The sequence below is a fragment of the Pantoea sp. Tr-811 genome, from assembly GCF_011752535.1.
In the GTDB taxonomy this organism is placed as follows: Bacteria; Pseudomonadota; Gammaproteobacteria; order Pseudomonadales; family Pseudomonadaceae; genus Aquipseudomonas.
The window spans coordinates 284,222-340,243 of record NZ_VWXJ01000004.1 but is presented as its reverse complement, the minus strand read 5'-3'; the positions used below and the strand labels follow the sequence as shown (position 1 = coordinate 340,243).

The following is a 56,022-nucleotide window of genomic DNA, read 5'->3' as shown; positions in this document are numbered from 1 at the left end:
GCGCCGGGGGGCAAGACCCTGAAGCTTGAGTTGCTGGATGTGGAGTATCAGCCAGAGGCTGCTGGGGATTTCGACCTTTGAGATCTTGGGGGCGCTTTGCGCCCCATCGCGAGCTTTGCTCGCTCCTACAGGTGATCGCATACCCTTGTAGGAGCAGGCTTGCCTGTGATGGGCTGCAAAGCAGCCCCGGCTTTATCTAAGGTTCCAACGTGGCGTGCAATTTCGCCAACCCCTCGTTCAGTGCCTGCTCCAGTTCGCGCTTGTAGCGCAGGTAAAGGCTGGTTGACCCTTGCTCGTCTTCAAGCAGCTCGGACAAATCCAGGTCCGTGATGTAACAGCGGTAGTGCCCGGCGCTGCGGCGCTGGCCGAGGATCTGCCGGGCGACCACCTCATACAGCTGCTCGCCATGGTCCAGCTCGGAGAACTCCAGCTGGTCGCAATACAGCGTGACATGCACCTCATCCCCCGCACCGGCCTGCAGGATGGCCTGAACCTCGTAGTACGGCTGGTCACTGGCATCGCTCGGTGCCGAGCGTGGCTCCACGCTGCGCGCCTTGCCTGGCCCGCTTGGCAGCAATTGGCCGTAGTGGATATCCAGTGAAGCCTGTTGCAGGCAGTCCAGCGGCAGGCGTGCATCGTGGCGCATCAGCACCGAGCGCAGGAAACGCTGCAGCGGCAGCAGCAGGTGGTTTTCATCGTGCAGCGGCAGGCGTTGCTGCCACAGCGCGTTGTACTCGTCGAGCACGTAGAGGTCGGCCCAGCCGTCGAACAGGCGGTAGAACACCTGGATGCAACCGGGCTGCTCCTGTGCCAGCACCAGCGGCAGGTCGTGGTCCTGCAGGGCGTTGGCGTCGAGGTACAGCGGGCTGTAGGTGCTGCGTTCCTCGCCCAGGCAACCCAGCACGGCCTCATGCCCGGCCAGGGTCGCCAGGCTGACCTGGCCGGGCAGCAGCTCCAGCACGTGGGTGTACTGGGCCACCTGCAGCACGTAGCGGTGGTTGCGGCCCTGGTCGAGCAGCAATTGCACGGTGTCGAAAATCTCCTCCACCCGCTGGCTGATGGCCTGGGCGCGGTTGTGGCAGAAGCAGCGCACCCGCACCCGCGGGCGGTGGCTGCGCTGGCCCAGGCTGTTGAGGAAGTCGCGCAGGCAACGCAGCAGCGCGTGCTCGCCGTCATAGCGCTGCACCAGCACTTCGTTCCAGCTGTTGAGGGTGACCTGATCGAGCGTCAGCACCAGGTTCTCGCGTACCCCGGCATAGCTCAGCGAGTCGGTGCGCTCGGTGGTCATCAGGATGTTCAGGTCACGGTGGTGGCGCAGTGGGTCGACGCCGACGTTGACCAGCAGCAGGATCTCGTCGGCCACGCTCGGTTGCAGCAGGCGTACTTCGCCAACGCCCTCCAGGGGCAGCGGGATGCCCTGTTGCAAGCTGCCGACCAGGTTGAACAGCTCGAACTCGGTCAGGTCGCTGTCGCCTGGGTGCAGTGCCAGGCGCGTGCTGCTGTCGATGACGCCGTTGCGGTGGGCCCAGGTCAGCAGTTCCAGCAGCTCGCGGCAGCGCTTGATCGGGCTGAAGTGCTCCCACTCATGGGTGCCCAGGTTGCCGTTGTACAAGCCCCAGTGATGGCTGCCGGGTTCCTTGCGGTTGGGCGAGTGCACCAGGGTGACGGTGTCTTCGGCGATGTCCGGGGCAATGCCTGGGTTGATCGCTTCGATCTTGCCGGCGCGGCGCTCGAAGGCAGCGTACAGGCGCCGGCCCAGCACGTTGAGGTCGCGCTGGTCGGCGCGGGTGCTGGCGTTCTGCTGTTGCGCGAACTGGTTGAGAAAGCGGTAGCTGTAGTTGAGCTCGGCCACCAGTTCCCGGCGCTCCACGGCCACCTGGCGCACTTTCCACTGGCTGCGGCTGTCGAGCAGCGCCAGTTGGCGCTCGTCCCAGCCCCACTCATCGGCCAGGCGCTGCAGCAGTTGGCGTTGCCAGCCGTGGTTGCGGTTGCGCTCCAGGCCGCTGAGCTTCTTGTTCACCTTCAGGTACAGGCTGCGCCGCACCAGCTCCAGGCGCGCGGTTTCGCCCCGGGCCTGCAGGTAGCGCTCGATGCGCCGGTACACCATCACGTAGGGGTCGAGCTCGTCGAGGTCGAGCTGGTTGGCGAACACCGCCTGCTTGTAGTCCAGGCTCAGGCAGCGCACGTTGGGGTGTTCGCTGGCATAGACCTCGGTCAGCAGCAGCTTGAGCAGCGACTTGTAGGGCGAGTCGATGCCCTTGAACAGTTGCCACAGGCCGGCCCCCACGTATTCGCCAGGCGGAATGTGCGCCAGGTGGCCGAGGTCGAGGGCGTCCTGGTTGCGGATGAAGCGCTTGGACAGCAGGGTTTCGGCATAGCCCTGGTAGTTGTGCTCTTCATACGCCGGCACCAGCCACCACAGCGGTGTGCGCCCGGCCAGCCAGATGGCGGTGCGGTAGAACTCGTCGAGCAGCAGGTAGTGCTGGGTGGTGCCACAGTCGTCGGAGCTCAGCTGGCCGTCGCGCAGGCCCTGGGCGAAATGCTGCGGGTCTATCAGGAAGAAGTGCGCCTCGGCGCCCTGGCTGGCGGCCCAGGCTTCGAGCAGCTGGCACTTGCGCCGCAGTTCGTCGCGCTGGGTGTCGTCCAGGCCTGGGGCGTGGCACACCCACAGGTCCATGTCGCTTTGCTCGGCCTGGGCCAGCGAGCCCAGGCTGCCCATCAAAAACAGGCCGTGGATCGGCCGCGGCGGGTTGCCGTGGCGGGCCTTGTAGGCGAACGAGCGGGCCAGGCGCTGGGCCTCGGCAACCCGTTCGGCGTCGGGCTCGAAGCCGGCCACGCCGGCTGGGGTGGCGCCGGACACGTAGCCGGGCAGCAGCGGGTGGTTGACGTGGAACAGCAGCGGCAACAAGGTCAGCACCAGTTGCTGGCGGGTCGACAGGCCTTCCATGGCCCGCTCCAGGCGGCCCTGGTTGATATGCAGAAAACGCGCACGCAGCGTCGCCAGCACCTTGCGGTCGATGCCTTGATCGAGGTCGGGGCGGATTTCGTGGGGGTGGTTCATGGGGCACTCAGGGCGGGCCGGGGGAGCTGTGGCGAGTTTAGCCTGAGTGGGGCAGTGGGATAAGCGCTGAATGGGTTTTTGACGTCATTTTTCTAACGCGTGGTCAGGCCTCTTCGCGGGGCAAGCCCGCTCCTACACAAAGGACGGCGCCTGTAGGAGCGGGCTTGCCCCGCGAAGAGGCCAGCACAGGATCAAGCAGGCTGTGGCGTTTTAAGAATGCTAAGCAACAGTTGAACGCTTTCAGCCGCGTCGTTCCCGAGGCTGGTGAGGTAGCCACCATCGGGCTGGTCGGTGAGCTCTTTTTCATGAAGGCGCTTGGCCGCGGCGATCAAGGCGGGCGAAGCATTGCTGCCAACTTTGATGCCTTCCTGGTGGTTGTCCAGGTTGAACAGGGCAAGCACTTCCAGTTCGGCGATCAGTTCGGGGGTGAAGGACATGGCGACTCCTGACTTCCAGACAAGGATGGCGGCACCGCCAGCGGTGCCTGACCCTGGAGTGTAGTCGGCTTATTCGTCGTCGCCTTGATCTGCCTCAGGCGGCAGCTCCGGCAGGGCGCGCAGGGCGGCTTCGTACCACTGGCCGTCGAAGGCGCGGTCGTCCTTGAGCATGTTGTCGATCTCGATGGCCAGCACGTGGGCCATCAGGTTGAGGATGTCTTCGCGCTCGTAGCCGACCAGGGTCAGCTTGTTGAACGTGGCCTTGGCCGCTGGCGGCTCGCCGCTTTCAATCTGGTTTTCGATGGCTTCGGTCAGTGTCGCCTCGGCGAAGGCTTCGTCGTCGTTTTCGATGTCGTCGTGCTCGCTCATGGCGTGGCTCCTGTGGTGGGACGCACAGTGTGCCACGCCCGCGCCGGCAATGCCTGGCCATCGACGGGGTGCATGACGCTGGTCAGGAAAACGCCCAGGGGCTATAACAGCCCAGCCATCCCCACACGGCCTGGAGGCTGTTACCCCATGCTCAAGCTTCACGGATTCTCGGTCAGCAACTACTACAACATGGTCAAGCTGGCCCTGCTGGAGAAGGGCCTGCCCTTCGAGGAGGTCGCGTTCTATGGAGGCCAGGCGCCCCAGGCGCTGGCGGTCAGCCCGCGGGGCAAGGTGCCGGTGCTGCAAACCGAGCACGGCTTCCTCAGCGAAACCAGCGTGATCCTCGACTACCTGGAAACCCTGGGCGGCAAGGCGCTGCTGCCGAGCGACCCATTTGCCCAGGCCAAGGTGCGCGAACTGCTCAAGGAGATCGAGTTGTACATCGAGCTGCCAGCACGTACCTGCTATGCAGAGGCCTTCTTTGGTGCGGCGGTCGAGCCGTTGATCAAGGAGCGTGCGCGTGCCGAGCTGTTGGCAGGCTTTGCCACGCTCAAGCGCAATGGGCGGTTTGCCCCCTATGTGGCGGGTGAGCAGTTGACTGTGGCCGACTTGATGTTCTGTTTCTCGGTCGACCTGGCCTGTGCGGTGGGCAAGAAGGTGCTGGGCATCGACTTCCTGGCGGACTTCCCCCAGGCCAAGGCATTGTTGCAGCTGCTGGGCGAGCACCCGCACATGGCGCGCGTGGTGGCAGACAAGGACGCGGCGATGCCGGCGTTTCTGGAGATGGTGCGCAGCGGCAAGCGCTGAAGTCGGCGTTGGGGCCTTCGCGGGGCAAGCCCGCTCCTACAGGGTGTAGGGCGGGCTTGCGCAATGGTCCTTAGCGCGAAGCCAGCAGGGCCTTGCCGCGAACCACGGCGGCGCGCACCTGGGCCGGTGCGGTCCCGCCAATGTGGTTACGGGCATTCACCGAACCTTCCAGGGTCAGCACGGCGAACACGTCCTGCTCGATCTGGTCGCTGAACTGGCGCAGTTCGTCCAGGCTCATCTCGGCCAGGTCCTTGCCGGTGTCCACGCCATACTTCACCGCATGGCCGACGATTTCGTGGCAATCACGGAACGGCAGGCCGCGGCGTACCAGGTAGTCGGCGAGGTCGGTGGCGGTGGAGAAACCGCGCAGGGCCGCTTCACGCATGATCGCGTGCTTGGGCTTGATGGCCGGAATCATGTCGGCGAAGGCCCGCAGCGAGTCGCGCAGGGTATCGGCGGCGTCGAACAGCGGCTCCTTGTCTTCCTGGTTGTCCTTGTTGTAGGCCAGCGGCTGGCCTTTCATCAGGGTCAGCAGGCCGGTCAGCGCGCCGAACACACGGCCGCTCTTGCCACGCACCAGTTCCGGCACGTCCGGGTTCTTCTTTTGCGGCATGATCGAGCTGCCGGTGCAGAAGCGGTCGGGCAGGTCGATGAACTGGAACTGGGCGCTGGTCCACAGCACCAGCTCTTCGGAGAAGCGCGACAGGTGCATCATGGCCACGCTGGCGGCGGCGCAGAATTCGATGGCGAAGTCGCGGTCCGAAACGCCATCCAGCGAGTTGCCGGCCACGGCTTCGAAGCCCAGCAGCTTGCAGGTCAGTTCACGGTCGATCGGGTAGGTGGTGCCGGCCAGCGCGGCGCTGCCCAGGGGCATGCGGTTGGCGCGCTTGCGGCAGTCGACCAGGCGCTCGTAGTCGCGGCTGAGCATTTCGAACCAGGCCAGCAGGTGGTGGCCGAAGGTGACCGGCTGGGCCGTCTGCAGGTGGGTGAAGCCAGGCATGATGGTTTCAGCTTCGCGCTCGGCCTGCTCCAGCAGGCCCTGCTGCAGGCGGGTGATTTCGGCCAGGATCAGGTCGATTTCGTCGCGCAGCCACAGGCGGATATCGGTGGCCACCTGGTCGTTGCGGCTACGGCCGGTGTGCAGCTTCTTGCCGGTGATGCCGATGCGGTCGGTGAGGCGGGCTTCGATGTTCATGTGCACGTCTTCGAGGTCGACGCGCCAGTCGAAGCTGCCGGCCTCGATTTCGCCCTGGATGGTTTTCAGGCCATCGATGATGGTGTCGCGCTCGGCGTCGCTGAGCACGCCGACCTGCGCCAGCATGGTGGCGTGGGCGATCGAACCCATGATGTCGTGGCGGTACAGGCGCTTGTCGAAGTCGACCGAGGCGGTGAAGCGGGCGACGAAGGCGTCGACGGGCTCACTGAAGCGGCCGCCCCAGGACTGATTGGTCTTGTCGGTGCTCATGGATTCACTCATTGCAGGCGTGAACGAAAAAGTGGCGCCGATAATAGCAGGATTGGGCCTGCTACCGCAGGGCGTCGGTCGACAGAAACCGGCGGAAAACATCAATGCAGGCGGGCGATGACGATATTCAACGATTGAACGGCAGTGTTCCACGGACCGTCTACAGTTGGACAGAGGACTGGCAGCGATTCTGCCGGCTCAGTGAATCTTTGGCCTTCGTATCGGTCTAGAGCGTGACCGCAGTGTCGCTCGACCTGCTCTTGTCTACGCTATACCCGTGAGACTCACTCAGGAATCCAGAGCAATTATGAATGTCCTGATCGTTGATGATGAACCCCAAGCCCGTGAACGCCTGACGCGGCTATTCGCTGAACTGGAGGGGTACACCGTGCTGGAGCCCAGCGCCACCAACGGCGAGGAGGCCCTGGCTCTGATCGAAAGCCTCAAGCCCGATGTCGTCCTGCTGGACATCGGCATGCCGGGCCTGGATGGCCTGCAGGTTGCCGCTCGCCTGTGCGAGCGCGAGGCGCCGCCGTCGGTGGTGTTTTGCACCGGCGACGATGAATACGGCGCCGAGGCCTTCAAGGACAGTACGCTCAGCCATGTGACCAAGCCGATCCAACCCCAGGCCCTGCGCGACGCCCTGCGCAAGGCGGAAAAACCCAACCGTGCGCAACTGGCGGCGCTGACCCGGCCGGGCAGCGAAGGCGGCAACCCGCGCAGCCATATCAGTGCGCGCACGCGCAAGGGCATCGAATTGATCCCGTTGCCCCAGGTGATCTATTTCATTGCCGACCATAAATACGTGACCTTGCGCCACGAAGCCGGGGAGGTGTTGCTCGACGAACCGCTCAAGGCCCTGGAAGACGAATTTGGCGAACGCTTCGTGCGTATCCACCGTAATGCCCTGGTGGCCCGTGAACGCATCGAGCGCCTGCAGCGCACGCCGCTGGGGCATTTCCAGCTGTTCCTCAAGGGCCTGGACGGCGATGCCCTGACCGTCAGCCGCCGGCATGTGGCGGGTGTGCGCAAGATGATGCAAACCCTCTGACCGCCGTTTCGCCGGCCTGTGAACCTGCGCTGCCCTGGCAGGCACCGCGCCGGGTCTGTTGATCCGTATCTGCAAGCGATGCCGTTGATGCTGTTATCATCGGCGGCATTTCTCTGCATCGGGGCGTTTCATGTCCACTCGCGAAATCCGCATTGCCACCCGTAAAAGTGCCTTGGCCCTGTGGCAGGCCGACTACGTCAAAGCCCGCCTTGAACAGGCGCATCCGGGGCTGTTGGTGACCCTGGTGCCCATGGTCAGCCGTGGCGACAAGCTGCTCGATGCACCGCTGGCGAAAATCGGCGGCAAGGGGCTGTTCGTCAAGGAACTGGAAACCGCGCTGCTGGACAACGAAGCCGACATCGCCGTGCATTCGATGAAAGATGTGCCCATGGATTTCCCCGAGGGCCTGGGCCTGTTCTGCATCTGCGAGCGTGAAGACCCGCGTGATGCCTTTGTCTCCAACACCTACGCCAGCCTCGCCGCACTGCCGGCCGGCAGCGTGGTCGGCACGTCCAGCCTGCGCCGCCAGGCCCAGTTGCTGGCGCGCCGGCCCGACCTGAAAATCCAGTTCCTGCGGGGTAACGTCAACACCCGCCTGGCCAAGCTCGATGCCGGCGAGTACGACGCGATCATCCTTGCCGCAGCGGGCCTGATTCGCCTCGGCTTCGAAGACCGCATCACCGACTCGATCAGCGTCGAAGACAGCCTGCCAGCGGGCGGCCAGGGCGCCGTGGGCATCGAATGCCGCAGCGCTGACAGCGAAATCCACGCCCTGCTGGCGCCCCTGCACCATGCCGATACCGCCGACCGGGTGGTGGCCGAGCGGGCCTTGAACAAACGCCTGAATGGCGGCTGCCAGGTTCCGATTGCCTGCTACGCCGTGCTTGAAGGCGAGCAGCTGTGGCTGCGCGGCCTGGTTGGCCAGCCCAGCGGCGGCACCTTGCTGGTGGCCGATGCCCGCGCACCGCGCGCAGCGGCGCAGGCCCTTGGCGAGCAAGTGGCCGAAGCCCTGCTGGGCCAGGGCGCCGAAGCCATCCTCAAGGAAGTGTACGGCGAGGCCGGGCACCCGTGAGCGCCTGGCGCCTGCTGCTGACCCGGCCCGTCGAGGACTGCGCAGCACTGGCGCAGAGCCTGGCAGCTGCCGGTGTGGCGAGCAGTTGCCTGCCGCTGCTGGCCATCGAGCCGGTGGCGCTGCAGGGCCGGCAGCAGTTGGCCGGCCTGGCGCAGTGCCAGGCGATCATCGTGGTCAGTAAGCCAGCAGCCCGCTTGCTCCTTGAAAACCTGGCCACGGCAGGGCTGCAAGCGCCCGCCACAGGCTGGTTCACCGTGGGTGAAGCGACGGCGGCGGTGCTGCAGGCCGCAGGCTTGCAAGTGAGCTTTCCCACGGGCGGTGACGACAGCGAGGCGTTGCTCGCGCTGCCGCGCCTGCGCGAGGCTATCGCGGCGCCCGCCGCCCATGTGGTGATTGCCCGTGGCGTGGGAGGTCGCGAACTGCTGGCAGAGCGTCTTGCAGAGCAAGGTGCTAGGGTCGAATATCTGGAACTGTATCGTCGCTGCCTGCCGGCATACCCGGCGGGCACCCTGGTGCGCCGCATCGAAGCGGAACGCCTCAACGGGCTGGTTGTCAGCAGTGGGCAGGGTCTTGAACACCTGCAATTGATGGCCGCCGCCGATTGGCCGCAAGTCGCGCGCCTGCCCTTGTTCGTGCCCAGCCCGCGGGTTGCCGAACTGGCCAGGGCCGCCGGGGCCCAACAGGTTGTGGATTGCCGTGGCGCCAGTGCCACGGCCTTGCTGGCAGCCGTGCAGCGCAGCGCTGCACCTGCCTCTTAAGGCGCTAAGCTCTGAGCGAGGCGCCCCCATGCAAAGGATGGATACGTGAGCGAAACTGTCTTGTCCAACAATGATCAGCCGTCGGCGCAGCAGCCGGTCGAACCCGCCCCCGAAAAGCCCGCGAAGCGCGCTGGCAGTGGCCTGGCCCTGCTGGCGCTGCTGGTTGGCGCCGCCGGGGTGGCGGTTGGCGGTTGGGGTGTCTGGCAGGTACGCCACCTGCAAGGCAGCGAGCTGAGCCAGGGCCAGCAGCTGGAAGCGCTGAACCAGCGCGCCGCCGCCTTGCAGCAGCGCGAACAGCAAACCAGCGCACAACTGGCCAGCCTGCCGGCGGCCAGTGAACTGGAAGACCGCCGCCGCTTGGTGGCGCAACTGCAAGGCGACCAGCAACGCCTCAGCCAGCGCCTGGAAACCGTGCTTGGCGAAAGCCGCAAGGAATGGCGCCTGGCCGAGGCCGAGCACCTGCTGCGCTTGGCCACCCTGCGCCTGTCGGCGTTGCAGGACATCACCAGCGCCAAGGCCCTGGTCGAAGGCGCCGACGAGATCCTTCGCGAGCAGAGCGACCCGGGCGCCTTCGCCGCCCGGGAGCAACTGGCACGCAGCCTGGCGACTCTAAGCAGCACCCAGCAGCCAGATCGCACCGGCCTGTTCCTCAAGCTGGCTGCCCAGCGCGAGCAGGTGCAGCAGCTCAGCGCCCAGTCGCCGGAGTTCGCCAGCAACGCCGATGCCCTCGGTGCCCTGACCGCCGATGGCGACGGCGCCAGTCGCCTGTCGCAGTGGTGGGCGGAAATTTCCAAGTATTTCCAGATCGACTTCAACGCCGATGACAATGTGCGCCCGCTGCTGGCCGGCCAGCAGCTGAACCAGCTGCGCCTGGCCCTGAGCCTGACCCTTGAGCAGGCCCAGTGGGCTGCGCTCAATGGCGAAAGCAAGGTCTACAGCAAAGCCCTGGATGATGCGCGCAGCGTGCTGCTGGCCAACTTCAATGCCGACAACCCACAGAGCAAGGCCATGCTCGACAGCCTCAATGCCTTGGCCGAAGAGCCTGTGTCGGTGGTCACCCCGGACCTGGGTGAAAGCCTGGCGGCCGTGCAGGCCTACATCCAGCGCCGCCACCTGCCGGCCGAGGCACAAGGGGGCAAGCCATGAAGCGTGTCTACCTGCTGGCGGTGCTGGCGATCGTGATTGCCGCCGCATTGGGCATCGCGGTGGCCAAGCACAGTGGCTACGTACTGATCGCCTACGGCGGCTTCCGTTACCAGTCTGGCTTGTGGGCCGCCCTGGCCGCGTTGGTGGGCATCGTCGTGGTGCTGTGGCTGTTGCGCTACGGGGTTGGCCTGGTGCTCACGTCCTCTGGCGTGGTCAACCCTTGGTCGCGGCGCAACCGCAGCCGGCGCGTGCGCATCGCCATCGAGCAGGGCCAGCTGGACCTCGCCGAGGGCCGCTGGGCCAGCGCCCAGCGTCACCTGCATCGCGCCGCCGAGGCTGAACGCCAGCCGCTGCTGTATTACCTCGGTGCTGCCCGCGCAGCCAATGAGCAGGGCCGCAAGGACGACAGCGACCAACTGCTGGAGCGTGCACTGGAGCGCCAGCCCCAGGCTGAACTTGCCATCGCCCTGACCCACGCGCAGTTGCAGATGGACCGTGGCGAGTCCGAGGGCGCCCTGGAAACCCTGCTGGTCATGCATGAGCGTCACCCGCAGAACAACCAGGTGCTGCGCTTGCTCCAGCGCCTGTACCTGGAGCAGGGCGACTGGTCGGCGTTGATCCGCCTGCTGCCGGACCTGCGCAAGAACAAGGTGCTGCCGGCCACCGAGCTTGCGGCGCTGGAACAGCGTGCCTGGGGCCAGAACCTGAACCTGGCGACGACCCGCGGCGAAGATGCCCAGAGCGCCCGCCAGGCCCTGGAGCGTGCCTGGCAGCAGTTGACCGCCGCCCAGCGCCAGGAACCGCAACTGGTCTTGGCCTATGCCGAGCAGCTACGCCAGGTGGGCGCACAGGGCGAAGCCGAACAGGTGCTGCGCACCGCCCTCAAGCGCGAGTACGAGAGCCACCTGGCACGCCTGTATGGCCTGGTGCGTGGCGATGACCCGGCGCGTCAGCTGCAAACCGCCGAGGGCTGGCTCAAGGCCCACCCGCAAGACCCAAGCCTGCTGCTGACCCTGGGGCGCCTGAGCCTGCAGAATCGCCTGTGGGGCAAGGCGCGTGATTACCTGGAAAGCAGCCTGCGCATGGAGCGCAACCCGGAAGCCTGTGCCGAACTGGCGCGTCTGCTTGCCGGGTTGGGCGAAACCGAGCGCAGTAACCAGCTGTTCCAGGAAGGCCTTGGCCTGTTGGATGAACGCTTGCTGGCCTTGCCACTGCCCGAAGGCGTACGCGCCTGACCCTGCCGTGGGCCCGCGCTGAGCCGCGGGCCCACGGTTGCAGTCGACCTGCAAAGAAATTTCCTACAAGTCGCGTAGAAACTTCCGTACCCCTCAAGCGACGTGTCGCCACCGTAGTGCCTTGAAACAAAGCCAGCCTTTCCTCTACCGTTTCAGGCCACTTTCGATTACCGGACCCCAACACCCATGCTGCCGGCCCGTCTGCGCACATTTTTTGTTCCTGCCTGCCTGGGCGCCTGTGCCGTGCTGTGGGCATCCTTCCATCTGGAGCACCTGGTGGGCCTCGTGCCTTGCCCGCTGTGCTTCAGCCAACGGGCGCTGCTGGCGGTGTATGCCGTGGTCTGCCTGGCGGCGCTGCTGCATGCCCCAGGCCTGCGTGGCCTGTTGCGTTACGCACGGGCGGCATTGGCTTGCGCAGGGTTGGGGGCGCTGTTGGCGGGGCGGCATGTGTGGCTGCAGGGCGTGGCCGGCGGCCACGTGTGTTCACTGCCGTTTTCCCATGTGTTCGAGCAACCCTGGCGCAAGGCCGTCCACGAACTGTTGTTCGGCGGCCCGGACTGCAGCTCGCTGGCCTGGAGCTTTCTCGACCTGACCTTGCCTGAGTGGAGCCTGCTGGCATTCCTGCTGCTGGCGGCGATGCCCCTGAGCGCTCTGCTGGCGTATCGTTTCCGCAGCCTGGCCCAGGGTTGACCCAAGGCAAGGCAGGGGCAATCGCTCGACCAGTGGTGCCGTACCCAGGCATTAAACACTTGTATGAACTTTGTCGCCTGCGTACCTTGAAGGGCAGCACGTGCGGGAATAATCTCCCAGCACGCATACCGAAAACACAACTGCTCGATGCCGTCCTGCTGATGTCACCTTTGTGCTACGCGGTCGTGGTGCGAGGTGCAGCGGCATCTACCCAGAAGGGAAGAGATCGCCATGCTCGATAGTTGTCAGAACGCCCAGGAACGCTGGGGTGGGGTTCACAAGCTGATCGACCGTTGGCTCGAGGAACGCGAGGAGCTGGTTCAGGCTTTCCGTACCTTGCGCGACGCCAGGCCGGCCTTTGCCGACAAGCACCAGAGCCGCGACTTCTGCGCCGTGCTGGTCGACTATGTGTCCGCCTGGCATTTCGAGGTCAGTGAGCAACTGGTTACCGAGGCCAAGGCCTTTGGCGACGAGAAAGCGCTGAAGCTGGCCGAGGAAATCAACCCGCGCATCAACGACATCACCCAGATCGCGCTGGCGTTCAACGACCACTGCGAAAAGGGCGAATGCAAGGACACCGAGCGTTTCGCCGAAAAACTCGGCAAGCTTGGCAGCCTGCTGCATGAGCGCTTCGAGCTTGAAGACTGCCTGATCGAGGTGCTGCACAACGCGCACAAGGAAGAGGGCGCGGTGCAGGCGTGAAGGCCGGCGTCAGTCGCCGACCGCCAGCAGCTCGATTTCGAACACCAGGGGCGTGTAGGGCGCGATCAGGTCACCGGCGCCCTCGGCCCCATAGGCCTGCGCCGATGGAATCACCAGGCGCCAGGTTGCGCCGGCCTTCATGTGCGGCAAGGCCACCTGCCAACCTTCGATCACCGAATCCAGGCTGAACCACTGCGGCTGCTGGTTCTGGTCGAACACCGACCCGTCCGGCAGCTTGCCGGTATAGCGCACCTGAACCCTGCCACCGGGCTTGGGTTGCGCGCCATCGCCACTTTTCAGCTCGCTGTACAGCACCCCTTCCGGCAGTTCATGAACCCCCGCACGTGCCCGTTCGTTGGCCATGAAGCGGGTTTCCACTGCTTGCAGCTTGGCCACTTCGGCCTGTTCGGCGGCATGGTTTGCCTGTTCGTCGTGCTGTTGCAGGATGGCTTGCATGCGCGCCTTGTCGAGTTGCGACGGCTGGCCCAGGTAAGCCTGGCGCAGGCCTTCGACCAGTGCATCGAGCTGCAGCCCGGGCACTTCCTGGCGCAGCCGCTCACCGAGGCTGGCACCCAGGCTGTAGGCCAGGTCGTGGTCGCTGGCAGGGGCGGTGTCGGTGGCGGCCAGGGCGAAGGGCGTTATCAGGAACAGGCTGAGCACAAGATAGCGAGACATGGCGGGTCTTTGTCTTGAGTGATGGGTGGCTGTCGGACCAGGCGCTGCTTATGCGGCGCATCGCGAGCGCCTAGGATAATACCAACCGCTCGAATAAATAATGTAGGCGGGCGTAGCTCGCGATGTGCCACCCAGGCAGCACAGTCAAAAACCTGCAACGATTTGTTAAGCAACTACACTTGCACCCAGCTGCAAGATAACAACTTTGCCCAGGCATGCAACGCGGCGCCAACGTAACTGTCACATGCCCTAGCGGCGGTAGCAGCAGAAGCATAGTATTAGCCGCAATCTCGTCAGCCAGGAGGTAAACCATGTCGGCCAAAAAGAAGCCAGTAAGTACGCCGTTACACCTGCTCCAGCAACTTTCGGGCAGCCTGCTCGAACACTTGGAAGACGCCTGCTCGCAAGCGCTGGCTGATGCGGAAAAATTGCTGGCCAAGTTGGAAAAGCAACGGGTCAAGGCCCAGGAAAAACTGCACAACGGTCGTTTGAAGTTGCAGGACGTGGCCAAGGCCGGTAAAGCCAAGGCTCAAGGCAAGGCACAAAAAGCCATTGGCGAACTTGAGGGCTTGCTCGATTCGCTCAAAGAGCGCCAGACGCAAACCCGCACCTATATCCAGCAACTCAAGCGTGATGCCCAGGAAAGCCTGAAACTGGCCCAGGGTGTCGGCAAGGTGCGCGAGGCTGCAGGCAAGGCGCTGGACCAGCGCGCAGTCGCTGCCAAGGCTGCCAAACCGGCAACTGCCAAAGCGTCTGCCCGCAGCACTGCCGCCAAGGCCCCGGCTCGCGCCGCTGCTAACAAGCCAGCCGCCGCCAAGGCTCCGGCTCGTGCTGCTGCTGCCAAACCAGCTGCCGCCAAGGCCCCGGCTCGCGCTGCTGCTGCGAAGCCAGCCGCCGCCAAAGCCCCGGCTCGCGCTGCTGCTGCCAAGCCAGCCGCCGCCAAGGCCCCGGCTCGCGCTGCTGCCAAGCCAGCCGCTACCAAGGCCCCGGCTCGCGCCGCCGCCGCCAAACCAGCCGCTGCCAAGGCTCCGGCCAAAGCCAGCGCTGCCAAGCCCGCTGCCGCCAAGCCAGCGGCTAAACCTGCTGCCGCCAAGGCCCCTGCGAAGCCAGCGGCTGCCAAGCCTGCAGCCAAGGCGCCAGCCAAACCAGCAGCAGCCAAACCAGCAGCCAAACCGGCCGAGTCCAAGCCGGCCACGCCAGCTGCAACCACCTCTGCCAGCACCCCTGCGGCAGCCTCGGCACCCGCCAGCAGCCCAGCTCAGGCGCCGTCTTCGGCATCCTGACGCGCTGCGGCCGCGACGCGCAATTGCTCCAGCGCGTCGTGGCCACGGGCCTGGTCCGGCGCCAGCCGGGTCAGCCAATCTTCCTCCTGCCCGTGCGCCCCGCTGGGCCATGGCTGTGCACAGGCCTCCAGCCGTTGCAGCAAGGTTTTTTCCGCCTGCAACTCCAAGCCCTTCAATTGCTCGCGTAGCACGGCCAACTGGGCATCCTGCTGTGCGGCGTCCCGCCATTGCTGGCGCAGCGTACGCAGCGGCATGACCACTTCCTTCTGCCAGCTTTCGGCCAGTGCCTGCAGCGCCTGGGCGCGGTCGCGGCTGTAGGCGACTGCACGCCGCTGCAGCCAGGTGGCGCAAAGCAGCAGGCAAACATCGCCACCCAGGGCTTGCAACTGCAGGCAGGCCGTTTCAACGCCGGGGCGGGCATACAAGGCCAGGGCGTGATTCCACAGGTCGGTGTGCATGATTCCACTCACGCTGAGGGCCGAGGAAGCTGGTAGACTCCGCGACCACTATGATCAGACTATCCAACCTCACTTTACAGCGTGGTCCGCAGCGCTTGCTAGAAGGCGCCGAGATGACCCTGCACGCCGGTCACAAGGCCGGCCTGATCGGCGCCAACGGCGCCGGAAAATCCAGCCTGTTCGCCTTGCTGCGCGGTGAGCTGTCGCCCGATGCCGGCGACTGCCAGCTGCCCGGTGACTGGCGCATCGCCCACATGCGCCAGGAGGTCGACACCCTCGACCGCCTGGCAGTGGACTATGTGCTCGACGGCGACGCCCGCCTGCGCAAGGTCCAGGCCGAACTCGCCGTGGCCGAGCAGGCCCACGACGGCACTGCCCTGGCCCGCCTGCACAGTGAGCTGGAAGTCGCCGACGGCTATACCGCCGATGCCCGCGCGCGCAAGCTGCTGGCCGGCCTGGGCTTCACCAACGAGCAGATGGACCGCCGTGTCGGCGACTTCTCCGGTGGCTGGCGCATGCGCCTGAACCTGGCCCAGGCGCTGATGTGCCCGTCCGACCTGCTGCTGCTCGACGAACCCACCAACCACCTGGACCTCGATGCGATCCTGTGGCTGGAGGACTGGCTCAAGGGTTACCCGGGCACGCTGTTGCTGATCTCCCACGACCGCGACTTCCTCGACGCCGTGGTCGACCACGTGCTGCATGTGGAGCAGCGCAAGCTCAACCTGTACAAGGGCGGCTACACCGCCTTCGAGCGCACCCGTGCCGAACGCCTGGCCCAGCAGCAGCAGGCCTACGAGAAGCAGCAGGCGCAGCGCGCGCACATGGAAAAGTACATCGCCCGCTTCAAGGCCCAGGCCACCAAGGCCCGCCAGGCGCAGAGCCGGATCAAGGCCCTGGAACGCATGGAAGAGTTGTCGGCGGCGCACGTGGATTCGCCGTTCGACTTCGTTTTCCGCGAGTCGCAGAAGATCTCCAGCCCGTTGCTCAGCCTGTCTGAAGGGCGCCTGGGCTATGGCGACAAGGCCATCCTCGACAAGGTCAAGCTGCAGCTGGTGCCCGGTGCGCGCATTGGCCTGCTGGGCCCTAACGGTGCCGGCAAGTCGACCCTGATCAAGAACCTGGCCGGTGAGCTGGAGCCGCTGTCGGGCCGCCTGGTACGCGGCGAGAACCTGGCCGTGGGCTACTTCGCCCAGCACCAGCTCGATTCGCTGGACGAAAAGGCCAGCCCGCTGCTGCACCTGCAGCGCATTGCCCCGGCCGAGCGCGAGCAGACCCTGCGCGATTTCCTGGGCGGTTTCGACTTCCACGGCGACCGTGTCGACGAGCCGGTGGTGAATTTCTCCGGCGGTGAAAAGGCTCGCCTGGCCCTGGCCTTGATTGCCTGGGAACGGCCGAACCTGCTGCTGCTCGACGAACCGACCAACCACCTGGACCTGGAAATGCGCCTGGCGCTGACCATGGCCCTGCAGGAGTTCGCCGGGGCTGTGGTGGTGGTTTCCCACGACCGTCACCTGCTCAAGAGCACCACTGACGATTTCCTGCTGGTGGCTGACGGCAAGGTCGAAACCTTCGATGGCGACCTCGACGACTACAGCCGCTGGCTGGTCGAGTACCGCCAGCGCAGCGCGCCTGCCAGCAGCGCCCCGGCCAACCCGGACAAGACCGACAAGAAGGCCCAGCGCCAGGCGGCCGCGGCCTTGCGCCAGCAATTGGCGCCGCACAAGAAGGCGGCGGACAAGCTCGAAGCCGAGCTGAACCAGGTGCATGCGCAACTGGCCGAGGTGGAGGCGGCGCTGGGTGACAGTGGCGTCTACGAGGCGGCGCGCAAGGATGAGCTGCGTGACCTGCTGGCGCGCCAGACCAAGCTCAAGCAGCGCGAAGCGGAGCTGGAGGAGGGCTGGATGGAAGCCCTGGAAACGCTGGAAAGCATGCAGGCTGAGCTTGAGGCGTTGTCCTGAGCCTTTGATGGTTCACACCCGCCGACGCTGAACCTGGTAGGAGCGAGCGCAGCTCGCGATAGGCTGCGAAGCAGCCCCGGCATCATGTGCCGCGAGGCTGAAAACCCGGGGCCGCTGCGCGCCCCATCGCGAGCTGCGCTCGCTCCTACCAGGCCGGCGCAATCCCTGTAGGAGCGGGCTTGCCCCGCGAAGAGGCCGGTACTGGCAAAAATTCGCTGGTTATTTTTTCGCCAACCCCTTAGCTTAACGTTTTGCAACAATTGTTGAGCGAGGTGTGTGATGTCGATGGAAGTGTGGTTGGGGTTCTTTGCCGCGTGCTGGGTAATCAGCCTGTCGCCGGGTGCCGGGGCGATTGCCTCGATGTCCAGCGGGCTGCAGTACGGTTTCTGGCGTGGCTATTGGAATGCCCTGGGCCTGCAACTAGGCCTGATCGTGCAGATCGCCATTATTGCTGCCGGCGTCGGCGCCATTCTGGCGGCGTCCGCCACCGCCTTCCAGGTCATCAAGTGGTTCGGCGTCGCTTATCTCGTCTACCTGGCCTACAAGCAATGGCGTGCGCTGCCGATGGAAATGGCCGACGAGTCTGGCGTGCGCCCGATCGGCAAGCCGCTGAGCCTGGTGTTCCGTGGCTTCCTGGTCAACGTCAGCAACCCCAAGGCGCTGGTGTTCATGCTCGCGGTACTGCCACAGTTCCTCAACCCGCACGCACCCCTGCTGCCGCAGTACATTGCCATTACCGTGACCATGATCAGCGTCGACATGGTGGTGATGGCAGGCTATACCGGCCTTGCGTCGCGGGTGCTGCGCCTGCTGCGCACGCCCAAGCAGCAGAAACGCCTGAACCGCACATTCGCCGGGTTGTTCATCGGCGCCGCCACCTTCCTTGCCACCCTGCGCCGGGCGCCGATCTGACAGCCTGCCGCCAGGCCGTTCGCTGGGCAGGTGCAAGCACACTTGCCCGGCGAAGGCCCAAACCCCGTTCCCCCAGTTCACCTGTCGTCACCTCAAGAGGCCCTGCCATCGAAGTTTGGCCATGCCCAGCCGCCCAAGGCCTAAAATAGGGTGTTGGGGGGCAATAGCGGAGGTGCAACATGCGTATGGCCAAAACCCTGCAGCGGCGCCTGGACCAGGCCAACTGCGACTACGACATCATTCCCCACCCACACTCGGCCACCAGCCTTGAGTCGGCGCGCACGGCCGGTGTACCTGCCGAGCGGGTTGCCAAGTCGGTCATGCTCGACGACCGTCACGGCAATTACCTGATGGCCGTGCTACCGGCCAACCGCCACATGGACATGAGCAAGGTGCGCATGTCCGGCGCCTGGCAGCTCACCCGCGAAAGCGCCTTGCCGATGCTGTTCGGCGATTGCGAGCGTGGGGCCATTCCGGCAATGGGTGATGCCTACCAGATCAGGATGCTGCTCGATTCGAGTCTTACCCGCCAGGGCGATGTCTACCTGGAGGCAGGTGACCACGATCACCTGATTCACATGAGCATGGAGCAATATCTCAAGCTGGTGCCGCACGCCGAAGTGCGCGAGCTGTGCTGATGTGCTCCAACCAACGCCGGGCGGGCATCGTCGATGGCCTGCCCGGCACACAGGAGGAAACATGGAAGCGCCGATCCATCCCTTTGCCGAACTGTTCAAGCAACTGGGCTTGCCCGACGATGCCGTGAGCATCGACCAGTTCATTGCCAGCCACTCGCCGCTCAAGAATGAGATCAAGCTGGTGGATGCGCCGTTCTGGAGCGAGCCCCAGCGCGCCTTTCTCAAGGAAAGCATCATTGAAGATGCCGATTGGGCGGTGCCTTTCGATCAACTCAACGAGGCCTTGCGCCGCCCCCGAAAATAAAGTGCCCAGCGGCACCTGACGAGTGATTGGCCGTTGCTATGCTCAGGAAAACAATAAGGGGATAGCGTGATGAAAGATCCCTACGCACCAGGTTTCTGGTGCTCCGTGACAGTCCTGGGCATCCTGACGGCCGGTTACTTCTACGGCATCCGCCACACCCAGCAGATGAACCAGGCGGTGCAGTTCCTCTACGCCGCTGCCGCGGTGACCGCGGCGGTCGCGTTGCTGGGGCTGACCTGGATCGCCTGGCAGCAGTTGCACTTGAACAAGCGCGAGGTGATCCAGGGGCGAACGTTGCTCACCATCTGGAACACCAAGGTTGCGCTGCGCCGCGTCGAAACGGTGTTCGACCGCTACTTCTGGGGCAGCTACTGGCACTCCGGGCGTACCTTCGAAGAGGTGATGGGCGAACTCAAGGGCACCCCGCTGGAGCAAAGCCTGGATGCGCTCAAGCACCAGTGCCGGGCACTGGACCGGGAGATCCACGACCACCATCACCACTGGCTGGCCAACGCCCGCGACCTCTCCAGCGTGGCCACGGCAATGGCCCGCGAGCGTTATCAGTTGGACCTGTGCGAGCCGTCGAGCAGCGGCCAGGGCAATACCGCCGTGCTCAACCGTGACCTGGAAGTGCTGGTGTACACCTGGTCGGCGCGCCTGCGCAGCTTCGACCATCAGCTGGACGAGCTGGAGCGCGCCTACCACTGAGGCGCGGTCATTCGCCGCGGATGTACTGCTCCATCTGCTGGATCAGGCTGGCCTGTTCGGCGATGGTTTCCTTGACCAGGTCGCCGATCGACAGCAGGCCGAGCAGCTGGCCGTTGTCGACCACCGGCAGGTGGCGCAGGTGGCGGTCGGTCATCAGGTTCATGCAGAAATCGAGCTTCTGCTTCGGCTCCACCGTCACCACCGGCGCGCTCATGATCTCGCGCACCGGCGTTGCCGCCGAAGAGCGGCCCTTGAGTACCAGCTTGCGCGCATAGTCGCGCTCACTGACGATGCCCACCACCTGGTTGCCCTGGACCACCGGCAACGCACCCACGTTTTTTTCCGCCAGCACTTTCAGGGCGTCGAGCACCGAGTCATCCGGGCCGATGGTGTACACGGTCTGGTGCTGGGACTTGGTCTTGAGGATTTGTTCGACGGTCTTCATACGAGCCTCTGCGGGTGGAAAAGACGAACGCTTAACGTAAATAAAGCATCCGGCACGCAGGCCTGCACGGCAATGCAGGAAACGGCATCGACTCGATTGAAAAACGTCATGTGAGCGTGATGATTGCGTGAGCCGCGCTTCGGTCAAGGTCAGGGAGGGGCTGGAGAAATTTGGATTTCTGAATTATCAGAAAATACCTACGAACTACGCCCGGTGAATGCGTCGGACTGAAAATTTACCCATTCCAATCAAAGGCTTAATTTCACTGCACTACAGGCTTGCGTACTCCTGTGCCTTCAACACATGCGCGGGCCTCTTTGCGGTTGAAACGTGCCTAGGGTGGAATGGAAAGAATGGTGGAGAGGTCGAACGTTCAGGGCCAGCGAGCTCTGGCAGAAGCATTTGCGGCCTTGGCAGAAATTGCGCTCACCCGCCGTGTAGCTGATGGACATGCATCCTATGAAAATCACATACCCGCATTCAGCTATCTGCTCACGCCAAAGCAATATGATCGCATCAGAAGGATTTGCCGGGAGAAAGGCTGGGACGTGCCCAATCAGAAAGGTGTTCTGATTGATCTTGAGGCTGTAGCTCACCCTTTGCAGTCACGGATGGCGAAGGACCACTGTACCGTTGAAGAGGTAATGGACATCCTGCTTGCCGCCTATTCACCCCATAGTCAGGTTGGGTTGAACAGGCCGAAACATGGCCAGGCGATCGTCTTCAATACGAGATACAAAGTCCGTGTCGGCAAGGCGCATTTCTTTGCGGTCGCCGTGCTCAAGGTGCGGGTAGACGGAGGCCGAAAGTACTTGGCCCCGGTCACCGCATACCACGCAACCGAGGCCAAGATCAGGAATATAAGCTGACTACGCGGAAGGACGGCCTTGAGGCGAATCTCCCACACTGAAGTGGAACAATCCATTCTGCCTGCAATTTCCCTTCATATGACCTCAGTCGCCTGAAGCCTTCGCAGCACCGCCGACAAATTTTCTGCTGTCGCCGTAGTCAGGCTCAATGGTAGTTCGAATGCTTCGGCTGCTGCAAGCGCTCAAAGCTTGGGCATCTGCCCAATCCGCGCCACCATCTCGCTCACCACCTGCAAGTCGAGCATGAACTGCTCCACGGTCTTGAACTCGTTGTCGTTGTGCCCGGTGTATTTCACGTCCGGCATGGCCAGGCCGAACTGCACGCCGTTGGGCAGGTCGTGCACCGAGGTGGCGCCGGCCGATGTGCCGAATTCGTGCTTCATGCCCAGGTTCTCGCTCGCCACGTCGAGCAGGGCCTTGACCCACTCGCCCTCGGGGTTGCGGTACATCGGTTCGTCCAGACTGTAGTCGAACGCTACCGACGTGTGGCTCTGGCGGGCCCAGTTGCCGAGTTTTTCGGCCAGCTGGTCCTTGAGCGTGGCGAGCGGCTTGCCCTTGGGAATGCGCAGGTTGACCGCCAGTTTCAGGCCTTTGTCATCCACGCCCACGAACGTCAGCGAGGTGGTCAACGGGCCCATGAAGCTGTCTTGGAAACCGATGCCCAGTTGCTTGCCCAGGTAATCCAGCCCCCAGTTTGCGCTGGCATAGCGGGCGGCGTCGGTGAACTGGTTGCGCTTGAGCGGCACCTGCGGGCCCAGGCCGTCGAGGAAACCGAGCATGCGCGCCACCGGGTTGACGCCCGACTGCGGCTCGGAAGAGTGGGCCGATATGCCGGTTACGGTCAGCAGTACCTGCTTGCCCTGCACCTTGGCATCGATGCGGAAGTCGTTGCCGTTGCGCTTGACGTAGTCGGCGCCGGCCGCTTCCAGGCGCTTGGCCAATGCCGCTGGGTCGTCGGCCAGCAAGGTCGCCACCGAGGTGGTGGGGATCTGGTTGGTGGCAAGCCCGCCCGTGAGGTTGACGATTTCAGCGCCTTTGCCGCTGGCCGGGCGCTTGCTGAAGCTGGCCATCACCGTGCCGTAGCCTTTTTCGGCGATCACCACCGGGTAGCCGCCGTCCAGGGCGAGGTTGTAGTCGGGGGTAGGGTTGCGTTCGAAGTAATACGGGATGGCGTCGCCGCTGGTTTCCTCGGTGGTGTCGATCAGCAACTTGAACTGCCGGGCCAGCGGCAGGTTTTCGTCCTTGGCCACTTTCAGTGCATACAGCGCCACGATGATGCCGTTCTTGTCGTCTTCGGTTCCGCGGCCGTACATGCGGTCTCCCACCAGGGTGACCTTGAACGGGTCGAGTTGGGTGCCATCGGCCAGTTTCCAGTTGGCGGGGTTCACCGGCACCACGTCGGCGTGGGCATGGATGCCGACCACTTCCTTGCCTTCACCGAGGGAGATCTCGTACACGCGGTTGTCGATGTTGCGAAACGCCAGGCCAAAGCTGTCGGCCAGGGCCTTGATCTTGCCGGCGATCTTGAGGAATTCGGGGTTTTCGTGCTGCGGCACGCCGTCGACGGCGAAGGTCGGAATGGCTACCAGCTCGCGCAGGTTGTCGGTGGCGGCCTTGGCGTACTTGATGCGGGTGTACAGGCCCAGCAGGCGGTAGACCTCGTTCTGCTGCTCGGGGCTCAGCGCCCTGCCGGCGAGGTAGGCGTCCAGGGTGGCGCCGAGGTTGTCGGCCTTGGCTTGCTCGCTGGCTTTGAGCTTGCCGAGAAACTGCTTGAAATCGGCCGGGTCGCTGCCGTCGAAGGCTTTGACGATGGCCGCCGACTGCTGTGGGGTGAGGTTGGCCTGGGCGGGCTGGGTGAACAGGCCGATGCTGGCCAGCAGAAGCGTGGCGGCGGTGAGTTTGTGCAATGGCATGGCGTGGCGCGTTCCTTCGCAGGCAAATGAAGGGTTCACGCTAACACCATTGGCCCTGGCACGGGAGGGTGCCGAACGCGACATGTCGCACAAATGACCAAAACGACAAAGCCCGCACAAGGCGGGCTTTGGAGGTATGGCGCACTCGGCGGGATTCGAACCCACGACCCCTGCCTTCGGAGGGCAGTACTCTATCCAGCTGAGCTACGAGTGCAACGCGGTGGCATCATACCGATCTCAGTTGGTGGCGTCCATCGCCTTGATATGTGGCTGTTTTTCCATGCCAGCCGATACCGCCGCCTGCGCAGGGCAAGCCCGCTCCTCCAGGCTCGCCGGGGGGCGTTGTAGGAGCGGGCTTGCCCCGCGAACACCGGCGCAGCCGGTGCCATCCTCCGCGTCGCCTGTTTCGCGGGTCAAGCCCGCTCCTACAGGGCAATCAACTCTGGCCTCAAGCCCTCGACCCGCCGCGCCGGTGGCGGCAGGTAACCGCCATCGCCGGTAATCTGATGCAGCACCTTCTCGCGCAGCCCATGCAAGGCCACCCCGGTACGCAGGCGCGGGTGCGGCAGGTCGATTTCCACCACCGACTTGATCCGCCCCGGGCGCGGCTCCAGCACCACCACCCGGTCTGCCAGGTACGTCGCTTCCTCGGCATCGTGGGTCACCAGCAACGTGGTAATGCCCGCCCGCTCGCGAATGGCCAGCAGCTCGTCCTGCAGTTGCTGGCGGGTTAGCGCATCCAGCGCGCCGAAGGGTTCGTCGAGCAACAGAATGCGGGGGCTGGCCACCAGCCCACGGGCAATCGCCACACGCTGGGCCATGCCGCCAGACAGTTGGTGCGGGTAGGCCGACTCGAACCCCACCAGCCCCACCAGTTGCACGAACTCATGCACGCGGCGGGCGCGTTCGCCCTGGGTCAGGTGTTCATTGACCAGGCCCAGGGCAATGTTCTGCTCCACCGTCAGCCAGGGAAACAGCCGGTGCTCCTGGAACACGATGCCGCGTTCACCGCCAATGCCACTGACCGCCTGGCCGTCGACACGGATGCTGCCGCTGTAGTCGGTGTCCAGCCCCACCAGCAGGCGCAGCAGGGTGGACTTGCCACACCCCGAGGCGCCGACGATGGCGATGAACTCGCCTTCGTTGATCGACAGGTTGAAGTTGCGGATGGCCTCCAGCGGCTGGCCATCGACGCTGAACACCTTGCCGACCCCTTCGAAGGTCACCAGGGCAGGGGTGGTGTCGGCCTGGTTGGCCGCGAGCAGGTGCGAGGTATTGAAGGCATTCATGCGGTTCTCCAGCGCGTGGCGCGCGATTCGAGGCGTTGGCCCACGGTGCCGAGCAGGGCCCCGACCAGGCCGATCAGGAGCATGGCGGCCATCACCTGGTCCATGCGAAACAGCTGCTGGGCGCCGATCATCAGGCTGGCGATGCCGCCGTCCGAGGGCATGAAGTATTCGGCGCCGATGGTGCCCAGCCAGGCATAGATCAGCGACAGGCGCAGGCCGGCGAATATCGCTGGCGCTGCGCCCGGCAGCACCAGCAGGCGCAGGCGTTGCCAGAGGTTCAGGCGCAGGGTGCGGGCCGCTTCGGCCAGTTGCGGCGACAGGCCGGCAATGCTGCGCTGGGTGGCGATCAGCAGCGGGAAGAACGCCGCCAAAGCGACGAACACGTGCTTGGCGCCTTCGCCCAGGCCGAACCAGGCGGTAAGCAACGGCACCCAGGCGAACAGGGCAACCTGGCGCAGGGCCGACAGGCTTGGCCCGAACAGGCGCTCGGCCTTGTGCGAAAGGCCCAACAGCAGCCCGGCCAGCAAGCCGGCGCCGCCGCCCAGGGCCAGGCCGGCCAGGGTGCGTTGCAGGCTCAGCAGCATGGCTTGGGGCAGCGAGCCATCAGCCAGGCCGCTGAACAGGGTGCGCAATACGTCCAGCGGCGAGCTGAGGATATTCGGGTCGACCCAGCCAAAGCTGTTGCTCGCCTGCCACAGCGCCACCAGCGCCGCTGGCAGCAACAGGCTTTGCCAGCTGCGTGGCAGGGGCCCGCGCTGCTGTTCGCCGGTGGCCGGTTGCGGCCAGTACAGCAGGCGTTTTTCCACGGCTGAGAAACCACGTTCGAGTAGCGCGCCCACCAGGCCGATCACCAGGATGCACAGCAGCACCAGGTCGAGCATGAACAGTTGCCGGCCCCATACCATCAGGTAGCCGATGCCCTCGCTGGAAGCCAGCAGTTCCACGGCCAGCAGTGACGTCCAGCCGGTGGCCAGGGCCAGGCGCACGCCGGTGAGGAAAGCGGGCAGGGCGGCCGGCAGCAGCAGGCGCAGGAACAGCAGGTGGCGGGGCAGGCGCAGCGCGGCGGCGGCTTCGCGCAGTTTCGGCTGGGCGTCCCGCACCCCCACCAGGGTGTGCAGGGTTACCGGCACGACCACCGCTTTCACCAGCACCACCAGCTTGAGCAGTTCACCAATGCCGAAGAACAGCATGAACAGCGGAATCCAGGCCAGGGTTGGGATCTGCGCCAGGGCCACGAAGGTGGGCAGTACCAGCGTTTGCGCGTTGCGCGAGCTGCCCAGCCAGGTGCCCAGCAGCAAGCCGCTGGCCACCCCTGCCAGCAGCCCCCAGAACAGCCGCTGCAAGCTTATCCACAGGTGCCCCCACAGCTCACCAGAGCCAAACTCCAGTGCGCTTTGCCACACCAGCGAAGGCGCCGGCAGGATCTGCTCGCTCATCCAGTGCAGCCGGCTCGCCACAACCCACAGCAGCGCCACCCCCACCGGTACCAGCCAAGGCCAGTGGGAGCGGCCTTGCGTCGCGATTGGGGCGCGCAGCGGCCCCCGAATCCAACTCCAACCTCTGCTCAGAACTCCATTCACCGGCCACCCCTCAAACCATTCCAATGTTATTCACTTATGGAATTAAAAAATCCACCAAGTGGCATTCAAGAGATAAGAGCATGCAGCCCCTGCATACGGAAGCCCCTTCGCATTGCGTTTTCCTCATATTTTCCATGCGTTCCCCGCAAGCCCCCCGGCAAGCCGCATGCCGACTGATTTATGCCTTCCAGTTACTAAAAAATTAGGTTTTGATCTTTGTAGCTTCTAACCATTACTGCCTAGCTTCTGGCCAAAGCGCCGGCCATCGCCGGTGGCAGCCTGCCAAGGAGCCTTGTCATGAAAACCCCGCTGCGCCACCTGATCACCGCCCTTGGGCTGGCCTTCACCCTCGGTGCCCACGCCGCCGAGCCGGCCAAGCCGCAGAGCATTCGCATTGCCGTGCCCGACCTCAGTGCCGGCAGCAAGCCCAGCGCCGCTGGCGTGGTCGACGTGCTGCGCGACCAACAGTTGCTGGAGAAGGAATTCGCCAAGGACGGCATCCGCATCGACTGGCATTTCTTCAAGGGCGCAGGCCCGGTGGTCAACGAAGCGCTGGCCAACGGCCAGGCCGACTTCGCCTACCTGGGTGACCTGGCCGCCATCGTCGGCAAGGCTAATGGCCTGGATACCCGCGTGCTGTCAGCAGGCGTGCGTGGGGTGAAAAGCTACCTGGGCGTGGTGCCCGGCTCTGGCATCAAGACCCTGCACGACCTCAAGGGCAAGCGCGTGGCGGTGTTCCGCGGCACCGCCAACCAGCTGTCGTTCGCCAGCGCCCTGGCCAGCCAGGGCCTGTCCGAGCGCGACCTGAAAGTGATCAACCTGGACTTCAACGCCGCCAACGCGGCCTTGGCGGCCAAGCAGATCGACGCCACCTGGGGCCTTTCCAACCTGCTGTCGCTGCGTGAGCGTGGGCTGGTCGAGCTGCCAGTGAATTCCCGCGAGTTGCAGGGCGCCGGCAGCACCCAGGCGGTACTGCTGGGCACCGGCGACTTCATTCGCAAGTACCCCGAGCTGGTGCAGCGCCTGGTCAATGCCCAGGAGCAGGCCACCGCCTGGCTGCGCGACGAACACAACCGCGATGCCTACGTGGACCTGGTGGCAAGCAACGCCAGCTGGCCCCGCAGCATTCTCAGTGACGACCTGGCCAACGAAGACCTGGCCCACTACTTCGACCCACGCCTGGACGCCGACTTCGTCGCCCAGTTGCAACAAGGCGTCGACCTGGCCGCCCGCGAACGCCTGATTCGTCGCAGCTTCCAGGTTGCCGACTGGATCGAGCCGCGCTTTCTCGATGCCGCGCTGAAACAGGAACAGGCCGTGCAGGCCGCCCGCTGAACCCCCGACCCTCACCGTAAGGACCACGACCATGAGCAATGCCGCACTGGCCACCGCGCCACGTACTCTCGAACTCGACATCCACCCGGTTGCCGGCCGTATCGGCGCCGAAATCCGTGGGGTGAAGCTGTCTGCCGACCTTGATGCCGCCACCGTCGAGGCCATCCAGGCCGCCCTGGTGCAGCACAAGGTGATTTTCTTCCGCAACCAGGTGCACCTGGACGACCAGAGCCAGGAGGGCTTTGCCAAGCTGCTGGGCGAGCCGGTCGCGCACCCCACCGTGCCGGTGGTGGACGGCACCAGTTACCTGTTGCAGCTGGACGGCGCCGAAGGCCAGCGGGCCAACTCCTGGCACACCGACGTGACCTTCGTCGATGCCTACCCCAAGGCGTCGATCCTGCGCAGCGTGGTGGCCCCGGCATCCGGTGGCGATACCGTGTGGGCCAACACGGCGGCGGCCTACCAGGAACTGCCCGAGCCGCTGCGTGAGCTGGCCGACAAGCTGTGGGCGGTGCACAGCAACGAGTACGACTACGCGAGCCTCAAGCCTGACGTGGACCCGGCGAAGCTTGAGCGTTACCGCAAGGTGTTTACCTCGACCGTGTACGAAACCGAGCACCCGGTGGTGCGGGTGCACCCGGTCAGTGGTGAGCGTGCGCTGCAACTGGGGCATTTCGTCAAGCGCATCAAGGGGTATTCGCTGGCCGATTCGCAGCACCTGTTCGCGGTGCTGCAAGGGCATGTGACACGCCTGGAGAACACTGTGCGCTGGCGCTGGCAGGCGGGTGACGTGGCGATTTGGGATAACCGGGCGACCCAGCATTACGCGGTGGATGACTACGGCACCCAGCCGCGGATCGTGCGGCGCGTGACCTTGGCAGGTGAAGTACCGGTGGGTGTCGATGGGCAGTTGAGCCGCACCACTCGCAAGGGGTGATATGGGGGCACCTTCGGTGCATCGCGAGCTGTGCTCGCTCCTACCGGGTTGCGCAGGACTGGTAGGAGCTCGCGATGCGCCGAAGGCGCTCAAACGTCGGTATCACAGGCAATCAACTGCCTGACCAAGCCCTGCGCCAGCGGCGACAAGCCATACCCCACCCGGCTCACCACTCCATAGCGGGTATAGAACGCTTCTTCCTGTTCCGGCAGCAGGTCCACCAGCTTCAATGCCACCAGCCCCCGCTCCATCTGGTAAGGCCGCAAGTTCGCATTGCAGGCAATGCCGATGGTGTCCGAATGCATCACCACGTTCAGCAGCGCATACCCATGCTCGCACTCCACCGTCGGCAGAAAGTCCTGCCGGCCGCTGAGGTCGCTGAGAATCTTGCGGATGTTCGGCGGGCGCATGGTGGTCGCCAGTGGGTAGTCGAACACATCCCGTGCGCGCACCTCGGCCAGCTCGGTCAACGGGTGCCCCGCGCGGCAGCAGAAATGCCAGCGCTGCGGCGCCAGCTTGTGCACCCGGTAGTCCGGGTCGGATTCGAACTGGCGGGTGTCGGCGACGAAGAACTCGATTTCCTCGGCGATCAGCTTGCGGTTCAGCGCCTGCCAGTTGTCCACCTGGAAACAGGTGCGCGCCGCCGGAAATTCCGCCACGAAGCGCGCCACCGCCCGCGGCACCAGGCCGCCGGCCGGTGCCGGACCGGAACCGAAGCGCACCACGCCAGTGGTGGCGCCGTTGAACTGGTGAATCTCGTTCACCAGGTTATGCGCGCCATGCACCAGCCGGCGCGAATGCTCCAGCACCAGCAAGCCCTGGCGGGTGGGCGAAAGCTCCTTGCTGGCGCGGTCCACCAGGCGGCAGCCGACGTTGTGCTCCAGGGTCTGGATGCTGCGGCTAAAGGCCGATTGCGACAGGTTCACCGCGGCCGCCGCCGCGACGAAACTGCGGTGCTCGACAAGGGCGATGAAGTGGCGGAGCTGGCGGAGATCGATATGCATTTTCTACATGGAAACTTTCGGTGGAATGCAATTGATGAACAGGGTTAGCCCCCTTATAAAGGGTGTTACTTATTCCACAAAATATGAAATGCAAATATTTATATCTCTTAAAAGAATATAAGCCCAACTGACCGCGATTCGGTTCCGCCAACGGAAATGCTCGCCCAGGGCCCATGCCTCAAGGAGCATCTGCATGTTCGGACTTTCCCGTTGGCCTGCGCGCGCGTCGCGTTTCCCCCTGCAACCCCTGGCCGCTGGCGTGTTGCTGGCGGCCGCCAACAGCAGCTTTGCCGAAGAACCCGTCGCTGCCAGCTTGGCCGTGGAGCAGGAAGCCAAGCTTGGCACCGTCACGGTCAACGCCCGCCGCCGCGAAGAAACCGCGCAGAGCGTGCCCACCCCCATCAGCGTGCTTGGCAGCCAAACCCTGGAAACCCAACGCATCTACCGTGTGCAGGACCTGCAACAGCTGGTGCCCAGCACCAACGTGGCCTATGTGCATGCGCGCCAGTCGAGCATTTCGATTCGCGGCCTGGGCAACAATCCGGCCAGCGATGGCCTGGAAGGCAGCGTTGGCATCTACCTGGACAACGTTTACCTCGGCCGCCCCGGCATGGCGGTGTTCGACCTGCTCGATGTCGAGCAGCTGGAAGTGCTGCGCGGCCCGCAGGGCACGCTGTTCGGCAAGAACACCACCGCTGGCGTGCTGAACATCACCACACGCAAACCCACCTTCCAGCGCGAAGGCAGCATTCAGCAGTCGATTGGCGAAGATGGCTACCTGCAGACCCAGGGCAGTTTCTCCGGGCCGATCAGCGAAACCCTGGCCGGGCGCATCAGTGCCTACCGCAGCGAAGACGACGGCTATGTGAAGAACATCCACAACGGCGACGACCTTAACGGCGGCAAGCGCCAGGGGTTTCGCACCCAGCTGCTGTTCCAGCCGAGCGATACCTTCAACCTGCGCTGGATCGGTGAATACAACGAGGAAGACTCCAACAACGGCATCCTCAGCCTGTACAGCACAGGGCCCACCATCAATGGCGTCAACCGCTATGAAAGCCTGGCAGCCCAGGCCGGCGCCACGCTGGTGTCGGGCAAGGACCGCAAGGTCAACTTCGACGCCGACCAGCAGGTGACGGTGTTCCAGGGCGGCACCTCGGTGGAGGCCAACTGGACCCTGCCCAACGACTTCACCCTGACGTCGATCACCGCCTACCGCTGGTGGGACTTCACCCCGCGCAACGACGATGGCCTCAACGTGCCGGTGTTCTACAGCGCCGGGGTGTCGGTGCGTGACAAGCAGTATTCCCAGGAACTGCGCCTGGCCTCGCCCACCGGCGGTGCGTTCGACTACGTGCTGGGCGCGTACTACTTCAAGCAGGACCTGGACAACAAGTCGTTCACCTATTACGGCCCCCAGGCCGACATCTGGAACATCACCCCGGCCGGCGCCCTGGCCAATGTGGATACCATCGGCAACGGCCATATCGATACCAACAGCTACGCGCTGTTCGCCCAGGGCACCTGGCACGCCACCGACCGCCTGGACTTCACCGCTGGCATTCGTGGCACCTATGAAGAGAAAAGCGCCTGGGTCACCCGTGATGCACCCACAGGTGGCGCAGCGGTAACCGGTGCCGCCGCCACGGCGCGCCAGGCCAGGGTAGGGGCCTACGACTCGGGCGACCTCAACCAGTACAGCTTCAGCCCCTCTGGCCTGTTGGGCGTGAGCTACCGCTTCAACGACCAGTTGCTGGGCTACGCAACCCTCACCCACGGCGAGAAGTCTGGCGGCGTGAACCTCACCGTGGGTGCTGCGCCTCGGCTGGGCACCGACTCGCTGCTGGTCGGCACCGAGCGGGTCAACAACGCTGAAGTGGGCCTCAAGAGCACGCTGTTCGACAACCGCCTGCAGTTGAACACCAACCTGTTCTGGGCCGAAGTGCATGGCTACCAGGCCAACGTCTACGACCAGGTCAACCGTGTGCAGTACCTGGCCAACGCCGGCAGCGTGCGCTCGCGCGGCCTTGAGTTCGAAGCCACGGCGCTGCCGATTCGTGGCCTGACCCTGAACTTCAACGGTTCGTGGAACGACGTGCGCTACCTCAAGTACGACGACGCGCCATGCCCGGCGGAAGTCAGCCTGGCCAATGCCGCCGCCACCTGCGACCTGTCCGGGCACTCGGTGGTCGGCGCCTCCAAGTACATCGCCAACCTCAATGGTGAATACAAGTGGCAGGCCACCCAGCACGTCGAGCCCTACGTGACCGCCAGCTACGCCTTCCGCTCGAAGGCGGTGGGCACCATCGACGACTCCGACTACGGCCAAATCCCCAGCTACGCGCTGATCAACCTCTCTGCCGGTGTGCGCCTGGACCAGGGTGACGGCGTGGTCGACCTGTCGCTGTGGGTGAAGAACGCCGGCGACAAAACCTATTTCACCAGCCTGTGGAATTCCGCCAACGGCGGTTATGCCGGCGTGCTCGGCACCCCGCGCACCGTGGGCGCCACCGCCCGTTACGACTTCTGAGTAAAAAGGAGCTTTGCCATGAATGCCAAGACCGAAACCCCCGCACTGCCCGAAGGCGCCTGCCTGACGGCCAAGGTGCCAGCGCGCGATGAAGCACTGCTCGGCGACGTGGTGGTCAACCCGTATCGCCTGGCGCCGCTGACCGCGATCATCCGCGACGGCGGGCGCAGCCTCAGCGCCGCCCATGTGCGCGTGCGCGGCAAGGGCGAGCGCGGGGTAGACATCGTTTATGAAGTGTCCGACCGCTCGCTGTGGACCTACGGCGGCATCCCGGTGTTCGGCCTGTACCCGGACCACGTCAACCAGGTGGAAGTGACCTACAAGCTTGATGGCGAGCGGGTGCGCGAGCAGTACCAGATCTACGCGCCAGCCGTGCGCCTGCCGGTGGTGGCCCGGCAAACCGCTGCACTGCCACAGGTGGAGCCGGTCAAGGTGGCGCCAGGCTTCGAGCAGCGCCTGTACCTGTTCAACCACCTGCAGGGCGACATTCCCGGTGGCCGCGCCTTCAAGTGGAATGCCCTGGGCGGCGCCGCCGAGTGGGACCAGGTGGGCACCAATTGGATTGCCGACAGCAACGGCGACGTGCGCTGGTACCTGGACATCGAGCAGATCCACGATTCCAACCGCCGCGACGGCCTGGGCGGCACCATGGGCTTCCAGCAGACCCGCGACGGCAAGCTGATCTGGGGCCAGGGCCAGACCTATTCCAAGTACGACTTGCTGGGCCGGCGCATCTGGCAGCGCAGCCTGCCGGACAAGTTCGCCGACTTCTCCCATGAAATCCGCGAAACGGCCAACGGCACCTACCTGCTGCGGGTCGGTACCAGCGACTACCGCCGCCCGGACGGCAAGCGCGTGCGCTCGATTCGCGACCACATCATCGAGGTCAGTGAAGCTGGGGACGTGCTGGACTTCTGGGACCTGAACCAGATCCTCGACCCTTACCGCGGCGACCTGCTGGAAACCCTGGGCAAGGCGGCAATCCAGCTGCCCGAGGGCGTGACCAAGCAGGATGACCGGCTGGCCAACGAACTGGCCGAGGGCGACCTGCCGTTCGGCGACACGCCGGGCGTGGGTACCGGGCGCAACTGGGCCCACGTCAACGCCATCGACTACGATACCGATGACGACAGCATTATCGTTTCAGCGCGCCATCAGGGCGTGGTGAAGATTGGCCGTGACAAGCAGGTGAAATGGATTCTCGCCTCGCCCCAGGGCTGGCCGCAGCACCTGCAGGAAAAAGTGCTCAAGCCGGTGGCCAGCGAAGGCTTCGACTGGTCGTGGACCCAGCACACCGCCTGGCTGACCGGCAAAGGCACGCTGACCGTGTTCGATAACGGCTGGGGGCGCGACTTTGCCCCGACCAAGCTTAGCGGCAACTACAGCCGGGCGGTGGAGTACAAGGTCGACGAGGCCAAGGGCACCGTCGAGCAGGTGTGGGCGTACGGCAAGGAGCGCGGCGACGAGTGGTACAGCCCGGTGACCTCGGTGGTGGCTTATCGGCCGGAAACCGATACCCAGTTCATTTATTCCGCTTCGGTGAATTTCCTCACACCGGAAAAGCTCACTACCACCGTGCTCAATGAGGTGCGGCGGGGGACCCAGGAGGTGTTGGTGGAGCTCAAGGTGCATAGCCGGCAGCCGGGTTCTGTTGGCTACAGGGCCCTGGTAATCGACCTGGCCAAGGCGTTTTGATTTTGGTCGCCTGACATAAATTTTGTGTTCGCGCGTCAATCGAGCGCCGCCCGCGCGGCGCATCGCAGGCAAGCCTGCTCCTACATCTGTTTCGGGCCAGTGTTCATGTTACCTGCGCGCGCGGCCCCTTGGCGCACGCCTGTAGGAGCAGGCTTGCCTGCGATGCGCCGCGTGGGCGGCGCTCGATCTTCCAGGCAACAACGATGCCTCGGCGACCCTTCGCCCTTCACATTTCCTTACCCTTGATCGTCTACCCTAAAGCGGCATTTCCAGACAGGGTGTTCAACCATTCGTTCTTTTTTTCGAACAGCCTATTGTCCAACACCCCAGCAGCCGCTTAGCATTCGTTTGAGATTTCAAACGCTCGATGCCCTGCCTTGGGCGCTTTTCAAACAATCAACAATTTCGGGAAGCCGACATGCAGCTCAAAGACGCTCAGTTGTTCCGCCAGCAAGCCTTCATCAATGGTGAGTGGCTGGATGCGGATAACGGTCAGACCATCAACGTGACCAACCCGGCCACGGGTGAAGTCATCGGTACCGTGCCGAAGATGGGCACCGCGGAAACCCGCCGCGCCATCGAAGCTGCCGACAAGGCCCTGCCGGCCTGGCGCGCACTGACCGCCAAAGAGCGCTCGAACAAACTGCGTCGCTGGTTCGAACTGATGATCGAGAACCAGGACGACCTGGCTCGCCTGATGACCACCGAACAAGGCAAGCCACTGGCCGAAGCCAAGGGCGAAATCGCCTACGCCGCCTCGTTCATCGAGTGGTTCGCCGAAGAAGCCAAGCGCGTCTACGGCGACACCATCCCGGGCCACCAGCCAGACAAGCGCCTGATCGTCATCAAGCAGCCAATCGGCGTTACCGCGGCCATCACCCCGTGGAACTTCCCGGCCGCCATGATCACCCGTAAAGCCGGCCCGGCCCTGGCCGCTGGCTGCACCATGGTGCTCAAGCCTGCCTCGCAAACCCCGTACTCCGCCCTGGCCCTGGTCGAGCTGGCCACCCGTGCCGGCATCCCGGCTGGCGTGCTGAGCGTGGTTACCGGCAGCGCTGGCGAAGTCGGCGGCGAGCTGACTGGCAACTCCCTGGTACGCAAGCTGTCCTTCACCGGCTCGACCGAAATCGGTCGCCAGCTGATGGAAGAATGCGCCAAGGACATCAAGAAGGTTTCCCTGGAGCTGGGTGGCAACGCCCCGTTCATCGTGTTCGACGACGCCGACCTGGACAAGGCCGTCGAGGGCGCGATCATCTCCAAGTACCGCAACAACGGCCAGACCTGCGTCTGCGCCAACCGTATCTACGTGCAGGACGGCGTGTACGACGCGTTCGCCCAGAAGCTGGCCGCCGCTGTTGCCAAGCTGAAGATCGGTAACGGCCTGGAAGAAGGCACCACCACTGGCCCGCTGATCGACGGCAAGGCCGTTGCCAAGGTTCAGGAACACATCGAAGACGCCGTGGGCAAAGGCGCCAAGGTGCTGTCCGGTGGCAAGCTGATCGAAGGCAACTTCTTCGAGCCGACCATCCTGGTCGACGTGCCGAAAACCGCCGCCGTTGCCAAGGAAGAAACCTTCGGCCCACTGGCGCCGCTGTTCCGCTTCAAAGACGAAGCCGAAGTCATCGCCATGTCCAACGACACCGAATTCGGCCTGGCCTCGTACTTCTACGCCCGCGACATGAGCCGTGTGTTCCGTGTTGCCGAGGCCCTGGAATACGGCATGGTGGGTATCAACACCGGCCTGATCTCCAACGAAGTCGCGCCATTCGGTGGCATCAAGGCCTCGGGCCTGGGCCGCGAAGGTTCCAAATACGGTATCGAGGACTACCTCGAAATCAAATACCTGTGCATCAGCGTCTGATCGCACGGTAACCCGTTTCACAGGCTTTACCTCTGCCAGCGGGGCGCGAGAGCGACGTCTCGCTGGCCTTTTTGACATGCAGTACCTGGTGGCCAGGGCGTTTTCGGCAGTCGATCAACGAATACTGTTCGAAGGCGCAGCCAGCCACCCCCGAATAAAAGCGCCGCCACTCGGCGCAATGAGGGCATTATGAGCAAGACCAACGAATCCTTGATGCAACGTCGTGTCGCCGCCGTCCCACGTGGCGTTGGCCAAATTCACCCGATCTTCGTCGAATCGGCGAAGAACGCAACCGTGATCGACGTTGAAGGCCGCGAACTGATCGACTTCGCCGGCGGCATCGCAGTACTGAACACCGGCCACCTGCACCCGAAAGTGGTTGCAGCCGTGCAAGAGCAGCTGACCAAAGTCAGCCACACCTGCTTCCAGGTGCTGGCCTACGAACCCTACGTAGAGCTGTGCGAGAAGATCAACAAGCTGGTGCCAGGCGACTTCGACAAGAAGACCCTGCTGGTTACCTCCGGCTCCGAAGCCGTTGAAAACGCCGTGAAGATCGCCCGTGCCGCCACTGGCCGCGCTGGTGTGATTGCCTTCACCGGCGGCTACCACGGCCGTACCATGATGACCCTGGGCCTGACCGGCAAGGTCGTGCCGTACTCCGCTGGCATGGGCCTGATGCCAGGCGGCGTGTTCCGCGCCCTGTTCCCGAGCGAGCTGCACGGTGTGAGCGTTGACGACGCCATCGCCTCGGTTGAGCGTATCTTCAAGAACGACGCCGAGCCACGCGACATCGCCGCGATCATCCTTGAGCCTGTGCAAGGCGAAGGCGGCTTCCTGCCAGCGCCGAAAGAGCTGATGAAGCGCCTGCGCGAGCTGTGCGACAAGCACGGCATCCTGCTGATTGCCGACGAAGTGCAAACCGGCGCTGGCCGTACCGGCACCTTCTTCGCCATGGAGCAGATGGGTGTTGCGCCTGACCTGACCACCTTCGCCAAGTCCATCGCTGGCGGCTTCCCGCTGGCCGGTGTCTGCGGCAAGGCCGAGTACATGGACGCCATCGCCCCAGGTGGCCTGGGCGGCACCTACGCCGGCTCGCCAATCGCCTGCGCCGCGGCCCTGGCCGTTATCCAGGTGTTCGAGGAAGAGAAACTGCTGGATCGCAGCAAAGCCGTGGGTGAGCACCTGACCACCGGCCTGCGCAAGATCCAGGAAAAGCACTCGATCATCGGTGATGTCCGTGGTCTGGGTTCGATGATCGCTGTGGAAGTCTTCGAGAAAGGCACCCACACCCCGAACGCTGCTGCCGTGGCCCAAGTGGTTGCCAAGGCACGTGACAAGGGCCTGATCCTGCTGTCCTGCGGCACCTACGGCAACGTTCTGCGGATTCTGGTTCCGCTGACCGCCGAAGACGCACTGCTGGACAAAGGCCTGGCCATCATCGAAGAGTGCTTCGCTGAACTCGCCTGATGTGACACGTTTCATGAAAAACCCGCCTCGGCGGGTTTTTTTTTGTGCCCAGGAAAGCTCAGGAGCGCTATGGTTGTGGAAGGACTTGCCTTGGAAGCTGCGAAGGACTGTGTGTCAGGGATATTCAGGAGTTGGCCATGAGTGCTGCAGACCCCACCCCACCTAGCGTGTTGATTGTCGAGGGCGACCCCTGGGTACGCGACATGCTGCGGGAAATGCTGCTCAGCGTGCGTTGCGACGCCCGCCTGCAGGTATGTGCCGACGGCTCGCAGGCGATCAGTGCGCTTTCGAGCAAGCCCGACCTGATCATTGCCGCCCGTGAACTGCCCGCTGGCGACGGCCTGGATCTACTGCGCAAGGTCCGTAGCCAAACGGAGAAGTCGGCCCTGCCGTTCATCCTGCTGAGCGAGCGCAGCGACCCCGCCAGCGTGAAGGAAACCCTGCGCTTTCATCCCACTGAATACCTGAGCAAGCCGCTGAACTTCGACAAGCTGCGCAAGCGCCTGGAAGTGTTGTTGGTGCATGCCGGCGAAGAGGTGTCGTGCCCGATTCCGGCGTTGCTGCCGGGGGTGAAACTCAGCGACTACCTGGAACAGCGTCGGGCAACCGCTGATGGCGGGCCACTGTTTGCCGATGTGCAGTTGGCGATCAAGCGTGCGCTGAACCCCCAAGGGCTGAACCTCAGGGTGCTGGAGGCAGAGGTGCGTGACGACCCGCAGATCACCGCCGTGCTGATCGCTGCCGCCAACAGCGCTGCCCTGCACCGCGATGCCCCGGCGCAAACCTTGCTGCAGGCGCTGAACAAGTTGGGTAGCACCCAGAGCATGAACTTGATCCTGGGCATGACCCTCAAGCGCAGTGCCCACCTCAGCGACCCGCTGCTGACCCAGCATGCCACCCGGTACTGGAACCTCTCGCTGCACACCGCCGAATACGCCCGCTCGCTGGCGCGCATGCTCGACCTGGACCAGGAGCGCTGCTATTGCGCGGGCCTGCTGCATTCGCTGGGCGACCTGGCGGTGCTGCGCTGCCTGCAGGAATGGCGCCTGGCCGGGGGCGAGTTGGATGAAGACAAGGTGCAACTGGCACTGAACGAATTCGGCGCAGCCTTCGGTTCCGCCCTGCGCACCCGCTGGCGCTTGCCGCTGGGCCTGCGGGAATTGATTGCGGCGATCTACCAGCTGGGCGGCGGGGTGTATTCGCGGGAGATCCTGGCGATGAACCTGGCCGGGCAGCTGGCGCGGTTGCCGGCGGACCAGGGGTTGGAGCGGCTGGCCAACGGCAAGACCGCGCGGCTGCTGAAAGTCGGGTTGCCGGAGTTGGGGCGGTTGCGCAAGGTGGAGAATACCGAAGGCAAAGCCGAACCTGTGGCTGAAACCCCGGTGATCGACGTGTTGCCCGAACAACCAGAGCAAGCCGAGCCGCCTGAACCAACCGCCTGAACCTGCCTTCTGGATCGAGCGCCACCCGGCTGGCCCATCGCGAGCTGGCGCTCGCTCCTACCGGTGGGGGCGCGTGCCTGGTAGGAGCGAGCGCAGCTCGCGATGCGCCGCGCGGGCGGCGCTCGATCTCACCGGCCCATGCCAAGCTCCGCATCATCCAACAAGGCCTTGGCCAGCGCGCTCAAGTAATGCGCTGCCCAGATCAATTGCGGGTCGTTGTCCATCACGGCGGTCAGCGTTAGGTCGCGCACACAGCCCATCAATTCCGAAGCCTGGTCGCGGGCGTGCTGGCAGGGGATGCCGGGGGCGATCTGGAACAAGGGTTGTTTGAAGGTATCGCCTTGGTAGAAGCAGGTTTTGCCGGGGGTGGTGCGGTTGTCTGCGGTCATATGTTCTCTCCCTGAGTTGTTGAGGTGGATGGGGCGATCATCACAGCGTGAGGGAGGGTGGGTTGGGGGCGATTTTTTCATAACGCTTTCTCATGTCATTACCCCACCCAATCGTTTCCACACGAAGGGTGGCGGTTGTACACGGAGTGGAAAACCAGGCATGAGAACCCCGGCAGGCCTTGCGACCTTCCGTATACAACCGCCATGACGGCAGCCGCACTCTCATTGATTGTCAGGTTTCCACACCCGATCGCTGAACCATTCAGCGACCTGGAAAGCCTAGAGAGACGGGTTTCCAGTAACAATCAGACGCGAGCCGACAGGGTTTGTAGGATATTTTGCGGGTGGTGCTGCTACCAGTGCGGTTTTGTAGGAAATGCCGGGGGATGTTGTGAGGCTTTTGCGCCTGTTCTGAGCTGGGGCTGCTGCGCAGCCCATCGCGAGCTTTGCTCGCTCCTACCGGATTTGCGCAGGCTTGGCCTGGTAGGAGCGAGCGCAGCTCGCGATGCGCCGCGCGGGCGGCGCTCGATCTCACAGGCGCAACCTCAAACCGGTCCCTCACCCCCGCACAATCTGGTTCTTCCCCTGCCGCTTGGCCTGATACATCGCCGCATCCGCCCGGGCAAACAAGCTATCCAGCACCTCGTCCTCATCCGTCAACCCGGTCAGCCCCTGGCTCACCGTCACGTTGTACACCTCATCCCCATGGCTGAACCCCAACCGCTGAATCTCGCGCTGCAACCGCTCGGCAATCTGCTCGGCCACCTGTGCCGTGCAGCCAGGAAACACCGCCGCGAACTCCTCGCCACCAATGCGCCCGAACAAATCACCCCGGCGCAGCACCGCCTTGCCCGTGTCGGCAATGCGCTGCAGCACCTGGTCGCCCTCCTGGTGCCCGTAACTGTCATTGATGCGCTTGAAGTCATCGATATCCAGCAACAGGAACGCCAGCGGCGTACCCGCTTCGCGGGCGTCGTCGAAGGCCTGCTGGGCGCAGTCGAAAAAATGCCGGCGGTTGCTGCTCTGGGTCAGCACATCGGTCGTCGCCAGGCGGTGCAGTTCGCCTTCGAGCTGTTTCTTCTCGGTGATGTCCTCGGCAATGCCAACGATGATTACCCGGTCGCCCTCAAGCTGCTGGTTGATGTAGCACTTGTCGCTCAACCAGCGCACCTCGCCGCTGGCATTTAGAATGCGGTACTCGCGGTCTTCCACTGCACCCTTGAGCAGCACCTGGGCCAGGCTGCGTTCAGCGTATTCCAGGTCGTCGGGGTAGATACTGTCGCGCCATTCGTTGTAGTCGGCCAGCACCTGGCTGACCGGGCGGCCGAAGATGCGTTCATAGGCCGGGCTTACATACAACACCTGGCGGGTTTCCCAGTCAAAGGCCCACAGCACGGCATTGACGCTGTCGAGCAGCGAGCTGTAAAGCTGCTCGCGCTCGCTCAGGCGGGCAACCTCGCCCTGTGCGTGAAGCAGGGCCAGCAAGGTTTGGGCGGCGGCGGGAGGGGCATTGCCGGGCAGGGTGGAATCGATAGTCTTGGCCATGGGCACGGAGCGGTTTCTCGACAGGGAAGCGCGCGGCCAGCAACCAGCCCGCCCGCGGGCGATGTGCAGATTTTGAGTGGATTTTCAGGGGTTAAGTTCCAGCCTGGCATGCCCCATTGCGGGGCATGCCGATCAACGGCGGTCAGGCCCCGGTGGGGCGCAGGGAGTAGGTTTTAAGCTGCGCGGCGAACTCGTGCAGGGCGTGAATGCCGCTGGCTTCGGCTTCGTGCACCCAATCCTTCATGGCCGCCAGCATGTCGTGGCCATTGGCGCTGGTGCGCGCCCAGATCTGCTGCAGGGCCAGGCGCTTCTCATAGATGGTTTTCAGCGCCTGGCTGTGGGCGAGCAGCGACTCGATGCGCACATGGTGGCGGTCTTCGAGCAGGCTGGTTTCCCGCGACAGCAGGCGCTTGGCGCGGCGGAAGCGGTGGCGCACCGAGGCGTCGACCTTGGCCAGCTCCTGCTTGACCAACGGGCCGATCACCAGCTTGCGGTACTGGGCCATGATCTGGAACCGGTTGTTCAAGATGGCCATGGCGGTGTCCATGTCCAGGCTGGCCTTGCCCTCCACCCGGTGGGCGATGGGCGCCACGCGCTGCACCTTGGCCAGGCGCAGCAGGCTGAACAGGCGGATCCACGCCCAGCCCATGTCGAACTCCCAGCGTTTCACCGAAAGCTTCGCCGAGTTGGGGTAGGTGTGGTGGTTGTTGTGCAACTCTTCACCGCCGATGACGATACCCCACGGCACCAGGTTGGTGGCCGCGTCGCGGCATTCGAAGTTGCGATAACCCACCGCATGGCCCAGGCCATTGACCACGCCAGCCGCCCAGAACGGAATCCACATCATCTGCACCGCCCAGATGGTGATGCCGATGGTGCCGAACAGCAGCAGGTCGAGCACCGCCATCAGGGCGATGCCGCCGAGCTTGTAACGCGAGTAGAGGTTGCGCTCGACCCAGTCATCGGGGCAGTTCTTGCCGTAGATACGCAGGGTTTCGGGGTTACGCGCCTCTTCCCGGTACAACTCGGCACCCTTGCGCAACACCGTACCCAGGCCTTTGTACACCGGGCTGTGCGGGTCGTCGGGGGTTTCGCACTTGGCGTGGTGCTTGCGGTGGACGGCGGTCCACTCGCGGGTGTTCTGCGCCGTGGTCAGCCACAGCCAGAAGCGGAAGAAGTGCTTGAGCGCGCCGTTGAGCTCCAGGGCGCGGTGGGCGGAGTAGCGGTGCAGGTACACCGTGACGCTGACGATGGTCACATGGGTCATCAGCAGGGTGACGGCGACCAGTTGCCAGGCCGACAAGTCGAGCAGGCCGTTGTACCACATAGGCAGGAAAACCCTCGGGATTGCAGGGAAGAGGGGCTGATTATCCCTTGGTGGGGAAATAAAACCAGTCACCCTTTCAGATAGGAAGTCACGGCATGTTTCATGCCTTTATAATCGCCCTTCCTTTTCAATGGATTATTCGCTCCGACATGTCTGTCTCCGTCCGCGACGCATTGCGCATGGCTGCGCTCTATGTGGTGTTTTCGATCCTCTGGCTGGTGCTGTCGGAGGGGGTGCTGCGCACGATGTCCGACGACCCGCTGGCACTGACCGTGGGGCGGCAGATCAATGTGGTGATCTGGGTACTGGTCAGCGCCTTGCTGATTTTCGTGACCCGGGCGCGGCTGCTCAACTTCATCGGCATCGGCGCCCGGCTGCGCCGCGACGACCGTGAGCGCCTGCGCATGGCCGCGGCGGTGTTCGACAGCACCCTGGAAGGGGTACTGGTGACCGACCGCCGCGGCCTGATCGTGCACGTTAACCGCGCGTTCATGCGCATCACCGGTTACCAACAGGAAGAAGTGCTGGGCCAGCGCCCGAGCAAGTTCAAGTCGGGCCGCCACGGGGTGCCGTTCTACCAGCAGATCTACGCCACCCTGGCCGAGAAGGGTGAATGGAGCGGGGAAATCTGGAACCGCCGCAAAAGCGGTGAAATTTACCCACAATGGCAGACGATCTGTGCCATTAGCGATGATAACGGTCAATTGAGCCATTACGTGGCAGTGTTCAGCGACATCAGTGCGATCAAGCATTCGGAGCAGGAACTGGCCTACCTGGCCCACCACGACCCGCTCACCGGGCTGCCCAACCGCCTGTTGTTCAACGACCGTGCCGAGCAGGCACTGGCTGCGGCGCAGGCCAACAAGCGCGGCTGCGCCTTGCTGCTGCTGGACCTCGACCATTTCCAGAGCATCAACGATGGCCTGGGCCATACCATTGGCGACCAGTTGCTCAAGCTGGTGGGTGAACGCCTGCGTGAAGTGCTGGGCAATGGCGTGACCCTGGCACGCCTGGGCGGCGACGAATTTGGCGTGCTGGCTGAAAACTGCCAGCAGGTGGGCCAGGCCGGCAAGCTGGCGCAGCTGATTATCGAGCGCATGCGCGAGCCGTTCGACTTCGACGGGCATCGGCTGTTCATCAGCGCCAGCGTGGGCATCAGCCTGTTCCCCAGCGATGCCCTGAGCGCCGAGCAGTTGCTGCGCAATGCCGACTCGGCGTTGTTCAAGGCCAAGGGCAATGGCCGCGCCTGCTACGCGCTGTACACCGAGGAGCTGACCGCCCACGCCCAGCACCGGGTGGAAACGGCCGGCGAGCTGCGCCAGGCGCTGGCCCAGGACGAGTTGCGGGTGTTCTACCAGCCGGTACACGACCTGTTCACCGGGAAAATGGTCGGCGTCGAGGCGCTGGTGCGCTGGCAGCACCCCCAGCGCGGGCTGGTGCCGCCGGGTGAGTTCATTCCAATTGCCGAGCGCACCGGGCTGATTGCCGAGATCGATGCCTGGGTGCTGCGCCAGGCATGCCGGCAGATGGTGCACTGGCAGGCCGACGGCCGCGGGTTGGCATTCGTGGCGGTCAATATCTCCAGCCGCCTGTTTGGCCAGCACGAGTTGTACCGGCAGGTGGCCGAGGTGCTGCACGAAACCGGCCTGGACCCAGCGCTGCTGGAGCTGGAGGTGACCGAGAGTGCGGTGATGGAAGACCCGGAGGTGGCGCTGGAGCAGCTGCATCGCCTGCGCGAGCTGGGCTTGAACCTGGCCATCGATGATTTCGGCACGGGGTATTCGTCGTTGCTGCGGCTCAAGCGCATGCCGGTGCAGAAGTTGAAGATCGACCAGGGCTTTGTGGCTGGTTTGCCGCAAGACGACGATGATATCGCGATTGTGCGGGTGATCATCGCCCTGGCGCGGAGCATGGGCATGCAGGTGCATGCCGAAGGAATCGAGCAGGCTGAACAGGCACGGTTTCTGTTGGAGCAGCAGTGCCAGTTAGGGCAAGGGTATTGGTTCGGGCGGCCAGTGCCGGCGGGGGCGTTGAATTGGGGGTGAGCAAGCGCGCCGCCGTGGCGGCGCATCGCGAGCTGCGCTCGCTCCTACCACCCCCGTAGGAGCGAGCGCAGCTCGCGATCCGCCTCAACGCTTGTTCAAGCCCTTCGCCAGCCGGTCGCCACCGAGCTGAATCACCGCTACCAACGCCACCAGCATGGCAATCACGGTCAACATGATCTGGCTGTCGAAACGCTGGTAGCCGTACCGGTAGGCAATGTCGCCAAGCCCCCCGGCGCCAATGGCCCCGGCCATGGCTGATGAGTTGATCAGCGTCACCAGGGTGATGGTGAAGCCACCGACGATTCCCGGTAGCGCCTCAGGCAGCAGCACGTGCCAAACAATGTGCCAGCGCCGGCAGCCCATGGCCTGGGCCGCCTCCACCAAACCATGGTCGACTTCGCGCAGGCTCACTTCGGCAATGCGCGCAAAGAACGGCGTGGCGGCAATGGTCAGCGGCACCACGGCGGCCCACACACCATAGGTGGTGCCCACCAGCAGGCGGGTGAAGGGGATCAGCGCGACCATCAGGATCAGGAACGGCACCGAGCGGAACAGGTTGACGAACGCGCCCAGCACCCGGTTCAGCAGCGGCGCCTGGAAAATCCCGCCCTTGTCGCTGGTGACCAACAGCACCGCCATCGGCACCCCCAGCAGCAGCGCGATCAACGACGACACGCCCACCATCAGCAGGGTGTCGAGCAAGCCTTCGAGCAGGCGGTCAAACCACATGGCCCAGTACCTCCACGTCCTCGGCCCAGCGGCGGGCACGCTCCAGCAGTTGATGGGTGTCGTGCGGTGCGCCTTGCACCGCCAGTATCAGCAGCCCCAGGGCATGCCCGCCCACGGTTTCCACGCCGCCCTGGAGCAGGCGCACATGCCCGCCAAGGTCTGCGAACAGGTCAGACAGCGCCGGCTCGCCGAGCACGCTGAGCTTGAGTACCACGGCACTGTCGTAGCCAACGGGGCTGGCGCGCAGCCTGGCCTGTAGGGTTTCGGGCAGCTTGGTCTGCAAGGGCGCCAGCAGGGTACGGGTGACCTCGTGGCGCGGGCTGCCGAACACCCGCCAGACCTCACCTTGCTCCACCACTTCGCCGCGCTCCAGCACCACCACGCGGTGGCAGATGTCGCGGATCACTGCCATTTCATGGGTAATCAGCACCACGGTCAGGCCCAGGCGCCGGTTGATGTCGCGCAGCAGTTCAAGGATCGACGCGGTGGTTTCCGGGTCCAGCGCCGAGGTGGCCTCGTCGCACAGCAGAATCTCCGGGTCGTGTACCAGTGCCCGGGCAATGCCTACACGCTGCTTCTGGCCGCCGGACAGCTGCGCCGGGTAGACGTGGTGTTTTTCCTGCAGGCCAACCAGCTCCAGCAACGCGCGCACTTTGCGCTGGCGCTCGGCCTTGGCCACACCGGCCACCGTCAGCGGCAGTTCCACGTTCTGCCACACGGTTTTGGCCGACATCAGGTTGAAATGCTGGAAGATCATGCCGATGCGCCGGCGCAGCGCCACCAGGTGGTCCTCGTCGAACGGCGCGATGTCTACCTGGTCGATCAGCACCCGGCCCTGGCTGGGTTGCTCCAGGCGGTTGATGGTGCGCAGCAGCGACGACTTGCCGGCACCGCTGCGGCCGATGATGCCGAAAATCTCGCCACGCTGGATGTTCAGGTCGATGCCTTGCAAGGCAGGTTGCGCTTGGCCTGGGTAGGTTTTGCCCAGGCCGATGAAGCGGATGTGGGCCTGGTTGACCTCCGGGCGCAGGGCCTGCTCCCTGGCCGTTGGCGGCGATGGTTGTGCGGTGGGCGCCCGGAGCGCGTTGGCCTGGCTCATGTCAGCCTTCCCAACCGGCCTGGTACAGGCTGCCGTGGGCTTTGTTCAGCGCGGCACGCACGGCCGGCGAGTGCTGGTAGATATCGACGAACTTGGCCAGGCGGGGGTCGTCCTTGCTTTGCGGGCGAATCACGAACTGGATCACGTACTCCTTGTTTTCCAGGCCGTCGAACAGCAGCGCCGAGGTGGCATCGAAGCTGTTGGCCAGGCGGATGTAGGCCGGGTAGCCCTGAACCAGGTCGGCATCGTCATAGGCACGCACCAGTTGCACGGCCTCGACCTGAAGGATTTTCAGCTTTTTCGGGTTGGCGGTGATGTCGTCCTCGGTGGCCTTGTAGCCCACCCCGGGCTTGAGGGTAATCAGGCCAGCCTTGGCCAGCAGCTGCAGGCCCCGGCCACTGTTGATTGGGTCGTTGGCGATGGCCACGCTGGCGCCTTCTGGCAGCTCGGCGAAGGACTTGTACTTTTTCGAGTACAGGCCGACGTTGTTGATGATGCCCGGGGCGTAGGGCACCAGGTTGAAGCCAGCGGCGGCCTTGGCATTTTCCAGGAACGGGATGTGCTGGAAGTAGTTCACGTCGATGTCGCCGCTGTTGAGGCTGACATTGGGGGCGATCCAGTCGCTGAATTCGATCAGCTTCACGTCCAGGCCTTGCTTGTGCGCTTCTTCCACCGCCGCTTCCAGTGGGATGGCGAAGGCCGAGGTGGTACCGATTTTCAACGGCTCGGCGGCCAGCACGCTGGCGGACAGGCTCAGGCCCAGGGCGATGGCCGCGACGGGCCGAAACAGTTTCTCAAGCATGGTGCAGGGCTCCAGTCGGGGCAGGGGTGTGGCGGTAGGCCGAACCTGGGTGGTCGGCGGGCAAGTGTGGGTGGTCACCCTGGAACAGCTTTTCGCGCAGGGTGCCGTCGGCGTAGGCGGTTTTGTAGCGGCCGCGCTGTTGCAGTTGCGGCACCACCAGGTCGATGAAGTCCTCGTAGCTTTCCGGGGTGACGGTGCGGGTCAGGTTGAAACCGTCCAGGCCGGTGTCGTCGATCCAGGCGATCAGCTGTTCGGCCACCTGCTCGGGCGCGCCGACCAGGGTCACGTAGCGCCCGCCGAGGGCGTGCTGCTGCAGCAGGCGGCGGCGGGTCCAGGCGTTGTCCTGAAGCTGGCGGGTCGCCGACTGGATGGCGTTGCCCTTGCTGGCACCAATCGGCTCGTCCAGGCCGTAGGCGGCGAAGTCGATACCGGTGGAGGCGGCGAAGTGCGCCACGCCGGCTTCTGCGCTGGCATGCTGCAGGTATTCGGCATGCTTGGCCTGCGCCTGCTGCTCGGTGGGCGCAACGATCACGGTGATGCCCATGAACACCTTCACCGCCTGCGGGTCACGGCCAGCGGCCTGGGCCGCGGCGCGCACCTTGTCGACCTGGGCGCGGGTGGCGGCCTTGTCCTGGCCGCTGATGAACACGCATTCGGCATGGTTGCCGGCAAAGGCCAGGCCACGTGGCGAGCTGCCGGCCTGGAACAGCACCGGGGTGCGCTGCGGCGAGGGTTCGCACAGGTGGTAGCCCTCGACCTGGTAGAACTCGCCCTGGTGGCGCACCTTGCGTACCTTGGCCGGCTCTGCGTACACCCGCCGTGCGCGGTCGTTGACCACGGCGTCGTCGGCCCAGCTGCCTTCGAGCAGCTTGTACAGCACCTGCAGGTACTCGTCGGCCTGGTCGTAGCGGCGGTCGTGCTCGGGCTGTTGGGCCAGGCCCATGGCCCGGGCGGCGCTGTCGAGGTAGCCGGTGACGATGTTCCAGCCCACCCGGCCGTTGCTCAGGTGGTCCAGGGTCGACAGGCGCCGGGCGAACAGGTACGGCGCCTCGTAGGTGAGGTTGGCGGTCAGGCCGAAGCCCAGGTGGCGGGTGACCGCGGCCATGGCCGACACCAGCAGCAGCGGGTCGTTGACCGGCAGCTGGATCGACTCCTTGAGGGGAACGTCCACCGATTGGCCATAGACATCGTAGGTGCCGACGATGTCGGCGATGAACAGGCCGTCGAACAGGCCGCGTTCGAGCAGGCGCGCCAGGTCGGTCCAGTAGGCGAGGGTCTTGTACTGGGTGGAGGTGTCCCGTGGGTGGGTCCACAGGCCGTGGTTGATGTGCCCGATGCAGTTCATGTTGAAGGCATTGAGCAGGATCTGCTTGGCCATCAGATGGTCCCCCGGCGTGGTGGGTGCTCGTCGTTGAGGTAGTAGTTGCCGATGGCGTGGTACTTCCAGCGCACCGGGTCGTGCAGGGTGTGCACGCGGGCGTTGCGCCAGTGGCGGTCGAGGTTGTGTTCGGCCAGGGTGGCCTGGCTGCCGGCCAGCTCGAACAGCGTGGTGCCGGCGGCAAGCGAGATGTCGGTGCTGATGGCGCGGGCTTCGGCCACGGCAATGGACGCGGCGGCGACCTTGTCGGCGGTGCTGTCCAGCTGGGCCTGGTCGAGGTATTCGCCAGCCCGTTCCAGCAGGGCTTCGGCGGCGTGCAGGCGGATGGCCAGGTGGCCGAAGCTTTTCAGGGTCAGTGGGTCGTCGCTGGCCTTGTCCAGGCCCGAGTCGACCCAGGGCCGGCTGCGGGTGCGCACGAAGTGCAGGGCGTCTTCGAAGGCGGCGCGGGCGATGCCGGTGTCGATGGCGGCGTGAAGGATCTGCGCCAGCGGGCCGACCGGGGTCGGGCGCTCGAAGGCGCTCTGGAACGGCACCACGTCGGCTTCGTCGACGTATACGTTGTCGAACTGTACCGAGCCGCTGCCGGTGGTGCGCTGGCCGAAGCCGCTCCAGTCGTCGATCACCTGCAGGCCCTGGCTGGCGGCGGGCACGAAGGCCAGTTGCTGGCGGCCTTGCTCGTCGATCACCGAGGTGGGGATACGCTGGGCGTAGAGGGCGCCGGTGGCGTAGAACTTGCGGCCGTTGATGCGGTAGCCGGCGCCGTCGCGGGTCAGGCGGGTGGTACGGTCGTTGGCGGTTTTCGTGCCCAGTTCGGCCAGGGCATTGCCGAAGCGGCGGCCGGCCAGCACTTCGGCGTAGAGGCGGCGTTGCTGTTCGGGGCTGCCGTTCACGCGCAGCACTTCAAGGGCGTAGAAGTGGTTTTGCGGGATTTGCCCAAGGGAGGCGTCGGCCTGGGCGATGCGGGCGATCACCTTGGCCAGGGTGACGTTGGACACACCTGCGCCGCCGAAGGCCTTGGGTACGCTGATGGCCCACAGGCCGGAGCGGGTGAACAGCTCCAGCTCAGGGTGGGGCAGGCGGCGTTCGCGGTCGCGCAGGGCGCTGTCGCGGTGCAGCTGCTGGGCAAGGTGCTCGGCGGCTTCGAGGGCCTGGGTGTCGGTGGTGATGAGCGATGTTGTCATGGTGGTCTCCAGGGCCGTGGGGTCGTTTTGCGGCCCATTCGCGACCTTTGGTCGCTCCTACGGTAGGAGCGACCGCAGGTCGCGATTGGGCTGCAACGCAGCCCCCTACGCCCTCAAATCAGATCCAGGAATGCCGCGCAGGCAAGGTCCCATTCAGGTGGTAGGCCCCAACCGCGTGGTACTTCCAGCGCACCGGGTCGTGCAGGGTATGCACGCGGGCATTGCGCCAGTGCCGGTCGAGGTTGAACTCGGCCAGGGTCGCGCGGCTGCCAGCCAGTTCGAACAGCTTCTCGCTGGCCTGCAGGGCGATCTCGGTGGTGAGCACCTTGGCCTCGGCCACGGCGATCGAGGCCCGCGCCGCGGCAGCGGCATCGACCGGCCCTGCATTGACCTCGTCGAGTACCCGCGCCGCCCTGTGCAGCAGCGCTTGGGCGGCATGCAGTTCAAGCTTCAGGCGGCCAATATCGGCAATCACGTACAGGTCATCGCTGGCGCGCTCGACCTTGGCCTCGACCCACGGCCGGGCCTTCTCGCGGACGAAGGCGATGGCATCGTCGATGGCGGCCTCGGCAATGCCGGCGTCGATGGCAGCCTGGATCAACTGCGAAACCGCACCCTGGATGTTGGGCAGGTCGTGCTGGCGCCAGTTGTCGATCACCAGCTCCGCGTCCACCGGCACCTGGTCGAGCAGCACAGTGCCGCTGGCGGTGGTGCGCTGGCCGAAGCCAGACCAGTCATCGACGATGCGCAGCCCAGGGCTTGCGCGGCGGATGAAGGCTAGGCGCTGGCGGCCTTCGTCGTCCAGGGCCTTGACCGCTACCCAGTGGGCGAACAGGGCGCCGGTGGAGTAGAACTTCTCGCCGCTGACGCGATAGCCATCGGCGCTGCGGGTGATGCGGGCCTTGAGTGTCAGGGTGTCCTTGGTGCCGCGCTCGGGGCCGGCGTTGCCGATGCGCCAGCCGTCCAGCACGCTGCGAAAAATCAGCGCCTGCTGGGCCTCGGTGGCGGTCAGGCGCAGCAGTTGCAGCAGGCCGAACTGGTTTTGCGGGATTTGCCCCAGGGCCGGGTCGGCGGCGCTGATGATGCGAAACACTTCGGCAAGGGTGGCGAAGGATACGTCGGGGCCGCCGTGGGCCTTGGGCACGCTGATGCTGCCCAGGCCGCTGCGGGTGAACTGTTCGATCTCGGCCCAGGGCAACTTGCGCTGGCGGTCGCGGCGGGCGGCCTGCTCGCGGGCGGCATCGGCCAGTTCGCGGGCGGCTTGCAGGGCTTCGGCGTCGTTGCGCAACACCTTGGCCGGCAGCAGCAGGGGCGAGCTGTCGAGGTCGCTGTGGAAGGGGGTATTTGGCTGGATGGTCATCAGAACCGAACCTCACAAAGTGGATGCGTCGCTTCAGCTGATGGCGACAGGCTTGTGCTGGTCCGGTGGTCCGGTCCATATACCCTAATGGCTTATTAAAGGTTTATGAACTAACGCTTTGGAATATAGATAGAAGAGGGGAGTTGTGTAGGGCGTGATGGCCTCTTCGCGGGGCGAGCCCGCTCCTACAAGCGAACGCGATGCCCTTGTAGGCGCGGGCTTGCCCCGCGAAGAGGCCGGCAAGCCTTACTCCGAAGCGGCGGTCCCGAGGAACTTGCGCAAAAACTGCCGGGTACGTTCCTCACGGGGGTTGGCGAACAGCGCCTTGGCCTCGCCCTGTTCCACGATCACGCCTTTGTCGAAGAAGATCACCCGGTTCGCCACGTCCCGGGCAAAGCTCATTTCGTGGGTGACGATGATCATGGTGCGCTTTTCCTCGGCCAGGCCGCGGATGGTTTCCAGCACTTCGCCCACCAGCTCCGGGTCGAGCGCCGAGGTGGGCTCGTCGAACAGGATCACCTCAGGTTCCATGGCCAGGGCCCGGGCAATCGCCACCCGTTGCTGCTGGCCACCGGACAGGCGCCGTGGGTAGGCGTCTTCCTTGCCCGCCAGGCCAACCTTGGCCAACAGGCGCCGGCCCAGCGCGATGGCCTGCTCGCGCGGGGTTTTCTTGACGATCACCGGCCCTTCGATGACGTTGTCCAGGGCGGTGCGGTGGGGGAACAGGTTGAAGTTCTGGAACACGAACCCGGCTTGCTGGCGCAAACGGCGGATCGCGCCCTGCTGGCCACCCAGCGGGTGGTTGGCGTCGATGCTGATGCTGCCGATGCGGATGCGCCCGGCATCCGGGGTTTCCAGCAGGTTGAGGCAGCGCAGGAAGGTGGTTTTGCCCGAGCCGCTGGGGCCGATGATCGCCACCACTTCGCCCGGCTGCACGGTCAGGTCGATGCCGTTGAGCACGGTCTGGCCCTTGAACCGCTTGGTCAGGCCTTCTACTACGATCATCGTCAGTGCTCCTGGTCGTGCTGGTTGACCCGCGCTTCCATGCGGTTCTGGAAGTGCGCGAGGATGCTGCACAGCACCCAGTAGATCACCGCCACTGCCAGGTACATGGTGAACACTTCGAAGGTGCGTGCGGTAATCAGCTGCGCCTGGCGGAACAGTTCAGGCACCTGGATGGTCGCCGCCAGGGCGGTGTCCTTGACCAGCGAGATGAAGCTGTTGCCCAGCGGCGGCAGCGCAGTGCGCAGCGCCTGCGGCAGGATCGCCCGGCGCATGGCCTGGATGCGGGTCATGCCGATGCTGGCGGCGGCTTCCCACTGGCCGCGGTCGATGGAAGAAATGGCCGCGCGGAGGATTTCGCAGATGTACGCGGCCATGTTCAGCGACAGGCCGATCAGCGAGGCTGGAATCGGGTCCAGTTCTATGCCGATCTGTGGCATGCCGAAGTAGATCACGAACAGCTGCACCAGCAGCGGCGTGCCGCGAAAGAACGACACGTAGATGCGCGCCAGCCAGTCCAGCGGCAGGATCTTCGACAGCCGCATCAGCGCCAGGGCAAAGCCCAGCACCAGGCCGAAGAACATGCCGCCGACACTCAGCAGCACGGTGTAGCCCGCGCCCTTCAACAGAAAGGGCGCGGAGTCGGTAACGAGTTGCAGGCTTTCAGCGATCATTGGGTGACGTCAGCACCGAAGTATTTCTGCGACAGCTTGGCCAGCGTGCCGTCGGCCTTGAGCTTGTCGATGGCCTTGTTGATGGCGGCCAGCAACTCAGGCTCACCCTTGCGCAGGGCCACGCCGCTTTCCAGGCGCGAGAAGGCGGCGCCGGCCAGTTCGGTGTCCTTGGCTTTTTGCGCGTATTCCAGGGCTGCCAGGCGGTCGATCAGAATGGCGTCGATGCGGCCGTTGCGAAGGTCGGCGAACTTGCTTGGGTCGTCTTCATAAGTGCGCACATCGGCTTTGGGCACGTCCTGCTTCACCCATTGCTCGTAGTTGGTGCCCAGGCCCACGCCAACTTTCTTGCCGGCCAGGTCCTGGGCGGTCTTGATGTTCAGCTGCTCGGCCTTTTTCTTCAGGATTAGCGCCTGGATGCCGGAGATGGTGTAGGGCTCGGAGAAGTCGTACTTCTTCTTGCGCTCATCGGAGATGGTCACCTGGTTCACCACCACGTCCAGGCGCTTGGACTCCAGGGCGGCAAGAATGCCGTCCCACTTGGTGGGCTGAATCTTGGCCTTGACCCCCAGCTCCTTGGCCAGCAGCTCGGACAGCTCCACTTCGAAGCCGGTGAGCTTGCCGTTCTCATCCTGGAAGCTGAAGGGCGGGTAGGTGCCTTCGAGGCCGACGTTGATCACGCCTTTTTCCTGGATGGCCTTCAATTGCTCGCCGGCGAAGGCTTGGCCGAGCAGGCCGGCGCCCAGCAGGATGGCCAGGCTGGCGTTGAGTAGCGGTTTGGCGAATTTCGACATGTCAGGCCCCGCGCTTGTTGTGGAAGTAGTGGGTGGCGACTATAGAATCCGGCTGATAGGCCAGGAAATAATAAAAACTTATTTTGTTATGCTTTTTAATGCATTTGTCAGTCGATGGCTGCTTTGAGGGTAGGCCAGGATGCTTCCGGCGTCATCGCGGCTTATGCCCGGCTTGGTGCAGCGTGGAATAAAGCGTTGTTTTTTCCAAGGGGCGGATTTGCCGTAGAGTGGATTGCAGATGGCAGGTCCGGCCCTTTCGCGGGCAAGCCCGCTCCCACAGGGAATCCACAGACCTTGAGGCATGTGGAACACCTGTAGGAGCGGGCTTGCCCCGCGAAAGGGCCGGACCTGCCAATACAACTATGTCCCCTTCGGCAGGAGAACACCGTGAGCGAACAACCCTCATCCGGGCATTGGCAGTTGCACACCATCGTCAGCGGCCTGCGCGGCGCCCGTGAGCAGTGGCGCAGCCGCAATGGCCGCAGCAGTGGCGAACAGGGCGGACGCGAACTGCCGTCGCGCGAGGCCATGCGGCAGATCCTCGAGCAGCTGTGCGGCGCACTGTTCCCGATGCGCCTGGGGCCGGTTGACCTGCGTGAAGAAAGCGAAGACTTCTACGTCGGCCACACCCTCGACGCTGCGCTTACCGCGCTGCTGGCCCAGGCCCGGCTTGAACTGCGCTACGCCGCACGGCAGAACCAAGGCGACCTGGCAGCGGTCGATGGCCAGGCCCTGCGCCTGATCCAGGATTTTGCCGCGGCCTTGCCGCAATTGCGGGTGCTGCTCGACACCGACGTGCTGGCCGCCTACCACGGCGACCCGGCAGCGCGCAGCGTCGACGAGGTGCTGCTGTGCTACCCAGGCATTCTGGCAATCATCCACCACCGCCTGGCCCACCACCTGTACCAGGCAGGGTTGCCACTGTTGGCGCGGATCAGCTCGGAGCTTGCGCACTCGGCCACCGGCATCGACATCCACCCCGGCGCGCAAATCGGCCCGAGTTTCTTCATCGACCATGGCACCGGCGTGGTGATTGGCGAAACGGCGATCATCGGCGAGCGGGTGCGGATCTACCAGGCGGTGACGCTGGGCGCCAAGCGCTTCCCCAGCGATGAGTCGGGCACGCTGCACAAAGGCCTGGCACGCCACCCCATCGTCGAGGATGACGTGGTGATCTACGCCGGGGCGACCATCCTGGGCAGGATTACCATCGGACAAGGTTCGACCATCGGTGGCAATGTGTGGCTCACCCGCAGCGTGCCGGCAGCGAGCAACATTACCCAGGCGAATCTGCAGTTGGATTGTCAGGACAGGAACTGAGCCGGGATTTGTATGGAGTGTGCCGGCCTTTTCGCGGGGCAAGCCCGCTCCTACAAGGGTGCCCCGCGAAAGGGCCGGGGCGCCGATCAGCGCCCCGGTTCGCATTGAAATGCGATCCATGTTTAACTTGAACGCTTGTTCAATGAAAAACGCTGGTCCGCTGCCGGTGTTCAACAGGAGGATTCCTTTGCTGAACCCGTTCATTCCGAGCCTCACCTCGATTGGCGAGGTGCCCGTTTCATGAGTGCATCGTCCCCCACCCTTGCCACTGGCAAGATCCGCATGAACCCCCCGGTGTTCTACTTCGCCGCCAGTTTCATCCTGCTGTTCGGCCTGGTGGTGATCGCCTTCCCGCAAGCTGCCGGTGAATGGCTGCTGGCAGCGCAGAACTGGGCGGCCAACACGGTCGGCTGGTACTACATGCTGGCCATGACCCTGTACCTGGTGTTCGTGGTGGTTACCGCGTTGTCCGGCTACGGCAAGATCAAGCTGGGCGCCGACCATGACGAGCCCGAATTCAGCTACCTGTCATGGGCCGGCATGCTGTTCGCTGCTGGCATCAGCATCACGCTGTTCTTCTTTTGCGTGTCCGAACCACTCACCCACATGCTCACCCCGCCCCAGGGCGAGGGCGGCACGGCCGAAGCCGGGCGCCAGGCGATGCAGATTCTGTTCCTGCACTGGGGCCTGCACGGCTGGGGCGTGTTCGCCTTCGTCGGCATGGCGCTGGCCTACTTCGCCTACCGCCACAACCTGCCGCTGGCCCTGCGCTCGGCGCTGTACCCGCTGATTGGCAAGCGCATCAACGGGCCAATCGGCTACGCGGTGGACGGCTTCGGCATCATTGCCACGGTGTTCGGCCTGGGCGCCGACATGGGCTTTGGCGTGCTGCACCTGAACGCTGGCCTCGACTACCTGTTCGGCATCAGCCACAGCCAGTGGGTGCAGGTGATCCTGATTGCCCTGATGATGGGCGCGGCCGTGGCCGTGGCGGTCGCCGGGGTGGAGAAGGGCGTGCGGGTGATGAGCGACATCAACCTGTTCCTGGCCTGCGCGCTGCTGTTGTTCGTGCTGTTCGCCGGGCCCACCCAGCACCTGTTCAACACCCTGATCCAGAACCTTGGCGACTATTTGGGCGCCCTGCCGCGCAAAAGCTTCGACGTGTACGCCTACGGCGAGCAGCGCGACTGGCTGGGTGGCTGGACGGTGTTCTACTGGGCCTGGTGGATTGCCTGGGCGCCCTTCGTGGGGCTGTTCATTGCGCGGATTTCCCGCGGGCGCACGATCCGCGAGTTCGTGTTCGGCGTGCTGCTGATTCCGCTGGGCTTCACCCTGGCGTGGATGTCGATTTTCGGCAACAGCGCACTGGACCAGGTGATCAACCACGGCATGACCGCGCTTGGCCAGTCGGCGTTGGACAACCCGTCGATGAGCCTGTACCTGCTGCTGGAAACCTACCCGTGGAGCAAGACGGTGATCGCCGTGACGGTGTTCATCAGCTTCGTGTTCTTCGTCACCTCGGCCGACTCCGGCACCGTGGTGCTGTCGACGCTGTCGGCCAAGGGCGGCGGCGCCGACGAGGACGGACCGAACTGGCTGCGTATCTTCTGGGGCGTGATGACCGCGCTGATTACCAGCGGCCTGCTGTTCGCCGGCAGCATCGATTCGCTGAAGTCGGCGGTGGTGCTCACCTCGCTGCCGTTCTCGCTGATCTTGCTGTGCATGATGTGGGGGCTGCACAAGGCCTTCTACCTGGAGAGCCAGCGGCAGATCGCGCAGATGCACTCGTTGGCACCGTTCGCCCAGACCCGGCGTGGCCGCGGCGGCTGGCGCCAGCGCCTGAGCCAGGCGGTGCACTTCCCGTCACGTGATGAGGTGTACCGCTTCATGGACGACGTGGTGCGCCCGGCGATTGCCGATGTGCGCGAGGTGTTCGAGCAGAAGGGGTTGGTGCTGGTGACCCAGGACGACCCGAGCCATGACAACGTCAGCCTCAAGGTTGGCCATGGCGAGGAGCAGCCGTTCATCTACCAGGTGCAGATGCGTGGGTATTTCACCCCGTCGTTCGCCTTGGGTGGGTTGGGTACGCAGGAGTTGAAGAACCGCCGCTACTACCGGGCGGAGGTGCATTTGAGCGAAGGCAGCCAGAACTATGACCTGGTGGGCTACAGCAAGGAGCAGATCATCAACGACATCCTCGACCAGTACGAGCGGCACATGCAGTTCTTGCATCTGGTCAGGTAGTCGCCTGTGCTGGCCCTCTCGCGACCTGCGGTCGCTC

50 protein-coding genes and 1 tRNA gene (1 of these 51 running past the window's edge) are annotated in these 56,022 nt (G+C 64.5%); 26 read left to right on the top strand and 25 right to left on the bottom strand.

The window, feature by feature from the left end; all coding sequences use genetic code 11:
• Positions 1 to 81 carry the 3' portion of a nucleoside diphosphate kinase regulator gene (rnk, locus tag F3J44_RS08580; RefSeq protein ID WP_167062891.1) on the top strand. It extends 330 nt beyond the left edge of the window, so 81 of the gene's 411 nt are visible here — the last part of the coding sequence; its start codon lies beyond the left edge, outside the window; the stop codon is at positions 79 to 81.
• A gap of 115 nt (positions 82 to 196) precedes the next feature.
• On the opposite strand, the gene F3J44_RS08575 is transcribed toward rnk, so the two are convergent.
• The 3 genes from F3J44_RS08575 to F3J44_RS08565 all read right to left on the bottom strand — a co-directional run bounded on the left by F3J44_RS08575 (position 197) and on the right by F3J44_RS08565 (position 3,867).
• Positions 197 to 3,061 (bottom strand): class I adenylate cyclase, encoded by a 2,865-nt coding sequence (locus F3J44_RS08575; protein ID WP_167271718.1) that lies wholly within the window; start codon positions 3,059 to 3,061, stop codon positions 197 to 199.
• Between the two features lie 191 nt (positions 3,062 to 3,252).
• A complete protein-coding gene (locus F3J44_RS08570) occupies positions 3,253 to 3,498 on the bottom strand; it encodes a TIGR02647 family protein (RefSeq protein ID WP_167062886.1) in 246 nt (81 codons plus the stop codon).
• 69 nt (positions 3,499 to 3,567) lie between these two features.
• Positions 3,568 to 3,867 carry a hypothetical protein gene (locus F3J44_RS08565; protein WP_167062883.1) on the bottom strand — a complete coding sequence of 100 codons (300 nt, stop codon included), beginning with the start codon at positions 3,865 to 3,867 and terminating at the stop codon, positions 3,568 to 3,570.
• Positions 3,868 to 4,014: 147 nt separating this feature from the next.
• Between F3J44_RS08565 and F3J44_RS08560 the strand changes: the two genes are divergently transcribed.
• On the top strand, positions 4,015 to 4,674 hold the full coding sequence (locus F3J44_RS08560) for a glutathione S-transferase (RefSeq protein WP_167271716.1): 660 nt from the start codon (positions 4,015 to 4,017) through the stop codon (positions 4,672 to 4,674).
• A 70-nt stretch (positions 4,675 to 4,744) separates the two neighbouring features.
• Here F3J44_RS08560 and argH read toward each other — a convergent pair whose 3' ends face one another.
• Positions 4,745 to 6,139, bottom strand: a complete 1,395-nt coding sequence (gene argH / locus F3J44_RS08555) for an argininosuccinate lyase (RefSeq protein WP_027916957.1) — start codon at positions 6,137 to 6,139, stop codon at positions 4,745 to 4,747.
• Between the two features lie 307 nt (positions 6,140 to 6,446).
• Here argH and F3J44_RS08550 point away from each other — a divergent pair, with 307 nt between their 5' ends.
• The 7 genes from F3J44_RS08550 to rsd all read left to right on the top strand — a co-directional run bounded on the left by F3J44_RS08550 (position 6,447) and on the right by rsd (position 12,793).
• The gene (locus F3J44_RS08550; protein WP_167062877.1) at positions 6,447 to 7,190 is read left to right on the top strand and encodes a LytTR family DNA-binding domain-containing protein; all 744 of its coding nucleotides are present in this window, start codon (positions 6,447 to 6,449) and stop codon (positions 7,188 to 7,190) included.
• Positions 7,191 to 7,320: 130 nt separating this feature from the next.
• On the top strand, positions 7,321 to 8,262 hold the full coding sequence (hemC, locus tag F3J44_RS08545) for a hydroxymethylbilane synthase (protein WP_167062874.1): 942 nt from the start codon (positions 7,321 to 7,323) through the stop codon (positions 8,260 to 8,262).
• On the top strand, positions 8,259 to 9,020 hold the full coding sequence (locus F3J44_RS29575) for a uroporphyrinogen-III synthase (protein ID WP_205299763.1): 762 nt from the start codon (positions 8,259 to 8,261) through the stop codon (positions 9,018 to 9,020). Before hemC ends, F3J44_RS29575 begins: the two co-directional genes overlap by 4 nt.
• 45 nt (positions 9,021 to 9,065) lie before the next feature.
• On the top strand, positions 9,066 to 10,166 hold the full coding sequence (locus tag F3J44_RS29810) for a uroporphyrinogen-III C-methyltransferase (protein WP_205299762.1): 1,101 nt from the start codon (positions 9,066 to 9,068) through the stop codon (positions 10,164 to 10,166).
• Entirely contained in the window at positions 10,163 to 11,401 is a 1,239-nt protein-coding gene (locus tag F3J44_RS08535; protein WP_167062872.1) for a heme biosynthesis protein HemY, read from the top strand. The genes F3J44_RS29810 and F3J44_RS08535 overlap by 4 nt, the downstream gene beginning before the upstream one ends.
• Positions 11,402 to 11,587: 186 nt before the next feature.
• Positions 11,588 to 12,091, top strand: coding sequence for a disulfide bond formation protein B (locus F3J44_RS08530; protein WP_167062870.1), 504 nt, complete (start codon positions 11,588 to 11,590; stop codon positions 12,089 to 12,091).
• 231 nt (positions 12,092 to 12,322) lie between these two features.
• A complete protein-coding gene (gene rsd, locus F3J44_RS08525; protein WP_167062867.1) occupies positions 12,323 to 12,793 on the top strand; it encodes a sigma D regulator in 471 nt (156 codons plus the stop codon).
• Positions 12,794 to 12,802: 9 nt separating this feature from the next.
• Here rsd and F3J44_RS08520 read toward each other — a convergent pair whose 3' ends face one another.
• Complete coding sequence (locus F3J44_RS08520; protein ID WP_167271714.1) at positions 12,803 to 13,468, bottom strand: FKBP-type peptidyl-prolyl cis-trans isomerase; 666 nt, start codon at positions 13,466 to 13,468, stop codon at positions 12,803 to 12,805.
• A 311-nt stretch (positions 13,469 to 13,779) separates the two neighbouring features.
• Between F3J44_RS08520 and F3J44_RS08515 the strand changes: the two genes are divergently transcribed.
• Positions 13,780 to 14,751, top strand: a complete 972-nt coding sequence (locus F3J44_RS08515) for an AlgP family protein (RefSeq protein ID WP_167271712.1) — start codon at positions 13,780 to 13,782, stop codon at positions 14,749 to 14,751.
• On the opposite strand, the gene F3J44_RS08510 is transcribed toward F3J44_RS08515, so the two are convergent.
• Positions 14,727 to 15,209 carry a TIGR02444 family protein gene (locus tag F3J44_RS08510; protein WP_167271710.1) on the bottom strand — a complete coding sequence of 161 codons (483 nt, stop codon included), beginning with the start codon at positions 15,207 to 15,209 and terminating at the stop codon, positions 14,727 to 14,729. The two genes, F3J44_RS08515 and F3J44_RS08510, sit on opposite strands and share 25 nt — an antisense overlap.
• Positions 15,210 to 15,259: 50 nt before the next feature.
• Between F3J44_RS08510 and F3J44_RS08505 the strand changes: the two genes are divergently transcribed.
• The 5 genes from F3J44_RS08505 (at position 15,260) to F3J44_RS08485 (ending at position 19,732) form a co-directional block, all read left to right on the top strand.
• Positions 15,260 to 17,170, top strand: a complete 1,911-nt coding sequence (locus tag F3J44_RS08505) for an ATP-binding cassette domain-containing protein (protein ID WP_167271707.1) — start codon at positions 15,260 to 15,262, stop codon at positions 17,168 to 17,170.
• Positions 17,171 to 17,449: 279 nt separating this feature from the next.
• Positions 17,450 to 18,082: a LysE family transporter gene (locus F3J44_RS08500; protein WP_167062856.1), complete on the top strand. Its 633-nt coding sequence runs from the start codon at positions 17,450 to 17,452 to the stop codon at positions 18,080 to 18,082.
• Between the two features lie 179 nt (positions 18,083 to 18,261).
• Positions 18,262 to 18,720: an aminoacyl-tRNA deacylase gene (locus F3J44_RS08495; RefSeq protein WP_167062853.1), complete on the top strand. Its 459-nt coding sequence runs from the start codon at positions 18,262 to 18,264 to the stop codon at positions 18,718 to 18,720.
• 61 nt (positions 18,721 to 18,781) lie between these two features.
• Positions 18,782 to 19,024, top strand: coding sequence for a DUF2789 domain-containing protein (locus F3J44_RS08490; protein ID WP_167271705.1), 243 nt, complete (start codon positions 18,782 to 18,784; stop codon positions 19,022 to 19,024).
• Between the two features lie 69 nt (positions 19,025 to 19,093).
• Positions 19,094 to 19,732 carry an NADH:ubiquinone oxidoreductase subunit N gene (locus F3J44_RS08485; protein WP_167271703.1) on the top strand — a complete coding sequence of 213 codons (639 nt, stop codon included), beginning with the start codon at positions 19,094 to 19,096 and terminating at the stop codon, positions 19,730 to 19,732.
• A 7-nt stretch (positions 19,733 to 19,739) separates the two neighbouring features.
• On the opposite strand, the gene F3J44_RS08480 is transcribed toward F3J44_RS08485, so the two are convergent.
• A complete protein-coding gene (locus F3J44_RS08480; RefSeq protein ID WP_167062844.1) occupies positions 19,740 to 20,177 on the bottom strand; it encodes a CBS domain-containing protein in 438 nt (145 codons plus the stop codon).
• Between the two features lie 344 nt (positions 20,178 to 20,521).
• On the opposite strand from F3J44_RS08480, the gene F3J44_RS08475 reads away from it, so the two are divergent.
• Entirely contained in the window at positions 20,522 to 21,046 is a 525-nt protein-coding gene (locus F3J44_RS08475) for a hypothetical protein (RefSeq protein WP_167271701.1), read from the top strand.
• A gap of 182 nt (positions 21,047 to 21,228) precedes the next feature.
• On the opposite strand, the gene F3J44_RS08470 is transcribed toward F3J44_RS08475, so the two are convergent.
• From F3J44_RS08470 to F3J44_RS08455, 4 genes are all read right to left on the bottom strand, one after another.
• Positions 21,229 to 22,959: a dipeptidase gene (locus F3J44_RS08470; RefSeq protein WP_167271699.1), complete on the bottom strand. Its 1,731-nt coding sequence runs from the start codon at positions 22,957 to 22,959 to the stop codon at positions 21,229 to 21,231.
• 137 nt (positions 22,960 to 23,096) lie between these two features.
• A tRNA-Arg gene (locus F3J44_RS08465) sits at positions 23,097 to 23,173 on the bottom strand.
• A 211-nt stretch (positions 23,174 to 23,384) separates the two neighbouring features.
• Positions 23,385 to 24,248, bottom strand: a complete 864-nt coding sequence (locus F3J44_RS08460; RefSeq protein WP_167062838.1) for an ABC transporter ATP-binding protein — start codon at positions 24,246 to 24,248, stop codon at positions 23,385 to 23,387.
• The gene (locus F3J44_RS08455; protein WP_167271697.1) at positions 24,245 to 25,684 is read right to left on the bottom strand and encodes an ABC transporter permease; all 1,440 of its coding nucleotides are present in this window, start codon (positions 25,682 to 25,684) and stop codon (positions 24,245 to 24,247) included. Before F3J44_RS08455 ends, F3J44_RS08460 begins: the two co-directional genes overlap by 4 nt.
• Before the next feature lie 441 nt (positions 25,685 to 26,125).
• On the opposite strand from F3J44_RS08455, the gene F3J44_RS08450 reads away from it, so the two are divergent.
• Positions 26,126 to 27,163, top strand: coding sequence for an ABC transporter substrate-binding protein (locus F3J44_RS08450; protein WP_167271694.1), 1,038 nt, complete (start codon positions 26,126 to 26,128; stop codon positions 27,161 to 27,163).
• Between the two features lie 31 nt (positions 27,164 to 27,194).
• Positions 27,195 to 28,100, top strand: coding sequence for a TauD/TfdA family dioxygenase (locus F3J44_RS08445; RefSeq protein WP_167062832.1), 906 nt, complete (start codon positions 27,195 to 27,197; stop codon positions 28,098 to 28,100).
• 89 nt (positions 28,101 to 28,189) lie between these two features.
• Here F3J44_RS08445 and F3J44_RS08440 read toward each other — a convergent pair whose 3' ends face one another.
• Positions 28,190 to 29,104 carry a LysR family transcriptional regulator gene (locus tag F3J44_RS08440; RefSeq protein ID WP_167062829.1) on the bottom strand — a complete coding sequence of 305 codons (915 nt, stop codon included), beginning with the start codon at positions 29,102 to 29,104 and terminating at the stop codon, positions 28,190 to 28,192.
• A gap of 193 nt (positions 29,105 to 29,297) precedes the next feature.
• Here F3J44_RS08440 and F3J44_RS08435 point away from each other — a divergent pair, with 193 nt between their 5' ends.
• The 5 genes from F3J44_RS08435 to F3J44_RS08415 all read left to right on the top strand — a co-directional run bounded on the left by F3J44_RS08435 (position 29,298) and on the right by F3J44_RS08415 (position 38,099).
• Entirely contained in the window at positions 29,298 to 31,634 is a 2,337-nt protein-coding gene (locus F3J44_RS08435) for a TonB-dependent receptor (RefSeq protein WP_167271692.1), read from the top strand.
• 18 nt (positions 31,635 to 31,652) lie between these two features.
• Positions 31,653 to 33,329, top strand: a complete 1,677-nt coding sequence (locus F3J44_RS08430) for an aryl-sulfate sulfotransferase (protein ID WP_167271690.1) — start codon at positions 31,653 to 31,655, stop codon at positions 33,327 to 33,329.
• A gap of 418 nt (positions 33,330 to 33,747) precedes the next feature.
• Entirely contained in the window at positions 33,748 to 35,190 is a 1,443-nt protein-coding gene (gene gabD, locus F3J44_RS08425; RefSeq protein WP_167062820.1) for an NADP-dependent succinate-semialdehyde dehydrogenase, read from the top strand.
• Between the two features lie 189 nt (positions 35,191 to 35,379).
• Positions 35,380 to 36,657, top strand: a complete 1,278-nt coding sequence (gabT, locus tag F3J44_RS08420; protein WP_167062817.1) for a 4-aminobutyrate--2-oxoglutarate transaminase — start codon at positions 35,380 to 35,382, stop codon at positions 36,655 to 36,657.
• A 137-nt stretch (positions 36,658 to 36,794) separates the two neighbouring features.
• Positions 36,795 to 38,099 carry a response regulator gene (locus F3J44_RS08415; protein ID WP_167271688.1) on the top strand — a complete coding sequence of 435 codons (1,305 nt, stop codon included), beginning with the start codon at positions 36,795 to 36,797 and terminating at the stop codon, positions 38,097 to 38,099.
• Positions 38,100 to 38,227: 128 nt separating this feature from the next.
• Here F3J44_RS08415 and F3J44_RS08410 read toward each other — a convergent pair whose 3' ends face one another.
• From F3J44_RS08410 to desA, 3 genes are all read right to left on the bottom strand, one after another.
• Entirely contained in the window at positions 38,228 to 38,488 is a 261-nt protein-coding gene (locus tag F3J44_RS08410) for a DUF3077 domain-containing protein (RefSeq protein ID WP_167271686.1), read from the bottom strand.
• Between the two features lie 558 nt (positions 38,489 to 39,046).
• On the bottom strand, positions 39,047 to 40,033 hold the full coding sequence (locus F3J44_RS08405) for a sensor domain-containing diguanylate cyclase (protein WP_167271684.1): 987 nt from the start codon (positions 40,031 to 40,033) through the stop codon (positions 39,047 to 39,049).
• A 142-nt stretch (positions 40,034 to 40,175) separates the two neighbouring features.
• Entirely contained in the window at positions 40,176 to 41,360 is a 1,185-nt protein-coding gene (gene desA / locus F3J44_RS08400; protein ID WP_167062790.1) for a delta-9 fatty acid desaturase DesA, read from the bottom strand.
• 149 nt (positions 41,361 to 41,509) lie between these two features.
• Between desA and dibA the strand changes: the two genes are divergently transcribed.
• Positions 41,510 to 43,405, top strand: a complete 1,896-nt coding sequence (dibA, locus tag F3J44_RS08395) for a phosphodiesterase DibA (protein WP_167271682.1) — start codon at positions 41,510 to 41,512, stop codon at positions 43,403 to 43,405.
• An 84-nt stretch (positions 43,406 to 43,489) separates the two neighbouring features.
• Here the strand turns inward: dibA and F3J44_RS08390 are convergent, their stop codons facing one another.
• The 10 genes from F3J44_RS08390 to F3J44_RS08345 all read right to left on the bottom strand — a co-directional run bounded on the left by F3J44_RS08390 (position 43,490) and on the right by F3J44_RS08345 (position 52,724).
• Complete coding sequence (locus F3J44_RS08390; protein WP_167271680.1) at positions 43,490 to 44,134, bottom strand: methionine ABC transporter permease; 645 nt, start codon at positions 44,132 to 44,134, stop codon at positions 43,490 to 43,492.
• Complete coding sequence (locus F3J44_RS08385; RefSeq protein ID WP_167271678.1) at positions 44,124 to 45,233, bottom strand: methionine ABC transporter ATP-binding protein; 1,110 nt, start codon at positions 45,231 to 45,233, stop codon at positions 44,124 to 44,126. Before F3J44_RS08385 ends, F3J44_RS08390 begins: the two co-directional genes overlap by 11 nt.
• 1 nt (position 45,234) lies before the next feature.
• Entirely contained in the window at positions 45,235 to 46,035 is an 801-nt protein-coding gene (locus tag F3J44_RS08380; RefSeq protein ID WP_167271676.1) for a MetQ/NlpA family ABC transporter substrate-binding protein, read from the bottom strand.
• A complete protein-coding gene (locus F3J44_RS08375) occupies positions 46,028 to 47,413 on the bottom strand; it encodes an LLM class flavin-dependent oxidoreductase (protein WP_167271674.1) in 1,386 nt (461 codons plus the stop codon). The genes F3J44_RS08380 and F3J44_RS08375 overlap by 8 nt, the downstream gene beginning before the upstream one ends.
• Positions 47,413 to 48,594 carry an SfnB family sulfur acquisition oxidoreductase gene (locus F3J44_RS08370; protein ID WP_167062772.1) on the bottom strand — a complete coding sequence of 394 codons (1,182 nt, stop codon included), beginning with the start codon at positions 48,592 to 48,594 and terminating at the stop codon, positions 47,413 to 47,415. The genes F3J44_RS08375 and F3J44_RS08370 overlap by 1 nt, the downstream gene beginning before the upstream one ends.
• Before the next feature lie 118 nt (positions 48,595 to 48,712).
• Positions 48,713 to 49,954: an SfnB family sulfur acquisition oxidoreductase gene (locus F3J44_RS08365; protein ID WP_167271671.1), complete on the bottom strand. Its 1,242-nt coding sequence runs from the start codon at positions 49,952 to 49,954 to the stop codon at positions 48,713 to 48,715.
• A 246-nt stretch (positions 49,955 to 50,200) separates the two neighbouring features.
• A complete protein-coding gene (gene tcyN, locus F3J44_RS08360; protein ID WP_167271669.1) occupies positions 50,201 to 50,959 on the bottom strand; it encodes an L-cystine ABC transporter ATP-binding protein TcyN in 759 nt (252 codons plus the stop codon).
• A 2-nt stretch (positions 50,960 to 50,961) separates the two neighbouring features.
• The gene (gene tcyL, locus F3J44_RS08355; RefSeq protein WP_370526722.1) at positions 50,962 to 51,627 is read right to left on the bottom strand and encodes a cystine ABC transporter permease; all 666 of its coding nucleotides are present in this window, start codon (positions 51,625 to 51,627) and stop codon (positions 50,962 to 50,964) included.
• Complete coding sequence (tcyJ, locus tag F3J44_RS08350; RefSeq protein ID WP_167271665.1) at positions 51,627 to 52,421, bottom strand: cystine ABC transporter substrate-binding protein; 795 nt, start codon at positions 52,419 to 52,421, stop codon at positions 51,627 to 51,629. Before tcyJ ends, tcyL begins: the two co-directional genes overlap by 1 nt.
• Positions 52,422 to 52,499: 78 nt before the next feature.
• Positions 52,500 to 52,724, bottom strand: a complete 225-nt coding sequence (locus tag F3J44_RS08345; protein ID WP_167271663.1) for a hypothetical protein — start codon at positions 52,722 to 52,724, stop codon at positions 52,500 to 52,502.
• A gap of 84 nt (positions 52,725 to 52,808) precedes the next feature.
• Here F3J44_RS08345 and epsC point away from each other — a divergent pair, with 84 nt between their 5' ends.
• Positions 52,809 to 53,741 (top strand): serine O-acetyltransferase EpsC, encoded by a 933-nt coding sequence (gene epsC / locus F3J44_RS08340; protein ID WP_167271661.1) that lies wholly within the window; start codon positions 52,809 to 52,811, stop codon positions 53,739 to 53,741.
• A gap of 240 nt (positions 53,742 to 53,981) precedes the next feature.
• Entirely contained in the window at positions 53,982 to 55,985 is a 2,004-nt protein-coding gene (betT, locus tag F3J44_RS08335) for a choline transporter BetT (protein ID WP_167062754.1), read from the top strand.
• Positions 55,986 to 56,022: the final 37 nt, after the last annotated feature.

Coding starts and splice junctions, on each gene's coding strand:
- F3J44_RS08575 (WP_167271718.1), bottom strand. CDS start 3,061: ATGAACCACCCCCACGAAATCCGCCCCGACCTCGATCAAGGCATCGAC.
- F3J44_RS08570 (WP_167062886.1), bottom strand. CDS start 3,498: ATGTCCTTCACCCCCGAACTGATCGCCGAACTGGAAGTGCTTGCCCTG.
- F3J44_RS08565 (WP_167062883.1), bottom strand. CDS start 3,867: ATGAGCGAGCACGACGACATCGAAAACGACGACGAAGCCTTCGCCGAG.
- F3J44_RS08560 (WP_167271716.1), top strand. CDS start 4,015: ATGCTCAAGCTTCACGGATTCTCGGTCAGCAACTACTACAACATGGTC.
- argH (WP_027916957.1), bottom strand. CDS start 6,139: ATGAGCACCGACAAGACCAATCAGTCCTGGGGCGGCCGCTTCAGTGAG.
- F3J44_RS08550 (WP_167062877.1), top strand. CDS start 6,447: ATGAATGTCCTGATCGTTGATGATGAACCCCAAGCCCGTGAACGCCTG.
- hemC (WP_167062874.1), top strand. CDS start 7,321: ATGTCCACTCGCGAAATCCGCATTGCCACCCGTAAAAGTGCCTTGGCC.
- F3J44_RS08535 (WP_167062872.1), top strand. CDS start 10,163: ATGAAGCGTGTCTACCTGCTGGCGGTGCTGGCGATCGTGATTGCCGCC.
- F3J44_RS08530 (WP_167062870.1), top strand. CDS start 11,588: ATGCTGCCGGCCCGTCTGCGCACATTTTTTGTTCCTGCCTGCCTGGGC.
- rsd (WP_167062867.1), top strand. CDS start 12,323: ATGCTCGATAGTTGTCAGAACGCCCAGGAACGCTGGGGTGGGGTTCAC.
- F3J44_RS08520 (WP_167271714.1), bottom strand. CDS start 13,468: ATGTCTCGCTATCTTGTGCTCAGCCTGTTCCTGATAACGCCCTTCGCC.
- F3J44_RS08515 (WP_167271712.1), top strand. CDS start 13,780: ATGTCGGCCAAAAAGAAGCCAGTAAGTACGCCGTTACACCTGCTCCAG.
- F3J44_RS08510 (WP_167271710.1), bottom strand. CDS start 15,209: ATGCACACCGACCTGTGGAATCACGCCCTGGCCTTGTATGCCCGCCCC.
- F3J44_RS08505 (WP_167271707.1), top strand. CDS start 15,260: ATGATCAGACTATCCAACCTCACTTTACAGCGTGGTCCGCAGCGCTTG.
- F3J44_RS08500 (WP_167062856.1), top strand. CDS start 17,450: ATGTCGATGGAAGTGTGGTTGGGGTTCTTTGCCGCGTGCTGGGTAATC.
- F3J44_RS08495 (WP_167062853.1), top strand. CDS start 18,262: ATGCGTATGGCCAAAACCCTGCAGCGGCGCCTGGACCAGGCCAACTGC.
- F3J44_RS08490 (WP_167271705.1), top strand. CDS start 18,782: ATGGAAGCGCCGATCCATCCCTTTGCCGAACTGTTCAAGCAACTGGGC.
- F3J44_RS08485 (WP_167271703.1), top strand. CDS start 19,094: ATGAAAGATCCCTACGCACCAGGTTTCTGGTGCTCCGTGACAGTCCTG.
- F3J44_RS08480 (WP_167062844.1), bottom strand. CDS start 20,177: ATGAAGACCGTCGAACAAATCCTCAAGACCAAGTCCCAGCACCAGACC.
- F3J44_RS08475 (WP_167271701.1), top strand. CDS start 20,522: ATGGAAAGAATGGTGGAGAGGTCGAACGTTCAGGGCCAGCGAGCTCTG.
- F3J44_RS08470 (WP_167271699.1), bottom strand. CDS start 22,959: ATGCCATTGCACAAACTCACCGCCGCCACGCTTCTGCTGGCCAGCATC.
- F3J44_RS08460 (WP_167062838.1), bottom strand. CDS start 24,248: ATGAATGCCTTCAATACCTCGCACCTGCTCGCGGCCAACCAGGCCGAC.
- F3J44_RS08455 (WP_167271697.1), bottom strand. CDS start 25,684: ATGAGCGAGCAGATCCTGCCGGCGCCTTCGCTGGTGTGGCAAAGCGCA.
- F3J44_RS08450 (WP_167271694.1), top strand. CDS start 26,126: ATGAAAACCCCGCTGCGCCACCTGATCACCGCCCTTGGGCTGGCCTTC.
- F3J44_RS08445 (WP_167062832.1), top strand. CDS start 27,195: ATGAGCAATGCCGCACTGGCCACCGCGCCACGTACTCTCGAACTCGAC.
- F3J44_RS08440 (WP_167062829.1), bottom strand. CDS start 29,104: ATGCATATCGATCTCCGCCAGCTCCGCCACTTCATCGCCCTTGTCGAG.
- F3J44_RS08435 (WP_167271692.1), top strand. CDS start 29,298: ATGTTCGGACTTTCCCGTTGGCCTGCGCGCGCGTCGCGTTTCCCCCTG.
- F3J44_RS08430 (WP_167271690.1), top strand. CDS start 31,653: ATGAATGCCAAGACCGAAACCCCCGCACTGCCCGAAGGCGCCTGCCTG.
- gabD (WP_167062820.1), top strand. CDS start 33,748: ATGCAGCTCAAAGACGCTCAGTTGTTCCGCCAGCAAGCCTTCATCAAT.
- gabT (WP_167062817.1), top strand. CDS start 35,380: ATGAGCAAGACCAACGAATCCTTGATGCAACGTCGTGTCGCCGCCGTC.
- F3J44_RS08415 (WP_167271688.1), top strand. CDS start 36,795: ATGAGTGCTGCAGACCCCACCCCACCTAGCGTGTTGATTGTCGAGGGC.
- F3J44_RS08410 (WP_167271686.1), bottom strand. CDS start 38,488: ATGACCGCAGACAACCGCACCACCCCCGGCAAAACCTGCTTCTACCAA.
- F3J44_RS08405 (WP_167271684.1), bottom strand. CDS start 40,033: ATGGCCAAGACTATCGATTCCACCCTGCCCGGCAATGCCCCTCCCGCC.
- desA (WP_167062790.1), bottom strand. CDS start 41,360: ATGTGGTACAACGGCCTGCTCGACTTGTCGGCCTGGCAACTGGTCGCC.
- dibA (WP_167271682.1), top strand. CDS start 41,510: ATGTCTGTCTCCGTCCGCGACGCATTGCGCATGGCTGCGCTCTATGTG.
- F3J44_RS08390 (WP_167271680.1), bottom strand. CDS start 44,134: ATGTGGTTTGACCGCCTGCTCGAAGGCTTGCTCGACACCCTGCTGATG.
- F3J44_RS08385 (WP_167271678.1), bottom strand. CDS start 45,233: ATGAGCCAGGCCAACGCGCTCCGGGCGCCCACCGCACAACCATCGCCG.
- F3J44_RS08380 (WP_167271676.1), bottom strand. CDS start 46,035: ATGCTTGAGAAACTGTTTCGGCCCGTCGCGGCCATCGCCCTGGGCCTG.
- F3J44_RS08375 (WP_167271674.1), bottom strand. CDS start 47,413: ATGGCCAAGCAGATCCTGCTCAATGCCTTCAACATGAACTGCATCGGG.
- F3J44_RS08370 (WP_167062772.1), bottom strand. CDS start 48,594: ATGACAACATCGCTCATCACCACCGACACCCAGGCCCTCGAAGCCGCC.
- F3J44_RS08365 (WP_167271671.1), bottom strand. CDS start 49,954: ATGACCATCCAGCCAAATACCCCCTTCCACAGCGACCTCGACAGCTCG.
- tcyN (WP_167271669.1), bottom strand. CDS start 50,959: ATGATCGTAGTAGAAGGCCTGACCAAGCGGTTCAAGGGCCAGACCGTG.
- tcyJ (WP_167271665.1), bottom strand. CDS start 52,421: ATGTCGAAATTCGCCAAACCGCTACTCAACGCCAGCCTGGCCATCCTG.
- F3J44_RS08345 (WP_167271663.1), bottom strand. CDS start 52,724: ATGCCTCAAGGTCTGTGGATTCCCTGTGGGAGCGGGCTTGCCCGCGAA.
- betT (WP_167062754.1), top strand. CDS start 53,982: ATGAGTGCATCGTCCCCCACCCTTGCCACTGGCAAGATCCGCATGAAC.